58 protein-coding genes, 1 tRNA gene and 1 other RNA gene (1 of these 60 running past the window's edge) are annotated in these 55,895 nt (G+C 73.0%); 33 read left to right on the plus strand and 27 right to left on the minus strand.

The features are described 5' to 3' along the window. Positions 1–176 precede the first annotated feature (176 nt). The gene (locus tag Q9S36_RS42705; RefSeq protein ID WP_311290843.1) at positions 177–1,169 is read left to right on the plus strand and encodes a hypothetical protein; all 993 of its coding nucleotides are present in this window, start codon (positions 177–179) and stop codon (positions 1,167–1,169) included. Between the two features lie 205 nt (positions 1,170–1,374). Next, complete coding sequence (locus Q9S36_RS42710; protein ID WP_311290844.1) at positions 1,375–1,902, plus strand: DUF3145 domain-containing protein; 528 nt, start codon at positions 1,375–1,377, stop codon at positions 1,900–1,902. Positions 1,903–1,926: 24 nt separating this feature from the next. On the opposite strand, the gene Q9S36_RS42715 is transcribed toward Q9S36_RS42710, so the two are convergent. The 7 genes from Q9S36_RS42715 to Q9S36_RS42745 form a co-directional block, all read right to left on the minus strand. Then, on the minus strand, positions 1,927–2,370 hold the full coding sequence (locus Q9S36_RS42715) for a hypothetical protein (RefSeq protein WP_311290845.1): 444 nt from the start codon (positions 2,368–2,370) through the stop codon (positions 1,927–1,929). Positions 2,371–2,427: 57 nt separating this feature from the next. After that, a complete protein-coding gene (locus Q9S36_RS42720; RefSeq protein WP_311290846.1) occupies positions 2,428–3,858 on the minus strand; it encodes a carboxyl transferase domain-containing protein in 1,431 nt (476 codons plus the stop codon). Between the two features lie 39 nt (positions 3,859–3,897). Then, entirely contained in the window at positions 3,898–5,148 is a 1,251-nt protein-coding gene (locus Q9S36_RS42725; protein WP_311290847.1) for a beta-ketoacyl-[acyl-carrier-protein] synthase II, read from the minus strand. A 99-nt stretch (positions 5,149–5,247) separates the two neighbouring features. Then, a complete protein-coding gene (locus Q9S36_RS42730) occupies positions 5,248–5,493 on the minus strand; it encodes an acyl carrier protein (protein WP_129456799.1) in 246 nt (81 codons plus the stop codon). Between the two features lie 80 nt (positions 5,494–5,573). Then, positions 5,574–6,587, minus strand: coding sequence for a beta-ketoacyl-ACP synthase III (locus tag Q9S36_RS42735; RefSeq protein ID WP_311290848.1), 1,014 nt, complete (start codon positions 6,585–6,587; stop codon positions 5,574–5,576). Further along, positions 6,587–7,771, minus strand: coding sequence for an acyltransferase domain-containing protein (locus tag Q9S36_RS42740; protein ID WP_311290849.1), 1,185 nt, complete (start codon positions 7,769–7,771; stop codon positions 6,587–6,589). Before Q9S36_RS42740 ends, Q9S36_RS42735 begins: the two co-directional genes overlap by 1 nt. 79 nt (positions 7,772–7,850) lie before the next feature. Continuing rightward, the gene (locus Q9S36_RS42745; RefSeq protein WP_311290850.1) at positions 7,851–9,023 is read right to left on the minus strand and encodes a helix-turn-helix domain-containing protein; all 1,173 of its coding nucleotides are present in this window, start codon (positions 9,021–9,023) and stop codon (positions 7,851–7,853) included. 177 nt (positions 9,024–9,200) lie between these two features. Between Q9S36_RS42745 and Q9S36_RS42750 the strand changes: the two genes are divergently transcribed. Beyond that, a complete protein-coding gene (locus Q9S36_RS42750) occupies positions 9,201–10,196 on the plus strand; it encodes an alpha/beta fold hydrolase (protein ID WP_311290851.1) in 996 nt (331 codons plus the stop codon). Here Q9S36_RS42750 and Q9S36_RS42755 read toward each other — a convergent pair. Continuing rightward, positions 10,193–10,576 (minus strand): VOC family protein, encoded by a 384-nt coding sequence (locus Q9S36_RS42755; protein ID WP_311290852.1) that lies wholly within the window; start codon positions 10,574–10,576, stop codon positions 10,193–10,195. The two genes, Q9S36_RS42750 and Q9S36_RS42755, sit on opposite strands and share 4 nt — an antisense overlap. 133 nt (positions 10,577–10,709) lie before the next feature. Here Q9S36_RS42755 and Q9S36_RS42760 point away from each other — a divergent pair, with 133 nt between their 5' ends. Next, positions 10,710–11,516, plus strand: coding sequence for a helix-turn-helix domain-containing protein (locus tag Q9S36_RS42760; RefSeq protein WP_311290853.1), 807 nt, complete (start codon positions 10,710–10,712; stop codon positions 11,514–11,516). 24 nt (positions 11,517–11,540) lie between these two features. Here the strand turns inward: Q9S36_RS42760 and aceE are convergent, their stop codons facing one another. Continuing rightward, entirely contained in the window at positions 11,541–14,324 is a 2,784-nt protein-coding gene (aceE, locus tag Q9S36_RS42765; RefSeq protein ID WP_311290854.1) for a pyruvate dehydrogenase (acetyl-transferring), homodimeric type, read from the minus strand. A 199-nt stretch (positions 14,325–14,523) separates the two neighbouring features. Between aceE and Q9S36_RS42770 the strand changes: the two genes are divergently transcribed. The 6 genes from Q9S36_RS42770 to Q9S36_RS42795 all read left to right on the plus strand — a co-directional run bounded on the left by Q9S36_RS42770 (position 14,524) and on the right by Q9S36_RS42795 (position 18,800). Next, a complete protein-coding gene (locus Q9S36_RS42770) occupies positions 14,524–14,967 on the plus strand; it encodes a DUF3052 domain-containing protein (protein ID WP_396653956.1) in 444 nt (147 codons plus the stop codon). Further along, complete coding sequence (locus Q9S36_RS42775; protein ID WP_311290856.1) at positions 14,964–16,628, plus strand: AMP-binding protein; 1,665 nt, start codon at positions 14,964–14,966, stop codon at positions 16,626–16,628. The genes Q9S36_RS42770 and Q9S36_RS42775 overlap by 4 nt, the downstream gene beginning before the upstream one ends. Continuing rightward, the gene (locus tag Q9S36_RS42780) at positions 16,625–17,098 is read left to right on the plus strand and encodes a peroxiredoxin (RefSeq protein WP_311290857.1); all 474 of its coding nucleotides are present in this window, start codon (positions 16,625–16,627) and stop codon (positions 17,096–17,098) included. Before Q9S36_RS42775 ends, Q9S36_RS42780 begins: the two co-directional genes overlap by 4 nt. A gap of 202 nt (positions 17,099–17,300) precedes the next feature. Continuing rightward, positions 17,301–17,372: transfer RNA gene (locus Q9S36_RS42785), tRNA-Val, on the plus strand. Between the two features lie 123 nt (positions 17,373–17,495). Then, positions 17,496–17,885 (plus strand): hypothetical protein, encoded by a 390-nt coding sequence (locus tag Q9S36_RS42790; protein ID WP_311290858.1) that lies wholly within the window; start codon positions 17,496–17,498, stop codon positions 17,883–17,885. Between the two features lie 24 nt (positions 17,886–17,909). Continuing rightward, positions 17,910–18,800: a serine/threonine-protein kinase gene (locus Q9S36_RS42795; RefSeq protein WP_311290859.1), complete on the plus strand. Its 891-nt coding sequence runs from the start codon at positions 17,910–17,912 to the stop codon at positions 18,798–18,800. Here Q9S36_RS42795 and Q9S36_RS42800 read toward each other — a convergent pair whose 3' ends face one another. From Q9S36_RS42800 to Q9S36_RS42810, 3 genes are read right to left on the minus strand one after another with little or no spacing between them, the layout of a single operon-like run. Continuing rightward, on the minus strand, positions 18,801–19,472 hold the full coding sequence (locus Q9S36_RS42800) for a response regulator transcription factor (protein ID WP_311290860.1): 672 nt from the start codon (positions 19,470–19,472) through the stop codon (positions 18,801–18,803). It abuts the gene before it with no gap. 28 nt (positions 19,473–19,500) lie between these two features. Further along, positions 19,501–20,946: a HAMP domain-containing sensor histidine kinase gene (locus Q9S36_RS42805; protein WP_311290861.1), complete on the minus strand. Its 1,446-nt coding sequence runs from the start codon at positions 20,944–20,946 to the stop codon at positions 19,501–19,503. After that, positions 20,912–21,271, minus strand: a complete 360-nt coding sequence (locus Q9S36_RS42810) for a hypothetical protein (protein ID WP_311290862.1) — start codon at positions 21,269–21,271, stop codon at positions 20,912–20,914. The genes Q9S36_RS42805 and Q9S36_RS42810 overlap by 35 nt, the downstream gene beginning before the upstream one ends. Positions 21,272–21,419: 148 nt before the next feature. Here Q9S36_RS42810 and Q9S36_RS42815 point away from each other — a divergent pair, with 148 nt between their 5' ends. From Q9S36_RS42815 to Q9S36_RS42830, 4 genes are read left to right on the plus strand one after another with little or no spacing between them, the layout of a single operon-like run. Continuing rightward, positions 21,420–22,952, plus strand: a complete 1,533-nt coding sequence (locus Q9S36_RS42815) for an AMP-binding protein (protein WP_311290863.1) — start codon at positions 21,420–21,422, stop codon at positions 22,950–22,952. 27 nt (positions 22,953–22,979) lie between these two features. Beyond that, positions 22,980–24,098, plus strand: coding sequence for a Nif3-like dinuclear metal center hexameric protein (locus Q9S36_RS42820; protein WP_311290864.1), 1,119 nt, complete (start codon positions 22,980–22,982; stop codon positions 24,096–24,098). Positions 24,099–24,123: 25 nt separating this feature from the next. Then, positions 24,124–24,870, plus strand: a complete 747-nt coding sequence (locus tag Q9S36_RS42825) for a C4-type zinc ribbon domain-containing protein (RefSeq protein WP_311290865.1) — start codon at positions 24,124–24,126, stop codon at positions 24,868–24,870. An 11-nt stretch (positions 24,871–24,881) separates the two neighbouring features. Beyond that, the gene (locus Q9S36_RS42830) at positions 24,882–25,970 is read left to right on the plus strand and encodes an FUSC family protein (RefSeq protein WP_311290866.1); all 1,089 of its coding nucleotides are present in this window, start codon (positions 24,882–24,884) and stop codon (positions 25,968–25,970) included. 9 nt (positions 25,971–25,979) lie between these two features. On the opposite strand, the gene yaaA is transcribed toward Q9S36_RS42830, so the two are convergent. Beyond that, positions 25,980–26,759, minus strand: a complete 780-nt coding sequence (gene yaaA / locus Q9S36_RS42835; protein WP_311290867.1) for a peroxide stress protein YaaA — start codon at positions 26,757–26,759, stop codon at positions 25,980–25,982. A 50-nt stretch (positions 26,760–26,809) separates the two neighbouring features. On the opposite strand from yaaA, the gene Q9S36_RS42840 reads away from it, so the two are divergent. From Q9S36_RS42840 to Q9S36_RS42855, 4 genes are all read left to right on the plus strand, one after another. Continuing rightward, positions 26,810–28,261, plus strand: a complete 1,452-nt coding sequence (locus tag Q9S36_RS42840) for an RNB domain-containing ribonuclease (protein WP_311290868.1) — start codon at positions 26,810–26,812, stop codon at positions 28,259–28,261. A gap of 195 nt (positions 28,262–28,456) precedes the next feature. Next, positions 28,457–29,305 carry a DUF559 domain-containing protein gene (locus Q9S36_RS42845; RefSeq protein ID WP_311290869.1) on the plus strand — a complete coding sequence of 283 codons (849 nt, stop codon included), beginning with the start codon at positions 28,457–28,459 and terminating at the stop codon, positions 29,303–29,305. A 93-nt stretch (positions 29,306–29,398) separates the two neighbouring features. Beyond that, positions 29,399–30,133 (plus strand): CDP-alcohol phosphatidyltransferase family protein, encoded by a 735-nt coding sequence (locus Q9S36_RS42850; protein ID WP_311290870.1) that lies wholly within the window; start codon positions 29,399–29,401, stop codon positions 30,131–30,133. Between the two features lie 4 nt (positions 30,134–30,137). Next, positions 30,138–30,503 carry a hypothetical protein gene (locus Q9S36_RS42855; RefSeq protein ID WP_311290871.1) on the plus strand — a complete coding sequence of 122 codons (366 nt, stop codon included), beginning with the start codon at positions 30,138–30,140 and terminating at the stop codon, positions 30,501–30,503. On the opposite strand, the gene Q9S36_RS42860 is transcribed toward Q9S36_RS42855, so the two are convergent. From Q9S36_RS42860 to Q9S36_RS42870, 3 genes are read right to left on the minus strand one after another with little or no spacing between them, the layout of a single operon-like run. Continuing rightward, a complete protein-coding gene (locus Q9S36_RS42860; protein ID WP_311290872.1) occupies positions 30,486–31,199 on the minus strand; it encodes a zf-HC2 domain-containing protein in 714 nt (237 codons plus the stop codon). The two genes, Q9S36_RS42855 and Q9S36_RS42860, sit on opposite strands and share 18 nt — an antisense overlap. Continuing rightward, the gene (locus Q9S36_RS42865) at positions 31,196–31,714 is read right to left on the minus strand and encodes a sigma-70 family RNA polymerase sigma factor (RefSeq protein WP_311290873.1); all 519 of its coding nucleotides are present in this window, start codon (positions 31,712–31,714) and stop codon (positions 31,196–31,198) included. Before Q9S36_RS42865 ends, Q9S36_RS42860 begins: the two co-directional genes overlap by 4 nt. A 52-nt stretch (positions 31,715–31,766) precedes the next feature. Continuing rightward, complete coding sequence (locus Q9S36_RS42870) at positions 31,767–33,389, minus strand: sulfatase-like hydrolase/transferase (RefSeq protein ID WP_311290874.1); 1,623 nt, start codon at positions 33,387–33,389, stop codon at positions 31,767–31,769. Positions 33,390–33,526: 137 nt separating this feature from the next. Here Q9S36_RS42870 and Q9S36_RS42875 point away from each other — a divergent pair, with 137 nt between their 5' ends. From Q9S36_RS42875 to Q9S36_RS42905, 7 genes are all read left to right on the plus strand, one after another. Further along, entirely contained in the window at positions 33,527–34,525 is a 999-nt protein-coding gene (locus Q9S36_RS42875) for a zinc-binding alcohol dehydrogenase (protein ID WP_311290875.1), read from the plus strand. Continuing rightward, a complete protein-coding gene (locus Q9S36_RS42880; protein WP_311290876.1) occupies positions 34,513–34,908 on the plus strand; it encodes a 6-carboxytetrahydropterin synthase in 396 nt (131 codons plus the stop codon). The genes Q9S36_RS42875 and Q9S36_RS42880 overlap by 13 nt, the downstream gene beginning before the upstream one ends. After that, positions 34,905–35,963: a glycosyltransferase family 4 protein gene (locus Q9S36_RS42885; RefSeq protein WP_311290877.1), complete on the plus strand. Its 1,059-nt coding sequence runs from the start codon at positions 34,905–34,907 to the stop codon at positions 35,961–35,963. Before Q9S36_RS42880 ends, Q9S36_RS42885 begins: the two co-directional genes overlap by 4 nt. After that, positions 35,960–36,901, plus strand: a complete 942-nt coding sequence (locus Q9S36_RS42890; protein WP_311290878.1) for a lysylphosphatidylglycerol synthase transmembrane domain-containing protein — start codon at positions 35,960–35,962, stop codon at positions 36,899–36,901. The genes Q9S36_RS42885 and Q9S36_RS42890 overlap by 4 nt, the downstream gene beginning before the upstream one ends. Continuing rightward, on the plus strand, positions 36,894–37,589 hold the full coding sequence (locus Q9S36_RS42895) for a RibD family protein (RefSeq protein WP_311290879.1): 696 nt from the start codon (positions 36,894–36,896) through the stop codon (positions 37,587–37,589). Before Q9S36_RS42890 ends, Q9S36_RS42895 begins: the two co-directional genes overlap by 8 nt. Beyond that, on the plus strand, positions 37,586–38,236 hold the full coding sequence (gene ribA / locus Q9S36_RS42900; RefSeq protein WP_311290880.1) for a GTP cyclohydrolase II: 651 nt from the start codon (positions 37,586–37,588) through the stop codon (positions 38,234–38,236). The genes Q9S36_RS42895 and ribA overlap by 4 nt, the downstream gene beginning before the upstream one ends. 107 nt (positions 38,237–38,343) lie before the next feature. Continuing rightward, positions 38,344–39,027, plus strand: a complete 684-nt coding sequence (locus Q9S36_RS42905; protein ID WP_311290881.1) for a response regulator transcription factor — start codon at positions 38,344–38,346, stop codon at positions 39,025–39,027. Here Q9S36_RS42905 and Q9S36_RS42910 read toward each other — a convergent pair. The 3 genes from Q9S36_RS42910 to map form a co-directional block, all read right to left on the minus strand. Beyond that, complete coding sequence (locus tag Q9S36_RS42910) at positions 39,002–39,961, minus strand: DUF559 domain-containing protein (protein WP_311290882.1); 960 nt, start codon at positions 39,959–39,961, stop codon at positions 39,002–39,004. The genes Q9S36_RS42905 and Q9S36_RS42910 overlap by 26 nt on opposite strands. Positions 39,962–40,105: 144 nt before the next feature. Next, an RNA gene (gene rnpB, locus Q9S36_RS42915) (RNase P RNA component class A) lies at positions 40,106–40,469 on the minus strand. 13 nt (positions 40,470–40,482) lie between these two features. Beyond that, positions 40,483–41,331, minus strand: a complete 849-nt coding sequence (gene map / locus Q9S36_RS42920; protein ID WP_311290883.1) for a type I methionyl aminopeptidase — start codon at positions 41,329–41,331, stop codon at positions 40,483–40,485. 24 nt (positions 41,332–41,355) lie between these two features. Here map and Q9S36_RS42925 point away from each other — a divergent pair, with 24 nt between their 5' ends. Beyond that, entirely contained in the window at positions 41,356–41,580 is a 225-nt protein-coding gene (locus Q9S36_RS42925; protein ID WP_311290884.1) for an SPOR domain-containing protein, read from the plus strand. Here the strand turns inward: Q9S36_RS42925 and Q9S36_RS42930 are convergent, their stop codons facing one another. Further along, entirely contained in the window at positions 41,581–42,144 is a 564-nt protein-coding gene (locus Q9S36_RS42930; protein ID WP_311290885.1) for a histone H1-like repetitive region-containing protein, read from the minus strand. It abuts the gene before it with no gap. 74 nt (positions 42,145–42,218) lie between these two features. Between Q9S36_RS42930 and Q9S36_RS42935 the strand changes: the two genes are divergently transcribed. Next, positions 42,219–42,497, plus strand: coding sequence for a hypothetical protein (locus Q9S36_RS42935; RefSeq protein ID WP_311290886.1), 279 nt, complete (start codon positions 42,219–42,221; stop codon positions 42,495–42,497). A gap of 10 nt (positions 42,498–42,507) precedes the next feature. On the opposite strand, the gene panB is transcribed toward Q9S36_RS42935, so the two are convergent. The 3 genes from panB to Q9S36_RS42950 all read right to left on the minus strand — a co-directional run bounded on the left by panB (position 42,508) and on the right by Q9S36_RS42950 (position 45,558). Then, on the minus strand, positions 42,508–43,365 hold the full coding sequence (gene panB, locus Q9S36_RS42940; protein WP_311290887.1) for a 3-methyl-2-oxobutanoate hydroxymethyltransferase: 858 nt from the start codon (positions 43,363–43,365) through the stop codon (positions 42,508–42,510). 106 nt (positions 43,366–43,471) lie between these two features. Then, on the minus strand, positions 43,472–44,614 hold the full coding sequence (locus Q9S36_RS42945; RefSeq protein WP_311290888.1) for a PQQ-dependent sugar dehydrogenase: 1,143 nt from the start codon (positions 44,612–44,614) through the stop codon (positions 43,472–43,474). Positions 44,615–44,658: 44 nt separating this feature from the next. Next, complete coding sequence (locus Q9S36_RS42950) at positions 44,659–45,558, minus strand: GNAT family N-acetyltransferase (RefSeq protein WP_311290889.1); 900 nt, start codon at positions 45,556–45,558, stop codon at positions 44,659–44,661. A gap of 136 nt (positions 45,559–45,694) precedes the next feature. Here Q9S36_RS42950 and Q9S36_RS42955 point away from each other — a divergent pair, with 136 nt between their 5' ends. From Q9S36_RS42955 to Q9S36_RS42965, 3 genes are all read left to right on the plus strand, one after another. Next, complete coding sequence (locus Q9S36_RS42955) at positions 45,695–47,737, plus strand: NAD(+) synthase (RefSeq protein ID WP_311290890.1); 2,043 nt, start codon at positions 45,695–45,697, stop codon at positions 47,735–47,737. Between the two features lie 105 nt (positions 47,738–47,842). Next, positions 47,843–48,226, plus strand: a complete 384-nt coding sequence (locus Q9S36_RS42960) for a hypothetical protein (RefSeq protein WP_311290891.1) — start codon at positions 47,843–47,845, stop codon at positions 48,224–48,226. 40 nt (positions 48,227–48,266) lie between these two features. After that, a complete protein-coding gene (locus Q9S36_RS42965; protein ID WP_311290892.1) occupies positions 48,267–48,641 on the plus strand; it encodes a hypothetical protein in 375 nt (124 codons plus the stop codon). Between the two features lie 22 nt (positions 48,642–48,663). Here the strand turns inward: Q9S36_RS42965 and Q9S36_RS42970 are convergent, their stop codons facing one another. Both Q9S36_RS42970 and Q9S36_RS42975 read right to left on the minus strand, forming a co-directional pair. Then, entirely contained in the window at positions 48,664–49,962 is a 1,299-nt protein-coding gene (locus Q9S36_RS42970) for a HAMP domain-containing sensor histidine kinase (RefSeq protein ID WP_311290893.1), read from the minus strand. A 1-nt stretch (position 49,963) separates the two neighbouring features. Continuing rightward, the gene (locus tag Q9S36_RS42975; RefSeq protein ID WP_311290894.1) at positions 49,964–50,656 is read right to left on the minus strand and encodes a response regulator transcription factor; all 693 of its coding nucleotides are present in this window, start codon (positions 50,654–50,656) and stop codon (positions 49,964–49,966) included. A 101-nt stretch (positions 50,657–50,757) separates the two neighbouring features. Between Q9S36_RS42975 and Q9S36_RS42980 the strand changes: the two genes are divergently transcribed. Together Q9S36_RS42980 and Q9S36_RS42985 are read left to right on the plus strand one after the other, a co-directional pair. Beyond that, positions 50,758–51,201, plus strand: coding sequence for a hypothetical protein (locus Q9S36_RS42980; protein WP_311290895.1), 444 nt, complete (start codon positions 50,758–50,760; stop codon positions 51,199–51,201). Between the two features lie 80 nt (positions 51,202–51,281). Next, positions 51,282–51,902 carry a hypothetical protein gene (locus Q9S36_RS42985; protein WP_311290896.1) on the plus strand — a complete coding sequence of 207 codons (621 nt, stop codon included), beginning with the start codon at positions 51,282–51,284 and terminating at the stop codon, positions 51,900–51,902. Between the two features lie 20 nt (positions 51,903–51,922). Here Q9S36_RS42985 and Q9S36_RS42990 read toward each other — a convergent pair whose 3' ends face one another. Beyond that, positions 51,923–53,539 carry an AbgT family transporter gene (locus Q9S36_RS42990; RefSeq protein WP_311290897.1) on the minus strand — a complete coding sequence of 539 codons (1,617 nt, stop codon included), beginning with the start codon at positions 53,537–53,539 and terminating at the stop codon, positions 51,923–51,925. A gap of 1 nt (position 53,540) precedes the next feature. Continuing rightward, positions 53,541–54,893: a M20 family metallopeptidase gene (locus tag Q9S36_RS42995; RefSeq protein WP_311290898.1), complete on the minus strand. Its 1,353-nt coding sequence runs from the start codon at positions 54,891–54,893 to the stop codon at positions 53,541–53,543. Positions 54,894–55,013: 120 nt separating this feature from the next. Here Q9S36_RS42995 and Q9S36_RS43000 point away from each other — a divergent pair, with 120 nt between their 5' ends. Beyond that, positions 55,014–55,895: the 5' portion of a glutamine synthetase family protein gene (locus Q9S36_RS43000; RefSeq protein ID WP_311290899.1), read on the plus strand. The gene runs 465 nt beyond the window's last position; 882 of the gene's 1,347 nt are visible here — the first part of the coding sequence; the start codon lies at positions 55,014–55,016; the stop codon falls past the right edge of the window.

The following is a 55,895-nucleotide window of genomic DNA, read 5'->3' on the forward strand; positions in this document are numbered from 1 at the left end:
GCCGATGGTACTGCAACCGAGAGGTTGTGGGAGAGTAGGACGCCGCCGGACATATATTTGGCAGAGGCCACCAGGCATCCTGGTGGCCTCTGCGCCATTTGGTGGCATGAGTGAGTACGGTTGCCCCGGTACGGGGGGCCGTCGTGGTGAACGTGCATGAGAAGGGAAGTGCGGCTGTGGCCGAGGACCGTCGAGGACAGCGTCCGTCTCGAGGTGGATCGAACGCCGGGCGAGGCGGCTCCACCGGTGGCCGGGGCGGTTCGTCCCGGGGTGGCTCGGGCTCCCGTAGCAGTGACTCCCGTGGCGGCGCCGGGCGCGGGTCGGCCGGCGATGCGCGTGGTCGCGGTTCGCGCGACGACAAGCCGCGTGGCCAGGGTGGCTCCTCCCGGGGTGGCTACCAGGGCAAGCCCGGCGGCAAGCGTCCCTCCAACTCCGCGCAGAAGGCGTTCCGCGGCCGCTCGGAGGAGAAGCCCCGCACTGCCGACCAGGCGGCGTACGACGGTCCGGACCTGCCGGAGGACGTCACCGGTGCCGAGCTCGACCGCGGCGTGCGCGCCCAGCTGAAGGGACTGCCCGAGAAGCTCGCTGCCCGCGTCGCCCGTCACCTGGCGGCGGCCGGGAGGTTCATCGACGAGGACCCCGAGCTCGCCTACCAGCACGCGCTGGCCGCTCGGGCACGCGCGTCACGCATCGCCGTGGTGCGCGAGGCGGCGGGGGAGACGGCGTACGCCGCCGGCCACTACGCCGAGGCGCTGGCCGAGCTGCGTGCGGCGAAGCGGATGAACGGCGCGACCGACTACCTCCCGATCATGGCCGACTGCCACCGGGCCCTCGGCAACCCCGAGCAGGCGATCAAGCTGGCGAAGAGCCCGTCGGTCGCCAACTTCAGCTCCGAGGCGAAGGCGGAGATGACTCTCGTGGAGGCGGGCGCCCGCCGGGACATGGGCCAGCTCGATGCCGCCCTGCGCACGCTCGAGCTCGCGCCGCTGACCTCCAAGAGCCGCGCGGCGTGGGTCGTGCGGCTGCGCTACGCCTACGCCGACACGCTCGAGGCAGCAGGTCGCGAGTCCGACGCCCTGGCGTGGTTCCACCGGACCCACGCGATCGACTCCGAGGAGCTCACCGACTCCGCGGAGCGCGCCGAGCAGCTGGAGCGGCGCCAGTCCTGACCCGGGGCCTGACCCGCGGCCGGAGTCGCGCCTGACGGGCGTCGGGCGCGGCTCCCAGCGGGTCGGCCAGGTGCGCTGGCATTCGCGCGCCTCATGGGTCACAATGGAGCCACTAATCACATACGTGTCACTCGGACTCCGAGAGCGAAGACGACAGAACGCTGGGGAAGGCGCATCTGGAGCGTCGGAACTCAAGGAGGTCATGGTGACCACACGCATTGCTTCCCGTCCGGACGGTCCGGAGACGAGGGGCATCCTCTACGTGCACTCTGCTCCCTCCGCACTCTGCCCGCACATCGAGTGGGCGGTGGGCGGAGTCCTCGGAGTTGCCGTCTCGCTCGACTGGACGCCGCAGCCTGCCCAGCCGGGGTCCTACCGTGCCGAGCTGTCCTGGACGGGCGTGGCCGGCACCGCCGCGGCGGTCGCCTCGGCGCTGCGGGGCTGGAACCACCTGCGCTTCGAGATCACCGAGGAGCCGACCGGCTCCAGCGAGGGCACCCGCTTCTCGTGCACCCCGGACCTGGGCATCTTCCACGCCATCACCGGCCCCCACGGCGACATCCTCATCCCCGAGGACCGGCTCAAGGCCGCCGTGGTGAAGGCCGCCCTCGGCGACACCACGCTGCTGCTCGAGATCGACCAGCTGCTCGGCAAGCCGTGGGACGACGAGCTCGAGACCTTCCGCCACGCGGGCGAGGGCGCACCGGTCCGGTGGCTGCACCAGGTCGTCTGACGGCGCGTCAGGCCGCCCTGACGGTCACGGGTTGCGCTTGCGCATCCGGAAGGCCTCGGTGACCGTCACCGAGGCCTCCTGCGACCCGTCGTACGAGACGAGCTGGCCCTTGAGCGCGAACATCCCCGGCTTGGTCGCCCAGCGGCACAGGCGGAACTCCAGCACGCCGGAGGTCGGGTCGTTGGGCCCGATGAGCGACTGGGCGTTGACACCCTTGCCGGCACGGTCCTGCATCGTGATGTCGAAGGTCCAGTCGGAGGACGGCGTGGTGACCGCGTAGGCGTAGTGGTAGTCCTTGCAGCCACGCTTCAGCCGCCCGTCGGGGGCGTCCAGCACGCCGGTCAGGACGGGCTGCTCCGGGGACGAGTGGGCCGGTGGGGTCGGCTCACCGGGGGAGAGGGGGCTGGGCAGCGGCACGGGCAGCAGGCCGGCCGTGGTGAGGACGGCGGCCGCGAGCAGGCTCGACATGGAACACCTCCGAGGGGGTCAGGGTGTCCAACGAGCCGGTGTGACGTGCGTTACGCCTCAGAGGGGGATGTTGCCGTGGTGACCGCGGCGCACGCCGACGGTGTCGATCTCCTGGCGCATCGCGGCCGCGATGGCGCTGCGGGTCCGGGCCGGCTCGACGACCTCGTCGACGACGCCGATCTCCACGGCCTTGTCGACGCCGCCCGCGATGCGCTCGTGCTCGGCGGCCAGCTCGGCCTCGACCTGGGGCCGGATCTCGGGGGAGACCTCGGCCAGCTTGCGACGGTGCAGGATGCGGATCGCGGCCACGGCTCCCATGACGGCCACCTCGGCGCCCGGCCACGCCAGGACGCGCGTGGCCCCCAGCGAGCGGGCGTTCATCGCGATGTAGGCGCCGCCGTAGGTCTTGCGGGTCACCAATGTGACACGGGGGACCACGCACTCTCCGAAGGCGTGCAGCAGCTTGGCGCCGCGGCGTACGACGCCGTCCCACTCCTGGCCGACGCCGGGGAGGTAGCCGGGCACGTCGACGACGACCACCAGCGGCACCCCGAAGGCGTCGCACATGCGGACGAAGCGCGACGCCTTCTCCGCCGACAGGGAGTCCAGGCAGCCGCCGAGGCGAAGCGGGTTGTTCGCCACGACGCCGACCGTGCGGCCACCGAAGCGCCCGAGGGCGGTGACGATGTTGGGTGCCCAGCGAGCGTGGATCTCCTGCATCGTGCCCTCGTCGAGCAGCCCCTCGACGAGCGGGTGCACGTCGTAGGCGCGCTTCTTCGACTCCGGCAGCAGCGCGTCGAGGTCACGGTCCTCGACGTCGTCGGCGGCCAGGCTGCCCTGGGCGCCGAGGAGCGAGGCGACCGTGCGGGCCTTGTCGAGGGCCTCGCGCTCGGACTCGGTGAGGATGTGGACGACGCCGGACCGCCGCCCGTGCGGCTCGGGCCCGCCGAGGCGCAGCATGTCGACGTCCTCGCCGGTGACGGAGCGGACGACGTCGGGGCCGGTGACGAAGATGCGGCCCTCGGGCCCGAGGATCACCACGTCGGTGAGGGCCGGGCCGTAGGCAGCGCCTCCGGCGGCCGGCCCGAGCACGACGGAGATCTGCGGGATCACGCCGGAGGCCTGCGTCATCACCTGGAAGATGCGGCCCACGGCGTGGAGCGACAGCACGCCCTCGGCCAGGCGGGCGCCGCCGGAGTGCCACAGCCCGATGATGGGCACGCCGTCGGTGAGGGCGCGGTGGTAGGCGTCGACGACGACGCGGCAGCCCACGTCGCCCATCGCCCCGCCCATGACGGTCGCGTCGCTGCAGAACGCGACCACCTGCGTGCCGTCGACCCGGCCGACCGCGGCGAGCATGCCCGACTCGTCGTCAGGGGTGATCAGCTCGAGGGTGCCCTCGTCGAGCAGCGCGGTGAGGCGGTGCACGGGGTTGCGCGGGTCCTCCTCGCGGGGCAGCTTGGCGGGCTTGGCGGCGGTGGCAGTCACAGAGGGTCCTTCCGAGGACGGGTGCGGATCAGACGTGGATCAGACGCTGCCGAAGGCGACGGCGACGTTGGCGCCGCCGAAGCCGAAGGAGTTGTTGAGGGCCACGATGTCGCCCTCGGGGAGGTCGCGCCTCGACGTCGGGATGTCGAGGTCGACCGCTGCATCCTTGTCGTCGAGGTTGATCGTCGGCGGGCTGACGCGGTCGTGCAGCGCCATGACGGTGGCCACCGCCTCCAGGGCGCCGGCACCACCGAGCAGGTGCCCGGTCATGGACTTGGTGCTGGTCACGACGCAGCGGTCGACGTGGTCGCCCAGGACGGCGTGCAGCATGAGGCCCTCGGCGATGTCACCCTTGGGCGTCGACGTGGCGTGGGCGTTGACGTGGACCACCGTGGCGGGGTCGACGTCGCCCTCGCGGAGGGCCATCTGGATGGCGCGGGTGCCGCCACGACCCTCGGGGTCGGGCTGCGCGATGTCGTGGGCGTCGTTGCTGATGCCGGCGCCGCGCACCTCGGCGTACACCTTGGCGCCGCGGGCGCGGGCGTGCTCCTCCGACTCGAGGATCAGCACGGCACCGCCCTCGCCGAGGACGAAGCCGTCACGGGCGCTGTCCCAGGGGCGCGAGACCGTGGTCGGGTCGCCGCCTTCCTCGCTGCCGGTCTTGGACAGCGCCATCATGTTCGCGAAGGCGGCCATGGGGAGCGGGTGGATCGCGGCCTCGGTGCCGCCGGCGATCACGATGTCGGCGCGGCCGAGTCGGATCAGGTCGAGGGCCATCGCGATCGCCTCGTTGCCCGACGCGCAGGCCGACGTCGGCGCGTGCACGGCCGCGCGGGCGCCGTACTTGAGGCTGACGTTGGCCGCGGGGGCGTTGGGCATGAGCATCGGCACGGCGAGGGGGGAGACCCGGCGGGCGCCCTTCTCGAGCAGCGTGTCGTAGTTGGCGAGCAGCGTCGTGACACCACCGATGCCGGAGGCCAGGGCCACACCCAGGCGCTCGGCCTCGATGTCGGCACCCTCGAGGCCGGCGTCGGCCCACGCCTGGTCGGCCGCGACCATGGCGAACTGGCTGGAGCGGTCGAGGCGGCGCGCCTTGACGCGGTCGAGCACCTCGGACGGCTCGACGGCGACCCGGCCACCGATCTTCACCGGCAGCTCGTCGACCCACTCGTCGGTGAGGCGCCTGATGCCGGAGGTTCCGGACAGCATCGCCTGCCAGGTGGAGGCGACGTCCCCGCCGACGGGGGAGGTGGTGCCGAGGCCGGTGACGACTACGCGGGTCGAGGGCATCTGTGGGTATCCGTTTCTCGGTGGTGGAGGGTGGTCCGGGGCGGTCCGGTGGTCACGGGCGGCCGAGGCTGGTCGGCCGCCCGTGACGTCGGGGAGGGCTCAGCCCTGGGCGCGCTCGATGTAGGCGACGGCGTCACCCACGGTCTTGAGGTTCTTGACCTCGTCGTCCGGGATGGTCACGCCGAACTTCTCCTCGGCGGCCACGACGACCTCGACCATGGAGAGCGAGTCGACGTCGAGGTCGTCCACGAACGACTTGTCCAGCTGGACGTCGTCGGCGTCGACGCCGGCGACCTCGTTGACGATGTCGGCGAGGTCGGCACGGATTTCTTCGGTGGTGGCCATGGGGCCTTCCCTTCTTTCTCGGTGGTGGTGCTCGGTCAGAACTGGTGGGTCAGCGGAGGCTGCTCGCGGGTGCGGGCGGCTCAGGGGACGGTGACGACCTGCGCCGCATAGGCGAGGCCGGCGCCGAAGGCGATGAGGAGGGCGGTGTCACCGCTGCGGGCGTCGCCCTCGAGCATCATCCGGTCGAGCGCGAGCGGGATGGAGGCGGCCGAGGTGTTGCCCTGGTCGGCGACGTCGCGGGCGATGCGCACCGACTCGGGGAGCTTCATCGAGCGGGCCATCGCGTCGACGATGCGCATGTTGGCCTGGTGGGGCACGAAGACGTCCAGCTCGTCGAGGGACACCCCAGCGGCGTCGAGCGCCTGCTGGCCGATCTTGGCCATCGCGAAGGACGCCCAGCGGAAGACCGGGTTTCCCTGCATGGTGAGGTGCGGCATCACGCCCGAGCCGGGCTGGGTGTCGGTGCCGACCACGTCGCGCCAGTCCTCGCGCTGGCGGATGAGGTCGAACTGCTCGCCGTCGGAGCCCCAGACGACAGGGCCGATGCCCGGGGTGTCGCTCGGCCCCACCACGGCCGCCCCGGCCCCGTCGGCGAAGATGAACGCGGTGCCCCGGTCGGTCAGGTCGAGGATGTCGGTGAGACGCTCGACGCCGACCACCAGCACGTGGCGGGCGCTGCCGGCGCGGACCATGTCGGACGCCATCGCGATGCCGTGGCAGAAGCCGGCGCAGGCGGCCGAGATGTCGAAGGCGGCGGCACCACCGGTGCCGAGCTCGTGGGCGATCGCGGTGGCCACGGCGGGCGTCTGGAGCAGGTGGCTGACGGTGGCGACGACGACGCAGTCGATGTCGCCGGGATTCAACCCGGCGCGCTCGATGGCGGCGCGGGACGCCTCCACCGACATCATCTGGACCGACTCCTCGGGACCGGCCCACCGACGTGTCCTGATGCCGGAGCGCTGCTGGATCCACTCGTCGCTGGAGTCGATCGCGTCGACCACCTCGGAGTTGGGGACGAGCCGGGTGGGACGGTAGGAGCCCATCCCCATGATGCGCGCGTGCGGAGCACCGGTCGCGGCTGTCAGGGGGGCCATCAGTGGGTCGCCTCGGGGTGCAGGCGCAGCAGGGGCTGGCCGGGGGAGACGAGGTCGCCGTCCTCGACGAGCCACTCCACCACGGAGCCGCCGTGGGGTGCGCTGACCTGGGTGCGGTCGCGGAGGCTGGCCACGGCGCCGATCTCGGCACCCGGCTGCAGGACGTCGAGCTCGGCGGCCTCCGGGGAGACGTGGAAGGTGCCCTTGGCCGGCGAGACGATCATCCGCCACGTCGGCGTGGTCTCGATCATCGAGGCCTCGCCGTGCTTGTCGCAGAACTCGCGGGCGGCGTCGAGCTGGTCGGGGGTCTTGAGCGCGAACGTCTCGACCCCCTTGAGGGCGCGCTTGGCGATGCCGGTCAGGGTGCCGGCCGGCGGCATCTCGAGGATGCCCGTCACGCCGAGGTCGCTCATCGTCTCCATGCAGAGGTCCCAGCGGACCGGGTTGGCGATCTGGCCGACGATGCGGCGCAGCACGTCGCGGCCGTCGTGGACGACCTGTCCGTCGCGGTTGGAGATCACGGGGGTGCGCGGGTCGTGGGTCGAGACCGAGCGGGCCAGCGCGGCCAGGCGGTCGACGGCAGGAGCCATGTGCGAGGTGTGGAAGGCGCCGGCGACGCTCAGCGGCATGACCCGCGCCTTCGCCGGGGGCTCCTCGGCGAACGCGGCCAGCTGCTCCATCGTGCCGGCGGCCACGACCTGGCCGGGGCCGTTGTCGTTGGCGGCGGTGAGCCCGTGGCGCTCGATCGTGGCGAGCACCTCGTCGCGGTCGCCGCCGAGCACGGCGGTCATGCCGGTGGCGGTGACCGCGGCCGCGTCGGCCATCGCGTTGCCGCGCTCGCGCACCAGCACCATCGCCTGCTCGGCGGTGATCGCGCGTGCGCCGGCCGCGGCGGTGAGCTCGCCGACGCTGTGACCGGCCACGGCGCCGATGCGCGAGAAGGCGTCGGCGGGGTGGGGGAACAGGTCGAGGGCGGCGATCAGCCCGGTCGCGACGAGCAGCGGCTGGGCGACCTTCGTGTCGCGGATCGTGTCCGCGTCGGCCTCCGTGCCGTAGTGCGCGAGGTCGATGCCGGCCACGGTGGCCAGCCAGTCGAAGCGCGCGGCGAAGGTGGGGTCCTCCAGCCAGGGCGTGAGGAAACCGGGGGTCTGGGCCCCTTGACCGGGGGCGACGATGACGAGCACGAGTCCACTGTGCCCAAGGCGCGGCCCCGGCCGCGGGTCCGACGCCGACGAAAGTGCCCCCCAGATCCTTGTAGGGTTCCTACAATTCCGTTCGGCCGGACTGACGCCCTAGGATCAGCGCCAGCTGCAGGGTGAAGGCCTCCCGGGGGCGGGTCGGTGACCAGCCGGTGACGTCGGTGATCTGGCGAAGCCGGTAGCGCACCGTGTTCGGGTGGACGAAGAGCGCGCGAGCCGTGGCCTCGATCGAGGAGCCGTGCTCGAACCAGGCGCCGAGCGTCTCCAGGAGCGTGCCCCGTGCCGCCACCAGCGGCAGGTACACGTCGTCGACCAGGTGGCGCCGGGCGTGGCCGTCGCCGGCGAGCGCGCGCTCGGGCAGCAGGTCGCGGCTGGCGACCGGCCGGGGCGCGTCGGGCCAGCCGGCCGCCGCCCGGTGCGCGGAGAGGGCCGCCCGGGCCGAGGCGTTGGCATGGGCGAGGTCGGCGGTGACCGGGCCCACGACCACCGGCCCGTCGCCGAAGTGGTCGAGCAGCCGGGTCGCCGCCTTCAGGGGATCGTCCGCACCGCCGAGGACCACGACCAGCCGGTCGCCCTGGGTGGCGCACAGCGCGTCCATGCCGCCCGCGCGGGCGGAGCGGCGCACGGACTCGAAGACGTCGATCTCCGCACGGTGCGGGGGCACGGAGCCCAGCACCACGGCGACGTCGCCGTGTGCGCCCCAGCCCAGTGCGCTCGCGCGCGAGAGCACCGACTCGTCGGTCTCGGCGCGGACGACCGCGTCGACGACGAGCGCCTCGAGGCGGGCGTCCCAGGCACCGCGGGACTCGGCGGCGCGGGCGTAGACCGCGGCGGTCGCGAAGGCGACCTCGCGGGCGTAGCGCAGCACCGCCTGGTGGACCTCCTCGACGTCCTCGGGGTGCAACAGGGCGTCGATGTTGGTCTCGACCACGCGGATGCTCAGCCGCACCAGCTCGACCGTCTGCTGCAGGGAGATGACCCCGGTGAGCTCGCGCGGCGCGGCGCCGAAGACGACCACGTCGAGGGGGTCGTGGGCCGAGGCCTCGACCTCGACGTCGTACCAGTCGACGAAGCCGCGGATGCCGGCTTGGACGATGAGGCCGACCCAGGATCGGTCCTCGGCGCTCAGGTCGTCGAACCAGGGCAGGTCGGCGGACATCCGGCCCGTGGCTGCGGTGCTCAGCGCCCCCGTGGAGCTGCGCAGGGCCTCGGCTGCGCGACGGCGGGAAGGGGGCATGGCGCGACTCTAGTGCGGTCCGCGACGTAGTGGGATTCCCACGAAGCCGGTGGTTCGGCCACCGGACCCGCCGGAACGGCCCACCAGGTCACGACTTGGCATCGCCGCCCGGTGTGCCCGCGGAACTGGACGTGCGTCTGGTTGAATCCGGGACGGTCCCCACAGGTTGGAGCTCGAGTGCCGCGTCGCAGCAACCCGCACCTGCAGCACGTCACCGTGCACGGGCACCGGCGCGCGTACGTCCGCAAGGGCTCGGGACCCGTCGTCCTGCTGCTGCACGGGCTCGGGTGCGACCACACCACGTGGACCCCGGTCATCGACTCGCTGGCGCGCACGCACACCGTGATCGCACCCGACCTGCTCGGCCACGGTGCCTCGGACAAGCCGCGGGCCGACTACAGCGTGGGCGGCTACGCCAACGGCATGCGCGACCTGCTCACCGTGCTGGGCATCGACACCGCCACCGTGGTCGGCCACAGCTTCGGCGGGGGCGTGGCGATGCAGTTCGCCTACCAGTACCCCGAGCGCACCGAACGGCTGGTCCTGGTGGGGTCCGGCGGTCTGGGGCCCGAGGTCAGCCCCGCGATCCGGGCGATCACCACGCCCGGGTTCCAGCAGCTGATGGGCGTGCTGTCGCTGCCCGGGCTGCGCCACGCCGCCACGGCGTCGATGCGGGTCCTCGCCGCCACCGGCCTGAGCCAGCTGCGCGACCTCGACGAGGTCGCCGACATCTACGACTCCTTCAAGGATCCCGACACCCGCGCCGCCATCCGGCACGTCGTGCGCGCCGTCGTGGACTGGCGTGGGCAGATCGTGACCATGGCCGATCGCGCCTACCTGACCGAGGCGATGCCGATGTGCGTGGTGTGGGGTGCCGACGACCTCGTCATCCCGGTCGACCACGCCAGCAACGCCCGTGCGCTCGCGCCGACCGCGCGCGTCGAGATCGTCCCCAACGCCGGGCACTTCCCGCACAAGGACCACCCCGAGCGGTTCGCGAAGATCGTGCGCGACTTCATCCGGGCCACCGAGCCGAGCCACTACGACCGGGAGCGGTGGCGCCAGCTGCTCGACGAGGGCGCATCCGTCGCGCCGGCGCACGGCGGTGCCGGCGACGCACCGGTCGCCCCGCTCCGTGCGGTACGACGCCCGGCGGGCGCGCAGCCGGCCTAGCCCCAGCTCGCGGCGTCGGTCAGGCAGAACGGGTGGCCGGCGGGGTCGATGAGCACGCGCCACGTCTCGCCCGGCTGCGGGTCGGCGAGCCGCGCCCCGAGGTCCACCGCCCGGTCGGCCATCGCGTCGAGGTCGTCGACGGCGAGGTCGAGGTGGAACTGCTTGCGGCCACCCTCGTCGGGCCACGAGGGCGGCTGGTGGTCCGGGACGCGTCCCAGGCCCAGCGCGGGTGAGCCGTCCGGTCCGCTGAGCATCGCGTAGTCCTCGGTGCTCGCGGCGACGCTCCAGCCCAGGAGCGCCGACCAGAACTCCGCCGACGGCGCGACCTCCGCGCAGTCGAGCGTCACCATCGCGATCCGGGCTGTCTGCTGCTGGGCCACTGCTGTCTCCTCGTGCGGTCGTCGTGCGGGTCGTGCGGCTCGTGGGCCGTCGTCACGAGTGTTGCGCCCCGGGTGGGCCCGATGCTTGGAGAAAGGCGACAGGGCTGTCGGACCCCGGTCCTAGGCTGACGGGGTGCCTTCCAGATCGGGCCGCGTCCGGGCGGCGGTCCTCCGACCCAGCCGGGCGGGGCGACGGATCGAGGTCGGCCGCGGTGAGCCCGACGACGACCTCGCCGGGCTGGTCGACTACTTCTGGTGGGTCCGCTGGGACGCTCCCGAGCCGCACGTCCAGGAGGTCGTGCCGCGGCCGGTGGTGCACGTCAGTGCCGAGGTCGTCGCGGGCGAGCCCCGCCTGCTGGTCCACGGCGTCCACCCGCGGATGTTCCGCCGGCGGCTCGAGGGCGCCGGGCACACCGTCGCGGCAGGGTTCCGCCCGGCCGGGTTCCGGCCGTTCCTGCGCGCCGACGTCGGGGCGCTGCAGGGCCGGGAGCTGCCGGGCGCCGAGGTGCTCGGCGGTGACGACCGGCCGGTGGCCCGGGAGGTGCTGTCCTGCGAGCGTCCCGAGGACGGCGCCACCGTGCTCGCTGCCTGGCTGCGCGGCCTCGGTCCGGCGGACGACCCGCTGGTGCCCGAGCTCGCGGCGCTGGTCGAGCGCGCGGAGACCGACACCTCGCTGGTGCGCGCCGAGCAGCTCGCGAGCCTCGCCGGCGTCAGCCTGCGCACCCTGCAGCGGCGGTTCCACTCGCACGTCGGGATTGGCCCGAAGTGGGTGGTGCAGCGGTTCCGGCTGCTCGACGTCACCACCGCCGCGCACGGCGGCGGCGACGTCGACTGGGCCGACCTCGCCGCGCGCCTGGGCTATGCCGACCAGTCCCACCTGATCCGCGCCTTCACGCAGCTGGTGGGCCACCCTCCCGCCGCTTACGCGCGGGAGGCGTGAGCCACCAGATCAGGCCGGGGATGCTTACGCATCCCCTCCTTCCTGCTTGATGTCCTTCGTCGCCGTCGGGTCGTCGATGCGGTAGCGCTCGGCCGCCTCGACGACCTTCTCCACCGGGACCTGACCGGCGTCGGCGAGTGCCTGGAGGGCCTGGACGACGACGTTGACCGCGTCGATGTGGAAGTAGCGCCGGGCAGCCGGGCGGGTGTCGGCGAAGCCGAACCCGTCGGCACCGAGCACGCGGTAGTCGGCCGGCACCCAGCGGGCGATCTGCAGCGGGACGGCCCGCATGTAGTCGGACACCGCGATGACCGGGCCTTCGGCGCCGGCCAGCTTGTCGCTGACGTAGGCCGTGCGGCGCTCCTCGCCGGGGTGCAGGAGGTTCCACTCCTCGGCGGCGACACCGTCGCGCGCGAGCTCGTTCCAGGAGGTGACCGACCACAGGTCGGACTGCACGCCCCAGTCCTCGGCGAGGAGGCGGGCCGCCTCGTCGATCCACGGGTAGCCGACGCCGGAGGCCATCAGCTGCACCCGGGGTCCCTCGCCCTCGGCGGTCGAGACCTTGTGGATGCCGCGCAGGATGCCGTCGACGTCGACGTCGTCGGGCTCGGCCGGCTGCGAGACCGGCTCGTTGTAGACGGTGAGGTAGAAGATGACGTCCTCGCCGTGGCCCTCGGGCCCGCCGGTGCCGTACATCCGCTCGAGGCCGCTCTTCATGATGTGGCTGATCTCGTAGGCGAACGCCGGGTCGTAGTGCACGATCGCCGGGTTGGTCGCCGCGAGGAGCGGGGAGTGCCCGTCGGCGTGCTGCAGGCCCTCACCGGTGAGCGTGGTGCGGCCGGCGGTGGCGCCGATGAGGAAGCCGCGCGCGAGCTGGTCGGCCATCGCCCAGATGGAGTCGCCGGTGCGCTGGAACCCGAACATCGAGTAGAAGATGTAGAACGGGATCATGTGCTCGCCGTGCGTGGAGTACGACGATCCGGCCGCGGTCGCGGACGCCATCGCGCCGGCCTCCGAGATGCCCTCGTGGAGCATCTGGCCCTGCGCGGACTCCTTGTAGGAGAGCAGCAGCTTGCGGTCCACCGACTCGTACTGCTGGCCGCCGGGGTTGTAGACCTTGGCGCTCGGGAACATCGAGTCCATGCCGAAGGTGCGGTACTCGTCGGGCGCGATCGGCACGATGCGCTCGCCGATCTCGGGGTCCTTCATCCAGTCGCGCAGCAGCCGGACGACGGCCATGGTCGAGGCGATCTTGTTCTTGCCCGACCCCTGCTTGAGGTCCTTGTAGATGTCGTCACCGGGCAGCTTGAGCGAGGCGGCCCGCAGGACGCGGCGGGGGATCGAGCCGCCCAGCGCCTTGCGGCGCTCGAGCATGTACTCGATCTCCGGCGCCTCGGCACCGGGGTGGAAGAACGGCGCGCCGCCGGTCTTCTCGTAGGACTCCTCGAGGTCGCGGTCGCTGATCGGGAGGTAGAGCCGGTCGCGGAACTTCTTGAGGTCCGGGAGGGTCAGCTTCTTCATCTGGTGCGTGGCGTTCTTGCCCTCGAGGGCGTCGATCGTCCAGCCCTTGATGGTGTGGGCGAGGATCACCGTCGGCTGGCCGGTGTGCTTGGTGGCGGCGTCGAAGGCGGCGTACACCTTGCGGTAGTCGTGGCCACCGCGCGGCAGCTTCTCGATCTGCGTGTCCGACATGTGCTCGACCATCTTGCGCAGGCGCGGGTCGCCGCCGAAGAAGTGCTCGCGCACGTAGGCGCCGTCCTCGGTGGAGTAGGTCTGGAACTGGCCGTCGGGCGTGGAGTTCATCCGGTTGACCAGGACGCCGTCGACGTCGCGGGCGAGCAGGGCGTCCCACTCACGGCCCCAGACGACCTTGATGACGTTCCAGCCGGCACCGCGGAAGTTGGCCTCGAGCTCCTGGATGATCTTGCCGTTGCCGGTGACCGGTCCGTCGAGCTGCTGGAGGTTGCAGTTGATGACCCAGGTGAGGTTGTCGAGCTCCTCGCGGGCAGCGACGCGGATCGCGCCGAGCGACTCCGGCTCGGCCATCTCGCCGTCGCCCATGAAGGCCCACACCCGCTGCTGCTGGGTGTCCTTGATGCCGCGGTTGTCGAGGTAGCGGTTGAACCTGGCCTGGTAGATCGAGCCGATCGCGGTGAGGCCCATCGAGACGGTGGGGAACTCCCAGAAGTCCGGCATCAGTCGCGGGTGCGGGTACGACGGCAGGCCGGCGCCCTTGCCGTGCTGGACCTCTTGGCGGAAGCGGTAGAGCTGCTCCTCGCCCAGGCGGCCCTCGAGGAACGCGCGGGCGTAGACGCCCGGGGAGCCGTGGCCCTGGATGTAGATCTGGTCGCCGCCGCCGTCGTGGTCCTTGCCGCGGAAGAAGTGGTTGAAGCCGACCTCGTAGAGGGACGCAGAGGACTGGTAGGTCGCGATGTGGCCGCCGACCTCGAGGCCCTTGCGGTTGGCGCTCGAGACCATGACCGCGGCGTTCCAGCGGATGAAGGCCCGGATGCGGCGCTCGACGTCCTCGTCACCGGGGAACCAGGGCTCGCGCTCCGGGGGGATGGTGTTGATGTAGTCGGTCGAGCGCAGCGCCGGCACGCCGACCTGCTTCTCGCGCGCCCGCTCCAGCAGCCGCAGCATGACGTAGCGCGCCCGGTCGCGACCGCGGTCGTCGAGCATCGCGTCGAAGGACGCGAGCCACTCCTGGGTCTCGTCGGGGTCGATGTCGGGCAGCTGGGTGGGGAGGCCCTCGTGGATCACCGACGCGATGGCCGGGCTCTTGCTGGACTTCTCGGCGTCACTCACCCGCTCATCGTGTCACGCGACTCGCCGCCACGAAATCTACCCACGGGTAGTCCCACGGAGCGTGGGGCGCCGTGTCGGCAGAGGCCCCGCCGTGGGCCCGCCGTGGGCCCGGCGTGGGCCCGGCGTACGGGACGGGGTTGCGGCTCCTGCTGTGTTCCTGTGGACTGTGCGTCACCGTGCGCGACCGGCGCACCGGGACATGGGAGGCAACTGCGTGAGCTCGACGGTGGGCGATTCTGCCCCGGCGACAGGTGTGGGGGACCGGCTCGGCCTCAAGCCCGGCATGGTCGTCCAGGAGCTCGGCTGGGACAACGACACCGATGACGAGCTGCGCATCGCCGTCGAGGACCGCATCGACGCCGACATGGTCGACGGTGACTACGGCAACGTGGTCGACGCGGTCCTGCTCTGGTGGCGCGACGACGACGGAGATCTCGTCGACGGGCTGGTCGACGCCCTGACCGACCTCGTCGGGGGCGGCTCGATCTGGCTGCTGACCCCGAAGGTGGGGCGGCCCGGCACCGTCGACGCGGCGGACGTCGCCGAGGCGGCGCCGATCGCCGGCCTGTCCCAGACCACGACGGCGGCCGTCAGCAAGGACTGGCAGGCCACCCGGCTGGTCGCTCCGAAGACACCCGCGTGACCGGGTCCACGACGGCGGCCCGCGGGGTCGCCCGTGACCTCGCGGGCACCGTGGCGGGCCTCGGCACGACCGTCCGCGTGCTCGGGCGGGCGGGCGTCATCCGCCCCTACGGTCCCCGCACCCTCGTCGACATCGGCCGCGTCGTGCTCCGTTGGGGCACCGGCCCCGCGGGCGGCTTCGCCACGCTGGCCGCCCGCGCCCCGCACGCCGTGGGGGTCGTCGACGAGCTCGGCGAGCTGACGTGGGGCGAGCTGCACCGCCGCTCGAACTCGCTCGCCCGGGCGCTCGCGGAGCGCGGCGTGGGGGAGGGCGACTCCGTCGCGGTGATGTGTCGCAACCACCGCGGCTTCATCGACGCCTCGATCGCCGTCGCCAAGCTGGGCGCCGACATCCTCTACCTCAACACCGCCTTCGCGGGCCCCCAGCTCGCCGACGTGCTCGAGCGCGAGGCGCCGGTCATGGTCGTGCACGACGAGGAGTTCACCGGGCTGCTGTCCGGGGCTCGCGTGGAGCGCCGGCTGCTGGCGTGGACCGACGGCGAGCCGGCCGGCGAGACCCTCGAGCAGCTCGTCGGCGCGTACGACGAGGGCGACCTGCAGCCGCCGGACCGCCACGCGCGGGTCGTCATCCTCACCTCGGGCACGACCGGGGCTCCCAAGGGGGCGCCGCGCAAGGAGGCCGGGATCGACGCCGCGGTCTCGCTGCTGTCGCGGATGCCGCTGCGCGCCGGCTGGCGCACGCACATCGCGGCGCCGCTCTTCCACACGTGGGGCTTCGCGCACCTCGCGCTCGCCATGCTGCTGGGGTCGACCGTGGTGCTCAGGCGATCCTTCGACCCGCTCGAGGCACTGCGCACCGCCCAGGACGAGCGCTGCGAGTCGATGGTCGTCATCCCGGTGATGCTGCAGCGGATGCTGGCGCTCGAGCCCGAGCAGCTCGAGGGCATCGACCTGTCCCGGGTGCAGGTGGTCGCCTCCTCCGGGTCCGCGCTGCCGGCCACGCTCGCGCAGGCGTGGATGGACCGCTTCGGCGACAACCTCTACAACATCTACGGCTCGACCGAGGTCGCCTACGCCTCGATCGCCACGCCCGAGGACCTCCGCGCCGACCCGACCTCGGCCGGCAGGCCGCCGTACGGCACGGTCGTGAGGATCCTCGACGACGCCGGCCGCGAGCTGCCGCCGGGCGAGACGGGCCGCATCTTCGTCGGCAACGGCCTGCTCTTCGAGGGCTACACCAACGGCGGCTCCAAGGAGGTCGTCGACGGGCTGATGTGCTCCGGCGACGTCGGCTACTTCGACGAGGCCGGCAGGCTCCACGTCGCAGGCCGCGACGACGACATGATCGTCTCCGGCGGCGAGAACGTGTTCCCGCAGGAGGTTGAGGACTGCCTGGTCGCCCACGAGGCGGTCCAGGAGGTCGCCGCGATCGGCGTGGCCGACGACGACTACGGCCAGCGCCTGCGCGCGTTCGTCGTGCGCCGGGGCGACGTGTCCGCCGAGGAGCTGCGCGACCACGTGAAGGCCCACCTGGCCCGCTTCAAGGTGCCGCGCGAGATCGTCTTCCTCGACGAGCTCCCGCGCAACGCCACGGGCAAGATCCTCAAGCGGGAGCTCGCCCACCGCGCGCCTGACGGGGACGACGACGGGGCCGGCGCGTGAACGGGCCGGGCCTGTGCATCGGCGACGAGGCGCCGGACTTCACGCTGCGCGACCAGTTCGGCCAGGACGTCCGACTCAGCGACTTCCGCGGCCGCAAGGCGGTGGCGCTGCTCTTCTTTCCGTTCGCCTTCACCGGCGTCTGCACCGGTGAGCTGTCCGGGGTGCGGGACCGGCTCGCCGACTTCATGACCTTCGACACCGAGGTGCTCGCGCTCTCGTGCGACTCGGTCTACGCCCTGCGCAGCTTCGCCGAGACCGAGGGGCTGAACTTCCCCCTGCTGTCCGACTACTGGCCGCACGGAGCCGTCGCCTCGGCCTACGAGGTGTTCGACAGCGTGAAGGGCGCGCCGCGGCGCTCGTCGTACGTCGTCGACATGGACGGCCGGCTGCGCTGGTCGGTGCACAACGCGAACCCCGACGGACGCGACCTCGACGAGCACCTGCGCGAGCTCCACGCCGCCGTGTCCTGACCCGGGCCGGGGCAGTGGTCTAGACCGGCTGGGAGAAATTCCGGATTCCTCGGACAGCCTTGGGTGACGGTGTAATCTTCTACTTGTTGAGCCGCTGGTGACCCGAGACGCCAGCGGCTCAACTCATTTCTCCGCACGCCCTTGCCGTGGTGCACGGGAGATTCCGGGCCCACCCTGCCGTTCCCGTAGTGTGTGCCCTCGCGCGTCGGTAGCTCAGCGGTAGAGCACTCGGTTTACACCCGAGCGGTCGGCGGTTCGAAACCGTCCCGACGCACCGGCGACGCCGTGCTGACCGAGGTCCATGAGAGGCCTCTCATCGCGGCCTCACCGTCGACTCACCTCGCGTCGGCAAGGTCCCTCTCACCGGGCCTCGAAGGCCCCCGACGAGAGGAACACCATGAGGAAGCTCCTTCCCACCGCCCTGCTCGGCATCACCGGTCTCACCGCCTTCGGGCTGATCGCCACGTCGTCGCCGGTCGTCTCCTCGACGCCGGACGAGGCCGCCAAGCGCGAGGACGACGCCCCGTCGCTGGTGCTGGTCTCCGACGACGATGACGACGACACCTCCGACGGTGACGACGACACCCGCACCAACAGCCCGTCCTACACCGGGCAGAGCCGCGACACCCGGGACAACACCAACAGCCGGGTCAGCTCCGTCAGCCGCGACCGCGACCACAGCCGCGGCGACCGGACCCGCGACTGGACCCGCGACGGCGGCGACCGGACGCGGGACAAGTCGGCGAACCAGACCAACGACCGCAGCCGCAACGACACGCGTCGCTGAGCCGGGACGGGACGGGAGGACGTGATGCGCACGCGGGACGACGGCTGGAAGCTCGCCGAGGGGGACCTCCTGGCGCCGGGCCTCAGCGCGTTGCGCAGGCTCGGCGGCGGGGCTGCCTACGAGGCGTGGTTGTGCTTCGACGAGGTGACGTGGTCGCCCGTCGTGGTCAAGGCGCTGCGTCCCTCCCAGGTCGAGGACGAGTCCTCCCGGCGCGGCCTGCGCCGGGAGGTCCGAGCCCTCGCCACGGTGAACCACCCCGTGGTGGTCCGAGGTCTCCGCGACGGACAGGACGGTGACCGGCCGCACGTGGTGCTCGAGCACGTCGACGGTCCGCGGCTGTCCACCCTGATCCGCCGCTACGGTCCCCTGCAGGAGCAGCAGTACCTGCCGCTCGCGATCGACGTCGCGGCCGCCCTCCACTACCTGCGCCACCTCGGGTGGACCCACCTCGACATCAAGCCGAGCAACGTCATCATGGGGGCGCCGGCGCGACTGATCGACCTCTCCGTGGCGCGGCCCGAGGAGGACGCCCGACGGCTGCGCCACCCCATCGGCACCGACGCCTACATGTCGCCGGAGCAGTGCGACCCCACCGGACCGGGCGACGCGGTGCCGTCCTACGCCTCCGACGTCTGGGGCCTCGGGGCGACGCTCTTCCACGCGGTCGCCGGCCGCCGGCCCTTCGCGTCCGGTGACCCCGACGCGGACGACGTACGCCTGCGCTTCCCGCAGCTCGTCGCTCCGCCTGCTCCGCTGCCCGACCGCGTCCCTCCCGTGGTCGCCGAGGTCGTCCTCGCGTGCCTGCGCCTCGACCCGGCGCAGCGGCCCCTGCCGCACGAGATCGCCGACGCGCTCGAGCCGGTCCTGGCCGGGCTGCCCCGGGGGGCGCTGGCCGGGTTCCGGATCCGCGGGTAGTCAGGCGTCGAGCCGGTAGCCGACGCCGCGGACCGTGGAGATCGCGTCGCCGCCGAGCTTCCTGCGCAGGTAGCCGACGTAGACGTCGACGACGTTGGACCCGGGGTCGAAGTCGTAGCCCCACACGAGGTCGAGCAGCTGCTCGCGGCTGAGCACCTGGCCGGGGTTGAGCAGGAAGATCTCGGCAAGGGCGAACTCGCGGGCCGACAGCTCCGACTCCCCGTGGGGGCCGGACACGCGGCGCGTACGCCGGTCGAGACGGAACGCGCCGACGACCAGCTCGTCCCCGCTGGGCGAGGCGTCGGGAGGCGCCAGGGACCGCAGCCGCAGCCGGATCCGGGCCATCAGCTCGGCGAACCGGAACGGCTTGGCCATGTAGTCGTCGGCTCCGCCGTCGAGCGCCGTGACCGTGTCGGTGACGGAGTCGCGGGCCGTGAGCACGATCACCGGCATCCGGCTGCCCTGCGAACGGAGCTGGTCGAGGACCGCGAAGCCGTCCATGCCCGGCAGGCCGATGTCGAGGACCATGAGGTCGAAGCGCCCCGACAGCGCCTCGTCGAGCCCGCTCGGGCCGTCGGCCGCGACCGTCGGTTGATGGCCCTCGGCTCGCAGGCCCTTGGCCACGAAGGAGGCGATCCTCTCCTCGTCCTCCACGATCAGGATCTGGGCCACGTCGTCTCCTCCCGTTCGTCGTGCCTCGTCATCGGTCCACCGTCCGGACGGGCAGGCGGACCTCGACGTGGGCGCCGCCCGCCTCGCCCTCGCCGATGCGCACCGTGCCGCCGTGCGCCTGGGCGATCGCGCTCACGATGCTGAGCCCCAGGCCGAAGCCGTCGTCGCCCGAGCGCACCTGGCTGCGTCCGAAGCGCTCCAGCACGGCCTCCCGGTCCTCGGGCGGGATGCCGTCGCCGGTGTCGCGCACCCAGAGGACGACCTGTCCGTCGTCGACAGCGGACCCGATCGCGACGACCGCGCCCGGATCGGTGTGCTTGACGGCGTTGTCCGCGAGCTGGAGCAGCGCCTGGGTGATGCGCTGCTCGTCCAGCACGGAGCGGCCGCGCGCCACCGCGTCGAGGCGCCAGTCGCGCTCGCCCAGGGCGGTGGCCTTGGCCAGCACCGCCTCCGTCAGCGCAGCCAGCTCGACCTCACCCGGGACGAGGAAGTCCGGGCGCCGGCTCTTGGCCAGCAGGATGAGGTCGCCGACGAGGCGCGACATCCGGTCGGTCTCGTCGAGCAGCAGCTCTCGGGTGTGGGCGAGCTCCTCGGGGTCGCCGGGGTCGAGCAGCTCGAGGTGCCCGCGCAGCACCGTGAGCGGCGTCTTCAGCTCGTGCCCGGCGTCGTCGAGGAACTGCCGCTGGGCCGCGAAGCCGGCGTCGAGCCGCTCCAGCATCCCGTTGATGGTGCGGGTCAGGGCCGTGATGTCGTCGTTGCCGCGCTCGGGGATGCGCCGCGACAGGTCGGTGGCGGTGATCTCGCGCGCTGCCTCCTCGAGGGTCCGCAGCGGAGCGAGCAGCCGCCCGGACTGGAAGGCCGCGATCGTGCTGATGAGGCCGAGGGACAGCAGCGCGATGAGCGTGTAGGTCCGCAGCGTGCCGTCGAGCTCCTCGTGCTCGTCGCGGAGGAAGTTCACGATCACCAGCGCGCCGTCGCCCTGCGCGTCGGTGACGGGGACCAGGGTCACCCAGGTCTCCCCGAAGGTGGGGGACTCGATCACCCGCGTCCCGCCGTCGCCCGCCAGGTCGTCCAGCGCGGCCTGGTAGGCGGGCTCGTCGAGCACCTCCTGCCCGTAGCGGTTCACGGTGCGCGTCGGGGTCTGGCCACTCACGTAGCCCACCAGCATCTCGTCGTCGTCGGGGACGTTGCGGGTGAGGAAGACCTCGAGGACCCGCCCCACGTCGTCGAACCGCTCACCCGTCTCGGGGTCGACGGTGAGCCGGCGGAACTCGTCGATCTCCTGGCTGATCTGCTCGGTGACCTGCCGCTCGATGCGCGCCGACTCCAGGGCGTACACCAGCAGTCCCGCCCCGGTCATCGCACCGGCTGTGAGGACGGCGATGACGACGGTGATGCGGGTCCGGACCGAGACCCGCGCGAAGCGGCGGCGGGCACCCTCAGTCGTCCCCGTCGTCGGTCTCGGTGTCGTCATCCCCTGGCCCGTCGTCCCACTCGTCGTCGTCGCGCTCGTCGTCATCCCGATCGTCGTCGTCATCCTCCCCGACAGGCGTGGGCTGCGGGGTCACCACGCGCGCCGGGTCCGCGTCCTCGCGGCGGTCGTCCTGCTGTCTAGCCGGTGCCTCGCCGCGCTCCTCGCGGTCGGTGAGGCCGGCGGGGTCGGCGGGGTCGGCGTCGCGGAGGATCACCGGACTGTGGTCCGCGGGCACCGGCGGGTCGCTGCCGGCGACCGAGGCGACGTACGCCGTCACCGGCAGCGCGACGGCGAGCGCCAGGAGGACGGCGGTGACCCGACTCATGCCCGCCAGCATCGTGGGGTGAGGTGGTGACGCGATGAGAGGAGCATGAGAACCCTCTCATCGGCCGTTCGTCGCCGTCGGGTGACCGTCCGTCGCACGGGGCCGGAAGCCCCTCGTCGGCGTCGGTGACGCGTGCCACAGTGGGCGCATGATCGTGCCCTTCAGCGTCACCGACTTCATCGAGCGCGCCGCAGCCGTCTACGGCGAGCGGCCCGGCTTCGTCGACGAGCCCGACCAGCCCGCGCCCTCGCTCGGCACCCTGACCTACGCCGAGGCCCACGCCCTGTCCCGGCGCCAGGCGGCCCGGCTCGACGAGCTGGGCATCGAGGTCGGTGACCGGGTGGCGATCATCAGCCACAACAGCTCGCGCCTGCTCACCTCGTTCTTCGGCGTGTGCGGCTCCGGGCGGGTCCTGGTGCCGATCAACTTCCGGCTGCGGCCCGACGAGATCTCCTACATCGTGGCCCACTCCGGTGCGCGGGTGCTCTACGTCGACCCGGAGCTCGTCGACCAGCTCCAGGGCATCGACGTCGAGCACAAGTTCGTGCTCGGCGACGACGACGCGATGTTCGCCGCCCCCGGCACCGAGCCGCGCGCGTGGGAGCCGGACGAGAACGCGACGGCGACGATCAACTACACCTCGGGCACGACCGCGCGGCCCAAGGGCGTGCAGCTGACCCACCGCAACCTGTGGACCAACGCGGTGACCTTCGGCCTGCACGCCGGCGTCACCGACCGCGACGTCTACCTCCACACGCTGCCGATGTTCCACGCCAACGGCTGGGGGATGCCGTTCGCGATGACGGGCCTGGGTGTGCCGCAGGTCGTGCTGCGCAAGGTCGACGGCGCCGAGATCCTGCGTCGCGTCGAGCAGCACGGCGTGACCGTGATGTGCGCGGCGCCCGCGGTCGCCGCGGCGGTGCTCGACGCGGCCGCCGACTGGGAGGGGGAGATCCCGGGCCGCGACCGGGTCCGGATCATCATGGCGGGGGCGCCGCCGCCGACGAGGACCGTGGTCCGGGTCCAGGAGGAGCTCGGCTGGGAGTTCATGCAGATCTACGGCCTCACCGAGACCTCGCCGCTGCTGACGGTCAACCGCACGCGCGCCGAGTGGGACGACCTGGCGCCGGAGGAGCGCGCGGCCAGGCTGGTGCGCGCCGGTGCGCCTGCCATCGGCGTACGCCTGCGCACGGACGACCAGGGTGAGGTGCTGGCGCGCTCCAACGTCATCCTGGACGGCTACTGGGAGCGCCCCGACGAGACCGAGCGCGCCCTCGTCGACGGGTGGTTCCACACCGGCGATGGCGGCGTCATCGGCGACGACGGCTACCTCACGATCAGCGACCGCAAGAAGGACGTCATCATCACCGGCGGCGAGAACGTCTCCTCGATCGAGGTCGAGGACGTGCTGTTCTCCCATCCCGCGGTGGCGGAGGTGGCGGTGATCGGGGTCCCCAGTGAGAAGTGGGGCGAGACGATCAAGGCGCTGGTCGTGCTGGCCGAGGGCGAGAGTGCCGACGAGGACGAGCTGATCAGGTGGTGCAAGGACAAGGCCGCCGGCTACAAGGCGCCGACCTCGATCGAGTTCCGCGACGAGCTGGCCCGCACCGCGACCGGGAAGCTGCAGAAGTTCAAGCTGCGCCAGCCCTACTGGGAGGGCCAGGAGCGCCAGGTCAACTGACGCGCACCCGACCACTAGCCTTCGGGCATGCCCACGCTCGCCGAGGTCGTCGACCTGCTGCACGCCTGGTACCCGCCCGCCACCGCCGACTCGTGGGACGCCGTGGGGCTGGTCGCGGGCGAGCCGTCGGCCGAGGTCGGCAAGGTGATGCTGGCCGTCGACCCGACGCTCGACGTCGCGCGGGAGGCGGTCGAGTGGGGCGCCGACCTGCTCGTCGTGCACCACCCGCTGCTGCTCACGCCGGTGAGCTCGGTCGCCGCGACGACGCCGAAGGGCCGCACGCTGCACGCGCTCACCTCGAACGGGTGCGCGCTGCTCACCGCCCACACCAATGCCGACCAGGCCGCCTCCGGGGTCTCGGAGTCGCTCGCCCACGCGCTCGGCCTGAGCGTCCTCGAGCCCATCAGGCCGGCGCCGGCCGCGCCGCTCGACAAGGTCGTCGTCTTCGTCCCGGCCGACGCGGCCGAGGGCGTCCGCGCCGCCCTCCACGACGCCGGGGCGGGGCGGGTCGGCGACTACGACTCCGCCTCGTTCTCCGCCCCCGGGGAGGGACGCTTCCGCCCCCTCGACGGGGCCGAGCCCGCGATCGGCCGGGTCGGGGAGCTCGAGGTCGTCGAGGAGGTGCGCGTCGAGGTGGTCGCGCCCCGCGGACGACGTACGGCGGTCGTGCGCGCGCTGCTGGCCGCCCACCCCTACGAGGAGCCGGCCTTCGACGTCGTCCCGCTCGCCGACCCCGGCCTGGCGTCGACCGGCACCGGCCGGATCGGCACGGTCGAGCGGACCACCCTCGACCAGTTCGCCGCGCGGGTGGCGCGCGCGTTGCCGAGCACCGCCCACGGCGTCCGCGTGGCGGGCCACCCCGACCGCCCGGTCAGGCGGGTGGCCGTCTGCGGCGGGTCCGGCGACTTCCTGCTCGACGAGCTCGCGGACAGCGACGTCGACGTCTACGTCACCAGCGACCTGCGCCACCACCGGGCGGGCGAGTTCCTCGAGCACGACGGGCCCTCCCTGGTCGACGTGGCGCACTGGGCGGCCGAGTGGACCTGGCTGCCGGTGGTGGAGGGTCGGCTGCGCGCTGCGTGGGGCGATAGGGTCGAGACCCGGGTCAGCACCCTGTGCACCGACCCCTGGACGTTCCGCCACTGAAGTCGCATCCGTAGTCGAAGCAGGAGTGCTGTTGAAGGCCGATCCCACCCACCAGGTCAAGCTCCTCGACGTCGCCGAGCTCGACTCGAGGGCCGCCCAGCTCCGGCACCAGCGGGCGCACCTGCCCGAGCTCGCCGAGATCGCCTCGCTGGAGTCCGAGCGCACCGAGATCACCGACCAGGTGCGCGACGCGCGGATCGTCGTCGACGACCTGACCGTCGAGCAGGCCAAGGCCGACCGGGAGGTCGAGCAGGTCAGGGCCCGCCGCGAGCGCGACCGCACCCGGATGGACGCCGGCCAGGTCACCAACCCCAAGGACCTCGAGCGGATGCAGCACGAGCTGGTCTCCCTCGAGCGCCGGATCACCACGCTCGAGGACGCCGAGCTTGAGGTGATGGAGGCCTTGGAGCAGGCCCAGCAGGTCCTCGACGCGCTGGGCATCCGCGCCGACGACGTCGACGCCAAGCTCGCCGAGCTGGTCGCGGCGCGCGACGAGAAGCGTGCGGCGATCGACGCCTCGCTCGAGGAGGTGTCCGCCGCCCGCGGTCCGGCCACCGAGGGCATGCCGGAGGACCTGATGGCCCTCTACGAGCGGTTGCGCGAGCAGAAGGGCATCGGCGCGGCGCTGCTGCGCGCGCGTCAGTGCGGCGGCTGCAACATGACCCTCGACGCGTCCGAGCTCTCCCGCATCAAGGCCGCGCCCGCCGACGAGGTCATCCGCTGCGAGGAGTGCCAGCGCATCCTGGTGCGCACCGACGAGTCGGGTCTCTAGGAGCCGGAGCCGTGCTCCGCGCCGAGGACTTCGCCGCGCGCGGTCGTACGTCGCTGCGCGCCCGCGCGGCTCGGTTGCGGTCGAAGGGATGGGTGATCGGCCAGTGCGCGGTCGCCGCGGGCGTCGCGTGGTGGCTGGCCAAGGACGTCCTCGACCACCAGCTGCCGTTCTTCGCGCCGATCGCGGCGGTCGTCTCGCTCGGGATGTCCTACGGCCAGCGCCAGCGCCGCGTGGTCGAGGTGACCATCGGCGTCGCGCTGGGCGTGGCCCTCGGTGACCTGCTGACCCACCTCATCGGGTCCGGCGGGGTGCAGATCGCGATCATCGTCGCCTGCGGGATGTCGATCGCGCTGCTGCTCGACGCGGCGCAGCTGATCGTCATCCAGGCTGCCGTCCAGGGGATCGTGGTCGCCGCGCTGGCGCCCGCTCCGGGCGACGCCTTCCTGCGGTGGACCGACGCGCTGATCGGTGGCGCGGTCGCCCTCGTGGCTGCGACCGTCGTGCCCCAGGCGCCGCTGCGCAAGCCGCGGGACCAGGCGGCCGTGGTGGTGCGCAAGATCGTCGAGCTGCTCCGCTCGGCGGCCGACCGGCTCGGTGACGGCGACGTGGAGCAGGCGCTGGCGGTGCTGCGCGACGCCCGGTCGACCGACGTGCTGATCGGCGAGCTGCGGGCGGCGTCCGAGGAGGGCATCTCGGTCGTGCAGTCATCGCCCTTCCGCCGGCACCACGGCGAGCACCAGCGTCGGCTCGCCGAGCTGGTGGAGCCGCTCGACGTGGCCCTGCGCAACACCCGCGTCGTGGTGAGACGGGTGGCGGTGGCGGTCTACCGCCGTGAGCCCGTGCCGTCGTCGTACGCCGCCCTGATGCGCGACCTGGCCGACCTGGCCGACCGGGTCGCCGACGAGCTGGTGGCCGACCGGATGGCCACGGCCGTCATCGACGACTTGGTCAAGCTCGGCCGCGCGACCGCCACGGTCGAGCACAGCGACGACCTGTCGGCCGAGGTGATCCTGGCGCAGGTCCGCTCGATCATCGCCGACCTGCTGGCGCTCTGCGGCGTCGACCCGCTCGAGGCGACCGACATGATCCCGCTGCGCTGAGGTCGCTGGTCAGACCTCGCTGACGACCACGTCGAGCTGCGTGCCCCTGGCTGTCGGCTCGCCGACCTCGACGGTCCAGCCGAGCCGCGTCAGTGCCTCGGCGAGGGCCTTCGGCGTGCGCGGGTCCGCGCCGTCCTCGAGCAGGGCCCGGACGATGCGGCCCTTGGTCGCCTTGTTGAAGTGGCTCACCACCGTGCGCTTGCCGCCGGCCTCGTGGAGGACGCGCACGGTCGCGACGCGGCCGGCCAGCTCCTTCGTCGGGCGCCAGAAGGCGGCGTACGTGCTGGAGCGGAGGTCGACGAGCAGCCCGCCGCGCAGGGAGTCGGCGATCGCGTCGCCGAGCACCTCGCGCCACGCGCCCGCGACCGATCCGACGCCCGGCAGCGCCGCGTCGCCGGAGAGCCGGTAGGCGGGGATCCGGTCGCCCGGGCGGACGATGCCGAACAGCGCGCTGGTCACCGCCACCCGGGAGGTGGCCCGGCGCCGCGCGGCGGGGGAGAGCGTGTCGAGGCCGAGGGCGTCGTACAGCACACCGGTGTAGATCGCGTCCGCGCGCGCGGTCGGGGCGGTCGCGAGGTGCACGTTGCGCTCGACGAGGTCGCGCTGGGACGGGCCGAGCCCGAGCACGCCGGCCGCCTTCTCCGGGTCCTCCCGGCACAGCGTGGTCAGTGCCTCGAGCAGGGCCGTCCGGGTCGGGGTGAGGACGGGCGACGACAGCGAGGCCAGGTCGAGGGCCTTGCCCCGGCGGGGGGTGGACTTGCCCTCGCTGGGCGGCAGCAGGATCAGCACGCGGCAAGCGTAGGGAGCGCGACTGCGTCGCGCCCGGCTAGGGTCGTGACATGCCCAGCAACCGCGTGGTGAAGGTCCGTTCGACCGGCGACAGCGTGACGGCGCAGGAGATGCGGGACGGGATCGCTGCCATCCAGCGGGAGATGAAGGTCTCGGCCTCGTTCCCGGAGGCGGTGGAGGAGGCGGCAGCGGAGGCCGCGGCGAACCCGCGGCTCCCCGAGCTCGACCGCACCGACATCGAGCTGGTCACGATCGATCCCGAGGGCGCCCAGGACCTCGACCAGGCGATGCACATCGAGCGCAGCGGCAGCGGCTACGTCGTCCACTACGCCATCGCCGACGTGGCGGCCTTCGTCACCCCGGGCGACCCGGTGGACGTCGAGGCCAACCGCCGTGGCGAGACGCTCTACGGCGCGGACTCGAAGATCCCGCTCCACCCGCCGGTGCTGAGCGAGGACGCCGCGTCGCTGCTGCCCGACCAGGTGCGACCGGCCCTGCTCTGGACGATCCAGGTCGACGACACCGGTGAGGGCACCGACGTCCAGGTCGAGCGGGCGCTGGTGCGCTCGCGCGCGCAGCTGTCGTACGACGCCGTGCAGGCCGACCTCGACGCGGGGAGGGCCGACGAGCTGATCGGGCTGCTCCGGGAGGTCGGCGAGCTGCGCCTGGCGCGCGAGGCGGCCCGCGGCGGGGTCTCGCTGCCGCTGCCCGAGCAGGAGCTCGTGGAGACCGGCGACGGCCACTGGGAGCTGGAGTTCCGGCGACTCACGCCCGTCGAGACCTGGAACGCGCAGATCTCGCTGCTGACCGGGATGGGCGCGGCCTCGCTCATGGTCTACGCCCGCGTCGGGATCCTCCGCACGCTGCCGCCGGCCGACCCCCGCGACGTGCAGCGGCTGCACCGCACGGCTCGGGCGCTCGGGATCGACTGGCCGGCCGAGCAGCTCTACCCCGACTTCGTCCGCACTCTCGACCCGTCGCGGCCGACGCACGCCGCGATGATCGTGGCGTGCACCCGGTTGCTCCGCGGCGCCGGCTACGTCACGTTCAACGGCGAGCTGCCCGAGCAGGCCCAGCACTCCGCGCTGGCCTCGGAGTACGCCCACGTGACCGCGCCCCTGCGCCGCCTCGCCGACCGCTACGCCGGCGAGGTGTGCGTCGCCCTGTGCGCCGGGACCGAGGTCCCCGACTGGGTGCTCGCCGCGATGCACGAGCTCCCCGACACGATGACCGCATCCGGTCGCCGCGCCAACCAGTACGAGAACGCCGTGGTCAACCTCTGCGAGGCCGAGCTGCTCCACGACCGGGTGGGGGAGTCCTTCGCCGCCGTGGTGGTCGACCTCGACGAGAAGGACCGGTCGAAGGGCGACGTCACCATCCAGGACCCCGCCATCGAGGCCACGGTGACCAGCGACCACGAGCTGCCGCTCGGCGAGGAGGTGGCGGTCGAGCTGGTGCAGGCGGACCCGTCGACCCGCACGGTCGAGTTCCGGCTGACCTGACTCGTCGTCGTACGACCCCGGCCCGTCGAACAGGACGAAGCCGATGCCGCGTGCACTCCCTCGCCGTGAGCCCGCGCACGCCCGCCGGTTCGTCCTGTCCGACAGGCCGGCTGTGGACGACGTCAGCGGGAGGAGGCCTCTGCGGGACAGGCTGTCCGCATGGAACCGGCCGAAGCGCTGCAGAGGTTCGGGGGCATGGCCACCCAGAGCCAGCTGCTCCGGCTCACCTCCCGTCGACGGCTGCGCGCCGCCCTCCGCGGGTCGTACGTCGTCAAGGTGTCGCGCCGCCGGTACGTCCTGCCGACGGCGCACGAGGCCCAGCGCGCGGCAGCCGAGCTGAGCGGGGTGGTGTGCCTGCGCAGCGCCGCAGCGCACCACGGCTGGCCGATGAAGGTGCAGCCTCCGGTGCCAGAAGTCGCCGTCGGCCCGCGGCGCCACCTCGCGCCCGACCGGCGCACGGGCGTCCGGGTCGTGTGGATGCCGGTGGCCGCTGACGACCTGGTCGCCGGCGTCACCGGACCGCTCAAGACCGTCATCGACTGTGCCCGTCACCTGCCCTTCGACGAGGCGCTCGCCATCGCCGACTCGGCACTTCGCGCCGGCAGTGTGACGCGCGCGGAGCTCGACGCGCTGCAGGTCCGAGGAGCTGGAGCCGCGGCGGTGCGGCGCGTGCTGGCGCACGCGGACGGCCGGGCGGCGAACCCGTTCGAGTCGGTGCTCCGGGCGCTGTGCATCGAGGCGGGGCTGTCGGTCGAGCCCCAGGCGTCGATCGACCTCGGCACGGGCAGGGTGCGCCCGGACCTGGTCGCGCGGGCGAGGAGGATGGTCCTGGAGGCCGATTCGTGGACCTTCCACGCCACACGTGCGGCCCACACCCGTGACTGCGCCCGCTACAACTTCCTCGTCCTGCACGGGTGGCGCGTGCTGCGGTTCACGTGGGAGCAGGTGATGCTCGAGCAGTCCTACGTGCGCTGGGTGTTGGCGCAGCTCGTACGGCCTGTCGGACAGGATGAAGTCGACCTCCAGCGCCGTCGCACCGCCTGAACCCGTGCCCGTCGTCGGGTTCGTCCTGTTCGACAGGCCGAGACGGTGAACCGGGTCGGCGCGGACGCCGTAGGAACGGGTGAGGAGGTGCCCGTGATCGACGTCCGGCGTGGCCTCGCGGCCTGCGTCCTGGCCCTGGTCGTGTTGCTCGGTGCGCTGCGACCCGGGCCGGAGGGGTGGGTCGCCGGGCTCGGGTGCGCGCTCGTGCTCGCCGTGGCGGCGGGGCGTCGCGCGGGCGCCGACGGCGTCGACAGGCTCGGGCCGGCCGACCTGGTCACCCTCGCGCGGGCCACGCTGGCGTGCGCCGTCGCGGCGCTGGTCGCCGGGTCCTTCACCGGCGACGACGAGGTCGCCACGCTCGTCGCCCTCGCGGCGGTGGCGCTGGCGCTGGACTTCGTCGACGGCCGGGTGGCCCGCCGCACCGGCACGGCCTCGTCCTTCGGCGGCCGGATCGACGGCGAGGCGGATGCCTTCCTGATCCTCGTGCTCAGCGTGCACGTCGCCCGCACGGAAGGCGCGTGGGTCCTCGCCCTGGGGCTGGTCCGGTACGTCTACGCCGTGGCGTCCTGGGTGGTGCCGTGGATGCAGCGGCGGCTGCCGCCGCGCTACTGGCGCAAGGTCGTGGCCGCCTACGTCGGCGTCGCGCTGGTGGTGGCTGCGTCCGGGGTGCTGCCGGCAGCGGCGTCGTACGTCGTGCTGGGTGTGGCGCTCGTGCTGCTGGCCGAGTCGTTCGGCTGGGACGTGGTGTGGCTGTGGCGCCGTCGGGGAGTGAACCGGGCGGACGCGGGCGACGTACGGAAGGGAAAGTCCCTCCAGCAGAACAGGTGAGCAGATGCGCGTCCTCGCAGCAGTCTCGGTCCTCGTCTCGGCGGCAGTGCACCTCTACCTGTGGCTGGACTGGGCCAGGGACGACGACGTCCTCGGCCCGTCCTTCATGCTCAACGCCGTCGCCGGTGCCGTGATCGCGGTGCTGCTGCTCGCCTGGCGGCACTGGCTCCCGGCCTTCCTGGCGCTGGGCTTCGGCCTGTCCACGCTGCTGGCCTTCGTGCTCGCCACGACGGTCGGGCTCTTCGGGGTGACCGCGAGCTGGACCGGTTGGGCCGTGTGGGTCGCCGCGGCGTCGGAGGTGGTCGCGATCGTCGCCGCTGCGCGCCTGCTGGCGGTGGACAACCCGCTCGCCTCACGCGTCGAGCCGTAGCACGACCCGTCCGTCGGGGGTGCGCACCTCGACCGACCGGAGGTCGTCGCGGGTGACCGACGTGGCGGCCGGGACGGTCATCGTGGCGCCGCTGACCGACGTCCAGCTGCCGACCTGCTCGGTGTGGCCCTCGGCGTCGGTGACGTAGAGCAGGTAGTCGACGTGCTCGGGCAGCTCGACCCCGATCGCGTCCTTGTCGTAGGTGCACGTGAGCACCATGCGGGTGCCCCAGGTGACGGGCTCGAGCCCCAACGTCGCCTCGATGGGTACGTCGCCCTGCGGCGCCATCGCGTGCGTCTCGACCTGGTCCTGCCCGGCCGTCGAGGGGCTGCTGGTGCCCGGCCCGGCGGCCGGGGATGCGTCGTCGCGGTCGAGCACCAGGGGGGCCGACAGCGCGGCGACGGCGGCCGCGGCGGCGGCCAGGCCGGCGATCACCACGGTCCGGCGACGTCGGCGGGCCTCCACCGCACGGGTCAGCGACGGCAGCAGTGTCGCGGGGAGCGGGGTGTCGGCCGGCGGGTCCTCCAGCACGCTCGCGTCGACGAGGTCGAGCAGACCGGGCAGGCCGGCGAGCGAGCGGATCGAGCGCGAGCACTCGTCGCAGGTGGCGAGGTGGCGCTCGAAGTCCAGCCGTTCGGCCGGGCTGAGCGCGCCGAGGACGTAGGCGGCGTCGTCGTGGGAGTGGGTGCACGTCATGCAGAGACCCCCATCTCCTCGAGGGCGAGCTTGAGCGCGCGGAGGGCGTAGTGGGTGCGCGACTTCACCGTGCCCGCCGGCACGCCGAGGCGACGGGCGACCTCCGCGACGGGGCGCCCGCGGTAGTAGCACTCCAGCAGGACCGTGCGGTGGTCCTCGGAGAGGTGGGTCAGCGCTTCGGCCACGACCCACGAGAGGAGCAGCTGGTCGCTCTCGTGGTCCTCGAACGAGCGGCGCTGCTCGGGCACCTCGTCGACGACGGTCTCCGGCCGGGCCCGCCGGCTGCGCCAGTCGTCGATGACGATGTTGCGGGCGACGGTGAACAGCCAGGAGCGGACGGCGGCCGGCGGGCTCGCGAGGATGGTGCCGTGGCGCCACGCCCGCAGCAGGGTCTCCTGGGTGACGTCCTCGGCGTGGCCGCGGTCGTTGCCGACGAGGCGCAGGCAGAAGCGCCAGAGCACCTCGGCGTGCTCGTCGTGCACCTGCTGCATCAGCGCGACCTCGTCCTTCGGCATGTCACCTCCCTCGGCCCCCTGGGACTGGGTACGCCGGGGCGGACCGTTCGGTTCACCCCGCACCCGCCTGCGCCGTCCCAGTCTGGCGCGCGCCGCCGTAGGCCGCGAGGAACCGGTCGCGGAAGTCGTCCATGCGCCACACCGGTGCGTCGGGCGACGGCTGCAGCCCCTCGGTCCAGCCCCAGCCCGCGACCCGGTCGGTGACGGCCGGGTCGCCGGCGATGATCGTCACCGGGACGTCGTGACCGGGGTCGCGGCCCGACACGATGGTCGCGGGCTGGTGGTCCCCGAGCATGACGACGACGGTGTCCTCGTCGGCGTACGTCTCGAGGTAGGCGAGCACCGCGCGGAGGGAGTACTCCACCGCCCCGGCGTACGCCGCGCGCACCCGGTCGGCGTCCGGCCAGATCTCGGACTCCGAGGGCAGCGTCTCCGGCATCCCGGCGAAGACGGAGCCGTCGCCCACGCTCTCCTGCGGGACCAGGCGGGGCGTGCGCGACCACGGTGCGTGGCTGCTGATCAGGTCGACCTCCGCCATGACCGGCGCGCCGCCGGCGAGCTCGAGGCGGTGCACCGCGTCGAGGGTGAACTGGTCGGGCATGGTCGGGTAGCCGAAGCGCGGGCCGCGATAGCCGAGGGTGCGCGAGTCGTAGACCCGGTCGAAGCCGTAGAACTCTCCCTGCGGCCAGTCGCGGGTGTTGGCCGGCACCGCGGCGACGGTGCGCCACCCCGCCCGGCCGAACAGGCTCGTCAGGGTCTCGCGGTCGGTGGTGACCAGGTGGTCGTAGCGCTGCTGGCTGTCGACCCACAGCCCGGCCTGCAGCGTGCAGTGGGCCAGCCAGCTGAGCGCGCCGAAGGTGGGGGAGGTCAGCCAGCCACTGCGGGCGGTGAGGCCGTCGCGGTCCAGGGACGCGGTGCCGTCGTCGAGCGCGGCCCTGACGCCGGCGGACAGCCCGGGGTCGTCGAGCGCCACGCGGCCATAGCTCTCGACGAACACGAGCAGCACGTCCTTCCCGCGCAGGCCCGACAGGAGGCTGTCTGCAGGGAGGTCACGCGCCGGGTCGGTCGCGGCGGCGCGGACGAACTCCCGCTGGTCACGCAGCTGGGAGGGGACGCGGGCGACCTGCCCGTAGGCGTATGCCGCAGCCGCGTCCGAGGCGACCGGCTCGGTGCCGACCCGCACCCCTAGCAGGCTGAGGACCAGCCACAGCGGGGCGAGCACGGCGACCAGGCGCACGGTTGCGGGACGGTGCCCGCGCGCCGCACGCGCCACCCGGGCGACGGCCAGCGGGACGAGGAGCACGGTGGCCAGCAGCGCGGCGAGTGCCGCGACGATCAGCACGACGCCGAGCGGACCGGGCGCGGAACCTCGCACCGTCTCGACGAGGTCCGCGGCGTAGCGCCAGTCGATCATCGGGTCGAAGGGGCGGTTCAGCGCCTGGTGGAAGCCCAGGTCGAGCAGCGTGAAGACGGCGACGAGCGCGAGCAGCCCTCCGGCGACCGCCACCGCCGCCCGGCGCAGCCACGCCAGTCGGTCGGGCAGCAGCACCACCAGCGCCAGGAGAACCAGCAGCTCCACCGGCAGCCGGACGAACGTGGAGGGCGCGACGTCGTCGACCTGGCCGGGCGTCAGCAGGGCGAGCACCACGAGCCCGAGCGCGAGGAGCGTGAGCACGGCCGACCGGACGCCGCGGGGTTGAACCGTGTGCACATCTGCTCCGTTCACCCGGGTACCAGCAGCTCGTGGGAGGGAACGGGGCGCCGCCCAGTTCGGTTCACGATCGGGCCGAGATGCGCGGGAGAGGTGGACGGATGGGACGACAGGCCCGGGCCTTCTGGCTGCGCGAGCCGGGGATCGGTGAGATCCGCGACGTCCCGCTCCGGGAGCCGCGGGCCGACGAGGTCGTCGTCCGCACGCTGCGGTCGGCCGTCAGCCGCGGCACCGAGAGCCTGGTGTTCGGCGGTCGCGTGCCGCCGAGCCAGTACGACGTGATGCGGGCGCCCTTCCAGGACGGCGAGTTCCCCGGCCCGGTGAAGTACGGCTACCTCAACGTCGGCCTCGTCGAGACCGGCCCCGACCACCTCCGGGGCAGGACCGTCTTCTGCCTGCACCCGCACCAGACGACCTACGTCGTCCCGGCCGACGCGGTCACCGTCGTGCCCGAGGCCGTGCCGGTCGGTCGTGCGGTCCTGGCCGGGATCGTGGAGACGGCCGTCAACGCGCTGTGGGACCAGCCGCCGCTGGTGGGCGACCGGATCGCGGTGGTCGGCGCCGGGGTGCTGGGGTGCGGCGTCGCCCGCTTGGCCTCGCGGGTGCCCGGCACGACGGTGACGCTGGTCGACGTCGACCCCTCGCGCGCAGCCGTGGCCGACGCCCTCGGCGTGGCCTTCGCGCTGCCGGGCGAGGCACCGGACGGGTGCGACCTGGTCGTGCACACCAGCGCCACCTCGGCCGGGCTGCAGCGCTCGCTCGACCTGCTCGCGCCGGAGGGCACGGCGCTGGAGCTCAGCTGGTACGGCGACGAGGCGACCACGGTCAGCCTCGGCGGCAGCTTCCACTCCGGGCGACTGAGCCTCCGGGCCAGCCAGGTGGGCCGGGTGGCCCCCGCGCGGCGCGACCGGCGTACGACCCGGCAACGGCTCGCGCTCGCCCTCGACCTGTTGCGCGACGCCGCCTTCGACTGCCTGCTGACGGGGGAGTCGGACTTCGAGGCACTGCCCGAGGTGATGCCCCGGCTGGTGTCGCGCGAGCTGCCGGCGCTGTGCCACGCGGTGACCTACGACAGGGAGGAGGCCTCGTGTTCGGCCTGACCGTCCGCGACCACATGATGGTGGCGCACAGCTTCCGCGGCGAGGTGTTCGGGCCGGCACAGGCGCTGCACGGCGCGACGTTCCTGGTCGATGCCACCTTCCGCGGCGAGACGCTCGACGGGGACGGCATCCTCGTCGACATCGGCCGCGCGACCGAGGTGCTGAAGGAGGTCGTCGGCGAGCTGTCCTACCGCAACCTCGACGAGGTGCCGGCCTTCGCCGGGACCAACACGACGACGGAGGTGCTGGCCCGGCACGTCGCCGACCGGCTCGCCGAGCAGGTGGCTGGCGGCGCGCTGGGACCGGCCGGCCACCTCACCGGGCTGGTGGTGACCCTCCACGAGTCGCACGTGGCCTGGGCGAGCTACGAGCGGGCGCTGTGACCAGCGGGGTGCTCCACGTCGTGGTCCCGGGCGGGATCGACGACCCGGCGCGCCCCAGCGGCGGCAACACCTACGACCGGCGCCTCTGCGCGGCGTTGCCCGCCCGTGGCCGCGCGGTGCACGTCGTGGAGGTGGAGGCGGGCTGGCCCTGGTCCGCGGACCTCGGCGCTCCCGCCCTGGCGCGGGAGCTGGCGGCGCTGCCGGACGGCGCGACCGTGCTCGTCGACGGGCTGCTGGCGTCGCGCCTGCCCGCGGTGATGCTCCCGGCCAGCAGGCGGCTCCGGGTCGTGCTGCTGGTCCACCTGCCCGTGGGCGTCGACGACGTGCTGGCGCGCCTGCCCGAGCAGCAGGTGGTGGGCGCCGCTGCCGGCGTGGTCACGCCGAGCGCCTGGTGCCGCGACTGGCTGGTGTGGACCTACGGCCTCGACCCGGACCGCGTGGTGGTCGCACGGCCGGGGGTCGACCCCGCCGAGGTCGCGACCGGGACGGGCAGCGGCGCGGCGCTCCTCACCGTGGGAGCCGTGAGCTCGGTCAAGGGCCAGGACCACCTCCTCGCCGCGCTCGCGGACCTGCAGGACCTGCCCTGGACCTGGACGTGCGTCGGGTCGCTCGCCGTCGAGCCGGAGGCCACGGTGCGCCTGCGCCGGGCCGCCACCGCGCTCGGCGTCGCCGACCGCGTGCTGGTCGCCGGACCGCTCGGCGGGGCCGACCTCGAGGCGGCGTACGCCGGTGCCGACCTGCTGGTGCTGCCGAGCCGGACCGAGGCCTACGGCATGGTGCTGACCGAGGCGATCGCGCACGGCCTGCCGGTGGTCGCGACCGACGTCGGTGGGGTGCGCGAGGCGCTGGGGGAGTCGCCGGGCGCCGGCGTGCCCGGCCTGGTGGTGCGCCCGGGCGACCCGACCGACCTCGCGTCCGCGCTCCGACGGTGGCTGTCCGACCCCGCGCTGCGCGAGCGGCTGCGCGGCGCGGCGCTCGCGCGACGCTCGTCCCTCGAGGACTGGTCGGTCACCGCGGGCCGGGTGGCGGAGGTCGTGCGGGAGGTGGCCGCATGAGGGTGCTCCGCGGGCCCGCCTGGCGCTGGCTCGGCGGCGTCCTGGTCCTCGCGCTGGTCGTCCGCGAGGTCGGGAGCGGCCCTGTTCTCGACGGCCTCCGGGCGCTCGACCTGCGCGTGGTCCTGCTCGGTGCTGCACTGGCCGTTCTCACCACGGTCGCCTCGGCCTGGCGCTGGACGCTGGTGGCACGCGAGCTCGGCGTCGGCCTGCGCCTGCCGCAGGCGGTCGCGGCCTGCTACCGCGCGCAGCTGCTCAACACCGTGCTTCCCGGCGGCGTGCTCGGGGACGTCCACCGCGGCGTGGTGCACGGTCGCGCCACGGGCGAGCCCGGCCGGTCGCTGCGCGCGGTGGGCTGGGAGCGGTTCGCCGGCCAGGTCGTGCAAGCCGTGGTCGCCGTCATCGTGCTGGCCGTCCTCCCGTCGCCGGTGCGTCCGGTCCTCCCGTGGCTGGTCGTCGGCGTCGGGCTGCTGTCGGCGGTGGTAGTGGCGTTGCTGCGGCGCACGCCCGACCGCGACGCGTGGTGGAGCCGCGCCGCGCGCACGGTGCGCGACGACGTACGCCTCGCGCTCCTCGTGCGCCGCTCGTGGCCCGGGGTCGTGCTGGCCTCGGTCCTCGCGAAGGCGGGCTATCTCGCGACCCTCCTCCTGGCGGCCCGCGCGGTCGGCGTCGACGCGCCGCCTGCGACGTTGCTGCCCCTCACCGTGGTGGTCCTGGTCGCGGCCGGGCTGCCGCTCAACGTCGCCGGCTGGGGGCCGCGCGAGGGGATGGCGGCCTGGGTCTTCGGGGCCGCCGGCCTCGGTGCGGCTGCCGGCATGGCGACCGCCGTCGCCTACGGCGCGATCGTCCTGGTCGCCAACCTCCCCGGGCTCGTCCCGCTCGTCGCGACCCGTCCCACACCCCGCCCGGACCCCGCACGAGGAGAACCCGCCCATGCCTGAGCGCCCGTACACGATCCTCAGCTGCAGCATCTCCCTCGACGGATACCTCGGCGGCGCCACCGAGGAGCGGCTGGTGCTCTCCAACGACGCGGACCTGTGCCGGGTCGACCGGGTCCGGGCCGAGTGCGACGCGATCCTCGTCGGCGCCGGCACCGTTCGCGACGACAACCCGCGGCTGCTGGTGCGCGACGCTGGCCTGAGAGAGCGACGGCGGCAGCGTGGGCTCACCGAGTCACCGGCCAAGGTGACCGTCACGCGGCACGCGCAGCTCGACGCAGACAGCAACTTCTTCGCCACCGGGGACAGCGAGAAGCTCGTCTACTGCCCGAGCGGGTCCGTGGGTGCCGCCCGGTCACGCCTGTCCCGCGTGGCGACGGTCGTCGACGGAGGTGCGGACGTGCAGGTCGGCCGGCTCACCGAGGACCTCTGGGACCGCGGCGTACGACGCCTCATGGTGGAGGGAGGTGGGCGCGTCCACACCCAGTTCCTCACCGGTGCCGTCGCCGACGAGCTCCACCTGGTCGTGGCGCCCTTCTTCGTCGGCACCTCCACGGCCCGCCGCTTCGTGGGCGACGGGGCGTTCCCGTGGCACGCCGGGCACCGTGCGACCCTCGCCGAGACCCGCCAGATCGGCGACGTGGTGCTGCTGCGCTACGCCCTCTCCTCGCGCTACCAGGAGTCGGCATGAGCGTCGAACGCCTCCCCGACAGACCCGCGCCGGCCGTCGTACGCCGTGACGTGCAGCTGCCGCTGCGCCTGGCCGACGGCTCGTCGGTGCCCGCCCGGATGGTCACCTTCCACGGCCTGGTCGACGGGCGCGAGCACGTGGCGATCGGCCTCGGGGACCGGGCGCAACCCGGCGGCGGGGACGGCGTACCGCTGGTACGGCTGCACAGCGAGTGCCTGACCGGCGACGTGCTGGGCAGCGCGCGGTGCGACTGCGGGCCGCAGCTGCAGGAGGCAGTCGCGCGGATCTCCGCGAGCGGGGGCTACCTCCTCTACCTCCGCCAGGAGGGCCGCGACATCGGCCTCTACAACAAGATCGACGCCTACGCCCTCCAGGACGAGGGCCTCGACACGTACGAGGCGAACCTCGCGCTGGGCTTCGCCGAGGACGAGCGCGACTACACCGCCGCGGTGCAGATGCTCGAGGCCCTCGGCGTCGACCGGCTCGACCTGCTGTCGAACAACCCCGACAAGGCCGCCCAGCTCGAGGACGCCGGCCTCCGCATCGAGCGCCGGGTGCACACCGGGCTGCACCTCAGCGAGGTCAACCACGGCTACCTCACCACCAAGGCCCGCGGCGGCCACGTCCTCCACCTGCCCGGCCTCTGAGGCGAGGACCACGACCAGGCACACCCAGCGCGCGATCCCGCGCAGCGACTACTTACCATTGTCGCTGCGGCGCACGGACGCACCGCACCACGTCAGGAGTTCTCGGGATGAGTGCCGCCATCGTCGTCGTCGAAGACGACCTCGACATCGCAGAGATGATCATGGGGTCCCTCACCCGTGCCGGACACGACCTCACGTACGTCGACACGGGCGCCGCTGCCATCGACACCATCTCCCGGGACACCCCGGACCTGGTGCTGCTGGACCTCGGGCTGCCCGACATCGACGGACTGACGGTGTGCCAGCGCGTGCGCGACGCCGGCTACACCGGCGGCATCATCGTCGTCACCGCCCGCACCAGCCCCGAGGACGTCACGGCCGCTCGCGCCGCGGGCGCGGACGACTTCGTCGCCAAGCCGTTCGGGCTCGCCGAGCTGCGGGCCCGCGTCACCGAGGTCCTCCGTCGCCACGACCCCCGTCCCGCGGCGCGGCTCACCACCCCGTCCGGGCTCACCCTCGACACCGCCACCCGCGACGCGTACGTCGGCTCGATCCTGCTGCCCCTCACCGACACCGAGTTCGACGCCCTCGCCCTCCTCGCGACCGAGCCGGGGCAGCCCGTCCCGACCGGGCAGATCGTGACCCGTCTGTGGGGCGAGGACACGCGTGCGCGCACCCGGGCCCTGGACCTCACCCTCAAGCAGCTGCAACGCAAGCTCGACGCCGCCGGCGTCCCCGACCGCGTCAGCCGTGGGACGGGCACCATCACCCTGGAGACCCCCGCCGACTGATCGGGTGGGCCGGCGTGTCGGACGACCAGAGCTCGTCGCCGAGCGCGACTTCAGCGTGGCGCACGTCGTCGTCAGCGACTTCGGGTCGTCCGACGGGCCGGGTCAGCTCGGCGAGCACCCAGATGACGTACGCCGGCTCGTGCATGACCTGCTCCCACGTGAAGCGGAGCACCCGCCAGCCCCGCAGCACGAGGAGGTTGTAGCGGGCGCAGTCGCGGCGATGGGCCTTGCGTGAGGCGTGGAAGGTCCAGGAGTCCGCCTCGATCACCACCCGTAGGCGGCGGCAGACCAGATCGGGCTTGATGCGTCCGGTGCCGAGGTCGATCGGGGCTTGCGCCTCCACGTCGAGGCCGGCGTCGAGGCACATCGCGCGCAGCACCGACTCGAACGGGTTGGCCGCCTGAACGTCCGCGTTCCGCAGCACCCGACGTACGGCGTCAGCGCCCGCGCCGCGAACGTCGACCGCCCCGAGCTCGTCGAGCGTCACGTCGCCATGTCGGAGGGCCGAGTCCGCGATCGCCAATGCCTCGGGAAAGGGCAGCATCCGCGCACAGTCGACGATCGTCCGCACGGGAGTCGTCACGCCGCCCTCGACCTGGTCGGGCGCCAGGTTGGCCCAGTGGACGGAGACGCCCGCGCGCTGGTCCGGGCTCAGTCGTCGCCCGCGCCGCACCATGAGCTCGGGGACCTCAGGCTGGACGGCGATCTCCCAGCCGTGGTGGGCCGCCGCGCTGCGCAGACCGACAACAGCGGTCAGGCGAGCTGCCGCTGCCGAGGCCGCGCCAGCGGTCGGCAGGCAGTACTGACCCCGCGACGGTGTGAGCACCAGACCGCGAGCGACCGCCCCGCGAAGACGTCGCCTCGTCGTGAGCCTCAGGAGGTCGGCTGCCCGCGCCGTACCGCCCAGTCGCTCGAGCGCCGCCACAGCATCCACGGATCCACACTGGCGTGATCCGTCGTCGTGCCGCGCGCGTCGTCCACAGGCACGTCGGACGACCAGAACTCCACCCGGCACGCAAGACGCGCGCTCGGTACGTCGTACATCCAGGACTTGTGGTCGTCCGACGCGCCGTGCGGGGGAGTGGGTCGGCCTGTAGGCCGGGTTCTGTCCCGCAACAGCGGGGGCGACCATCCATCTGCGACGACCGTTGCCGGCCGCCTGGTGCGATCTACCCGGATGCTCGGGCGGGCCGCCCTCGGACGCATCCTGTCTGATCTTGCTCCGGGTGGGGTTTGCCTAGCTACGCCGGTCGCCCGGCGTACTGGTGGTCTCTTGCACCACCGTTTCACCCTTGCCGCTCCCCGGAGGGAGTGGCGGTCTGTTCTCTGTGGCACTGATCCCGCGGGTTGCCCCGGGTGGCTGTTGGCCACCACCCTGCCCTGTGGAGCCCGGACCTTCCTCGACCCCACTCACGTGGAGCCGCGGCCGCCCGGCCGACCCACTCGACGAGGATCCTACGGGTGCGTCAGCACCTCGGCGCCATCCTCGGTCACGACGAGGGTGTGCTCGAACTGCGCGGAGCGGCGGCGATCCCGGGTCACGACGGTCCAGCCGTCGTCCCACATGTCGTAGTCGGGCGTGCCGAGGTTGAGCATCGGCTCGATGGTGAAGGTCATCCCGACCCGGATCTCGTCGTCGAAGCGCTCGTCGTCGTAGTGGGGGATGATCAGCCCTGAGTGGAACGAGGTGCCGATGCCGTGGCCGGTGAAGTCGCGGACGACGCCGTAGCCGAACCGCTTGGCGTAGGACTCGATGACGCGACCGATGATGCTCACCCGGCGGCCGGGCTTGACCGCGCGGATCGCCCGGTCGAGCGCCTCGTGGGTCCGCTCGACGAGCAGCCGCGACTCCTCGTCGACGTCACCGGCCAGGAAGGTGGCGTTGGTGTCGCCGTGCACGCCGCCGATGTAGGCGGTGATGTCGATGTTGACGATGTCGCCGTCCTCGATCACCCGAGAGTCCGGGATGCCGTGGCAGATCACCTCGTTGACGCTCGAGCACAGCGACTTGGGGAAGCCGCGGTAGCCGAGGGTCGAGGGGTAGGCACCGTGGTCGCAGAGGAACTCGTGGCCGATCCGGTCCAGCTCGTCGGTGGTGACCCCGGGCGCGACGTGCTGCCCGACGAGCTCGCGTGCCTGGGCGGCCAGGCGGCCGGCGACCCGCATCCGCTCGATCGTCTCGGCGTCCTTGACCTCCTCGCCGGTGAACCGCTGCGGGGCGGGCTTGTCGACGTACTCGGGGCGGACGATGTGGGAGGGGACCGGGCGTCGGGCCGACACCTCTGCGGGGGATACGACTGGCACGACCGCGAGTGTACGTTTCGCGGTATGAGCGAGAACGAGTACTGGTTCTGCCTGAAGCACCACACGGTCGAAGGTCGTGACGGCTGCAAGAACGCCGACCGCCTCGGCCCCTACGCCACCTCCGAGGAGGCGTCCCGGGCGCTGGAGAAGGTGCAGGAGCGCAACGAGGACTGGGACAACGACCCGAAGTGGAACGACGACGGAACCGGGTCCGGCGACGGCCTCACCGACGGCACGCCGGACAACTGATCACTTCTTCTTGCCCTTCTTGCCCTTGACCGGGTTCGCCGCCTGAGCGACGTCAGCGGCGGCCCGCACGCTCTTCAGGGCGCGCTTGGTGTTCTTGTCGAGCGTCCGGGTGAGCTCGGCGATGGCCGCCTCGTACTGCTTGCTGACGCGGGCCGCGGTCTCGGCCGCGACGCGTTCCGCCGTCTCCTGAGCCACTTTCTGGACGAGGGCGGCGGTGCTGAGCGCCTGGGCGCCGACGTCGACGGCACGCTCGGCCGGTGACCTCCGGGCGGCAGTCGCCACCGGCTTCGAGGCGGGCGTCGTCTTCGTGGCGGGCGTCGTCTTCGTGGCGGTCTTCTTGGCTGCGGTCTTCTCGGCGGGGGCCTTCTTGGCTGCCGTCTTCTTGGCTGCCGTCTTCTTGGCGGGGGCCTTCTTGGCGGGGGCCTTCTTGGCGGTGCTCTTCTTCGCCGGCGCCTTCCTCGCGGTCGTCTTCCTCGCGGTCGACTTCTTGGCTGCCGTCTTCTTGGCGGGGGTCTTCCTGGCTGCCGCCTTCGTCGTCGGGTTCTCGGCCGGGGTCTCGCTCACGGAGGGCTCCTCGCGTCGTCGGGAGATCGATCCTGCCCGTCAGGGCTCGGGTTGTCACCGGCTAGCGTGTGGCCGTGCCCGACCCAGCGACGCGCGAGCCCCTCTCGCCCTGGCCGTTCGCCGGTCTCGTCGGGCTGGCGTGCGTCGCCTTCCTCATCGGCGCGACCCCGGTCGTCGTGGGCGCCCCGTGGTGGGCGGTCGTGCTGCTCGCCGTGGTGTGGGTCGTCGCCCTTCTCCTGGCGATCGGGTGGTTCACCACCCGGCCGAGAGCCGTGGCGCTGCTCCCGGCCGCGGTGGCCGTCCTGTGGGTCGCCACCGTCGTCGGTGGCGCGAGGTTCCTCGGCTGGGAGTGACCCGCCGAGGTCAGAACGTGTGCTCGGGGCCGGGGAAGGTGCCGCCGCGGACGTCGTCGGCGTACGCCCGCGCGGCGTCGAGCAGCACGGCGTGCACGTCGGCGTACTGCCTGACGAAGCGGGCCATCCGGCCGGTGCGCAGCCCGAAGGCGTCCTGCCAGACCAGCACCTGGCCGTCGCAGCCGGCACCGGCGCCGATGCCGATGGTCGGGATGGTCAGCTCCTTGCTGATCTGCTCGGCTACGTCGCCGGGCACCATCTCCATGACCACCGCGAAGGCGCCCGCCTCCTGCACCGCGCGGGCGTCCGCGACGACCCGGTCGCTCGCGTCGCCTCGGCCCTGGACGCGGTAGCCGCCGAGGGTGTGCTCGCTCTGCGGGGTGAAGCCGATGTGCGCCATGACGGGGATGCCGCCCCGGGTGCACTTCTCGATGACCGGAGCCATCTCCGCGCCGCCCTCGAGCTTGACGCAGTGGGCGCCGGCCTCCTTCATGAAGCGGACGGCGGTGAGGTAGCCCTGCTCGGGCGAGGCCTGGTAGCTGCCGAACGGCAGGTCGCCGACCACCATCGCGCGCTTCACCGACCGGGCCACGGCGCGGGTGAGGGGGAGCAGCTCGTCGACGGTGACCGGCAGTGAGGTCTCGTTGCCGAAGACGTTGTTGGAGGCGGAGTCGCCGACCAGCAGCAGGTCGATCCCGGCCTCGTCGAAGGTCGCCGCGGTGTACATGTCGTACGCCGTCAGCATGGTGATCTTCTCGCCCCGCTCCTTCATCTCCCGGAGGTGGTGGGTGCGTACGCGCTTGGCCGGGGCCGCAGCGGGGGCAGCCGGGCCGGAGCCGTAGGGGGCGGTCTCTTCGGGTGCAGGCATGGGTCGCTCCTCGTCATCTCGCAGCTCCCTGGTGGAGTCCACGGACCACTCGTCAGGCTAGTGCTGACCCGTCGGTAGGACCCCTGTGGCGATGGTCACGCCGCCCTCACCGGGGCGAGACGCGGAGCACCCGGTCGTTGCCGTTGTCGGTGGTGATCAGCAGGTCGCCGTTGCGGGCCGCGGTGATCGAGCGGAGCCGGCCGTAGCGCTGCAGCTCCGCCGGTCGGGTCACCGACTGCAGGGCCCCGGCGGCGTCGAAGCGCATGAACAGCACCTCGCCGGCCTTGAGGGCCGCCACGGCGAGGGTGCCGTCGAGGTCGCCCCACTGCTCGCCGCTGACCCACGCCGCGCCGGACGTCGCCAGCGTCGGGTTGCCGGACGACCACGCCGCGTCCTGCTGGGTCCCCGGCAGCGACTGGTCGGTCATCGGGACCTCCTCGTTGTAGCCCGGGACCGGGTTCCAGCCGTAGTCGCCGCCCTTGACCAGCAGGTTGACCTCGTCGTCGCGGTAGCTGCCGTGCTCGACCGACCAGAGCGAGCCGTCCGGGCGCTGCGCGAGGCCCTGCACGTTGCGGTGGCCGTAGGTCCACACGAGCCGGCGCGCCGAGGACGCACCGGCGTACGGGTTGTCCGGCATCGCCGCGCCGGTGTTGCGGTGCACCCGCAGCACCTTGCCGCCGAGGGAGTCGAGGTTGCGCGGGTTGGTGCCCACGGCCGCGTCCCCGGTGCCGACCAGCAGGGCGGCACTGCCTCGTTCGAGGAGGAGCCGGCAGCCACCGTGGCGGCCGCTGGTCGCCGGCAGGCCGGAGACGATCGTGCGGCGGTGCGCGAGCTTGCGCCACGTCGGGCTCACCCGCCAGCGCGACACCATGACCTCGGGTCCGCTGCCCGTCATGTGGCCGTGGCAGGCCCACAGGAACCGCTTGTCGGGGTCGACGGCCATCGACATGAGGCCGGTCTCGCCGGAGACCCAGACCAGCTTGGTGAGGCGGGCGAGGGTGTGGCGCTTGCCCTTGCGCACCACGCTGATGCGCGCGCGGTTGCGCTCGGTGACCAGCAGGCGTCCGCCGGGCGCCTGTTGGACGTCCCACGCGGTCTGCAGGCCACGTGCGACCGTGCGGACGCCCAGGTCGGGAGCCTGCGTGCGCGGCGTCGCTCCGGGCGGCGCGGCCGCCTCGGCCGGCACCAGCGCGAGCGCGGTGAGGAGGGAGGCGGACAGGGCGAGGGTGGTGCGGAGGTGGTGGCGCACGCGGGTGACGCTACGCGGACGCCCGGTCGGCGGTAAAGGGTCGGTCAGTCCTGGTGGAGGGGGCGGGCGAGCTGGATCCCCACGCGGGTCGTGGCGTAGCCGAGTCGCGTGTTGAGCGCCCGCATCGCCGCGTTGCCGTCCTGCGTCCAGGTGTAGACCTCGGTGAGCCCGTGGTCGGCGGCCCAGGCCAGGGTGCGCAGCTTGAGGTGGACCGCCAGCCCGCGGCCGCGCCAGTCGCGGCGTACGGCGGTGAGCAGGTGCTCGGCGCGCGACGGGTCGTCCGGGTCGAGCCCGAGCCCGGCGCAGCCGACGACCTCGCCGCCCGCGAGGGCCAGGAACATGGGGTCGCCGAGCCATTCGCGCACCCAGTTCTCCGGGGTCACCTCGAGCGGGGTGTCGACGGAGAAGTCGGCGAGCGCCTCGAGCCCGAAGCGCTCGTACGCCGCCTCCCACAGGCCGGGACGCTCCTGGGCCGTGACGACCTCGATGCCCTCGGGGGCCGGCGTGACGTCGACCGGGCCGTCGAGGTGGAAGGTCTGCTCGACCTCCCGGTTCACCTCGGTGAACCCGAAGCGGTGGGCGAAGGCCAGCGAGCCCTCGTCGTCCGCGCCGGCGCGGAGCGTCGGCACGCCGAGGGTCTCGACGTGCGCGACGAGGTGCTGGAGCAGGGCGGTGCCGATGCCGCGGCGGCGGTGCTCGGGCAGCACGCGCGGGATCACGGAGCCGCCGCCCGCGCTGTCCGAGCGGTCAGAGAGCCCGTGTCCGACCACGACGCCGTCCACGCGGGCCAGCACCATCAGGCGGTCGGGGGAGTCGTTCTCGCGGAGCTCGGCGACCGAGACCGTCCGCTCGTAGGGGAGGACGGCGATCCGCACCCGCCGCCACGCCTCGTAGTCGTCGTCGGTGACGCAGCGGGTGATCTCGAGGGTCGGCTCGGCGGGCATGGATGCACCTTCACGCCGCGCCGCCGGGGTAGTCCAGTGAGTTTCCGTCGTCGTGGGGCCGCTGGAGCGACCGTTCGTCACTGGACTACCCCCACGGCTGGGCCGCGACCCGAACGCGCATCCCTAGAGTGAGGCCGTGGACTTCTACTCCGCCTACGCCCAGGGGTTCGCCCGCATCGCGGCCGTGACCCTCCCCGTGCACCTCGCCGATCCCGCCGCCAACGCGGCGACCGTCATCGAGCAGGCGCGGGCCTGCCACGACGACCACGTGGCGGTCGCGGTGTTCCCCGAGCTGTGCCTCACCGGCTACTCGGTCGACGACCTGTTCCTGCAGGACACCCTGCTGCAGGCGGTGGAGGAGGCGGTCGCGGAGATCGTCGCGGCGAGCGAGGACCTGATGACCGCGCTGGTCGTCGGAGCGCCGCTCGTCCACGAGAACCGCGTCTTCAACTGCGCCGTGGTCGTCCACCGTGGCGCGATCCTCGGCGTCGCGCCCAAGTCCTACCTCCCCAACTACCGCGAGTTCTACGAGCGCCGGTGGTTCGCCCCCGGCGACGACCGCGAGCTCGAGTGGATCACCGTCGCCGGGCAGGACGTCCGCTTCGGCCCCGACCTCATCTTCCGCTGCCTCGACGTGCCCGGGCTCGACCTGCACGTCGAGGTCTGCGAGGACATGTGGGTGCCGGTGCCGCCGAGCGCGGAGGCCGCGCTGGCCGGGGCGACGGTCCTCGCCAACCTCAGCGGTTCGCCGATCACCGTGGCCCGCGCGGAGGACCGACGGCTGCTGGTCCGCAGCGCGAGCGCGCGGTGCGCGGCGGCGTACGTCTATGCCGCGGCCGGCCAGGGGGAGTCGACCACCGACCTGAGCTGGGACGGCCAGACGATGGTCTACGAGTGCGGCTCGCTGCTCGGCGAGAGCGAGCGCTTCCCCGACGGCCCGCGGCGCACGGTGGTCGACGTCGACCTCGACCTGGTGCGGCAGGAGCGGATGCGGCAGGTCACCTTCGACGACAACCGCCGCACCCACCGCGAGCGGGTCAACCGGTTCCGCACGGTGGAGTGGGAGCTCGACCCGCCGGCCGGCGACATCGGGCTGCTCCGCAAGGTCGACCGCTACCCGTTCGTGCCCGACGACCCCGAGCGCCTCGAGCTCGACTGCTACGAGGCCTACAACATCCAGGTCTCCGGCCTCGAGCAGCGGCTCAACGCCATCGGCTCGCCGAAGGCCGTGATCGGCGTGAGCGGAGGCCTCGACTCGACGCACGCGCTGATCGTCGCCTGCAAGGCCATGGACCGGCTCGGGCGTCCGCGCAGCGACGTGCTCGCGTTCACGATGCCCGGTTTCGCGACCGGCTCGACCAGCAAGTCGTACGCCACCCGGCTCTCGCAGGCGCTGGGCGTCACCTTCGAGGAGCTCGACATCCGCCCGGCCGCCGAGCAGATGCTCGAGGACCTCGGGCACCCGTACGCCGCGGGGGAGAAGGTCTACGACGTCACCTTCGAGAACGTCCAGGCCGGCCTGCGCTACGACTACCTGTTCCGGCTGGCCAACCAGCGCGGCGGCATCGTCGTGGGCACGGGCGACCTGTCCGAGCTGGCGCTGGGCTGGTGCACCTACGGCGTGGGCGACCAGATGTCGCACTACACGGTCAACGCGGGCGTCCCCAAGACCCTCGTGCAGCACCTCATCCGGTGGGTGATCAGCCACGGCGAGTTCTCCGCGGAGGTCGGCGAGCTGCTCGGCGAGATCCTGGCGCAGGAGATCACCCCGGAGCTAATCCCGGTCGAGGAGGGCAAGAAGCCGCAGGCGACGCAGGACACGGTCGGGCCCTACAACCTGCAGGACTTCACCCTCGCGCTGGTCGTGCGGCACGGCTTCCGGCCGCGCAAGATCGCCTTCCTGGCCTGGCACGCGTGGAAGGACCTCGAGGCGGGGGAGTGGCCTCCCGGCTTCCCCCACGACGCGCGCGTGGCGTACTCCCTCGAGGAGGTCCGCACCTGGTTGCAGGTCTTCGTGAAGCGGTTCTTCGCCAACCAGTTCAAGCGCTCCGCCCTCCCCAACGGGCCGAAGGTGAGCCCGAGCGGGACGATGAGCCCCCGCGGCGACTGGCGGATGCCCAGCGACGCCAAGGGCACCGCCTGGCTGGCCGAGATCGAGCGGGACGTGCCGGCCTCCTGACAACGCCTTTGCCGGGCCTTAACGGCCGGCTGGAGCGCGGTTAGCCGCGCGCGGGTGAACCTCCTTCCATGACGCCGCAGCGGCGTCGAGCGAGGAGGAGGAACAGTGCAGAAGAAGCTAGTCATCGGCGGCGTCGCCGCGGCCGTGGTCGTGGCCGGTGCCGGGACCTGGTGGGCCGTCGACCGATCGGCCGAGGCCCAGACCACCGAGCGCGGCACGTGCGGCGGCGCCACGTGGGAGCTCAGCATGGAGGCGGAGGACGGCGGCGTCGAGGTGAGCGCCGAGATCCAGTCGTCCGGACCCGGAGAGACGTGGGACGTCGCGCTGCTGCGCGGCGACGCCTCCCTGCTGGAGGGCACCCGCACCACCGACGACGACGGCGAGATCGACGTCGACGCCTTCACCGCGGACGACTCCGCGGACGCGATCTACACCGCCACCTTCACCCCCGCCGAGGGCGAGCCCTGCACGGCCGAGCTCGGCTCCTGACCGACCCACCCCGCACGTCCCACCCCACGAGGAGAAACCCATGAAGAAGATCATCGCCAGCACCGCCCTCGCCGCCACCGCCGCAGCCGGCACCACCGTCCTGGTGGCGGCCCCGGCCAGCGCCGACGTCGAGCGGCGCGGCACCTGCGCCGGTGCGACGTACGAGCTCTCGGTGGACCGCGAGCGCGCCGGCTACGACGTCGACGCAGACCTGGACGGCGCGAAGGCGTTCAGCACGTGGCAGGTCACCCTCCGCCACAACGGCAAGGTCGCGGCCCAGCGCACGCTCCGCGCCGACGACGAGGGCGAGCTGGACCTCGACACCTGGACCCGCAACACGCGGGGGAAGGACACCTACAAGCTCTCCGTGAAGCCGTCCGGCGGCAGCGCCTGCTCCACCACGGTGACCGTCTGAGGAACGCCTCCCGGAGCCCGGGTCATGCCGTCAGCAGCTTGACGGCGACCCGGGCTCCTCCCATGTCCGAGGTGCCCGTCGCCAGCCAGCCGCCCGACTCCCGGGCGGTGCGCGCGGCGATCGACAGGCCCAGGCCGGTCGAGCCGGCGCCGCTCGTGCCGCGGGCGGTCGCGTCGAAGCCGTCGGGCAGCCCCGCGCCAGCGTCCTCGACCACCAGCAGCACGCCGTCGTCCTCGGCGGTCAGCGTGACGCGTACGGCGTCGTCGTCGGCCGTGTGGGTGAAGACGTTGTCCAGCAGCACGTCGACCACGGCCTCCAGGTCCGCCCGGCTGGTGCGCAGCAGCGGCCCCGACCCGGCGAGGTCGAGCTCGAGCGGGCGGCCGAGGTCCTCGGCGAGCGGGACCCAGTGCCGTACCCGCTCCGCGATGACGGGTACGCCGTCGGTGCGGGGGTCGAGCCCCTCGCGCTCGGACCGCCGGGCCTCGCGCACGACCTCGTCGACGGTCGCCTGGAGGGCGTCCAGGTCCCCGCTGAGACGGTCGCGCAGCTCGGTGTCGGGGACGGTCTCGACCCGCAGCCGCAGCGCAGTGACGGGTGTGCGCAGCCGGTGGGACAGGTCGGCCACCGACTCGCGCTCGCGGGAGAGGAGCAGCTGGATCCGGCCGACGAGCCGGTCGATGGCGGCGCCGAGCTCCTGCACCTCCGCCGGGCCGTCCACGCGCGACAGCGGAGCCGGTTCGCCCGGCCGCCCGAGGGACTGGGTGTGCTCGGCGAGCCGGCGGATCGGCTGCACGAACGACCGGCCGAGCCGATCGACCACGACCAGCGAGCCGACGAGCAGGACCAGCGCGAGCAGGCCGAGCAGCCCCCAGGCGACGCCGACGACCGAGTCCAGCCCGGGCTCGTCCACGACCACGCGGATGACCGGTGTCTGGGAGGGCAGCGCGGAGTTCCCGCCACGGGAGACCGGCACCAGGATCTGCGAGCCCTCCGCGACGTCGTCGACCCGCGCCCGCCCGGTGTTGCGCGCGTCGAGCACCCGTGAGTCCTCGCCCGGGTCCGGCCCGACCCCGTCGCCGTCGGGGTAGAGCACGGTCGTACGGGTGTGGCCGTCACGGCCGTTGAGCCGGTCGAGGTAGACCGACACGGCGCCCTTGTCCTGCCCGGAGACCACGGTCTCGACCGCCTGGACCTCGAGCGCCGCACGCGCCAGGCGGTCCTCGAGCGCATAGCTGCGGACCAGGATCGCCATCGGCACCAGCATCGCCAGCAGCACCATCGAGATGGCTGCCGCGGCCGTCACCAGCAGGCTGCGACGCACCTCAGTCGTCCTCGGCCGGGACGGCGAGGCGGACCCCGACCCCGCGCACGGTGGTGAGGTAGCGGGGCGCGGCCGCGGTCTCGCCGAGCTTGCGGCGCAGCCACGACAGGTGGACGTCGACGGTCTTGTCGGAGCCGCCCCACGGCTGCTGCCACACCTCCACCAGCAGGTCGCGCTTGGTCACCACCTCGCCCGGGCGCTCGGCGAGGTGGGCGAGCAGGTCGAACTCGCGCGGGGTCAGCTCGACCTCGCGCCCGTCGAGGTGGACCCGGCGGCCGGCGAGGTCGACGGTGAGCCCGCCCACGGTGAGGGTCACCGGTCGCTCGCGCCCGGACTCGGTACGTCGGAGCACCGCACGCACGCGCGCGTCGAGCTGGGCGCTGGTGAACGGCTTCACGACGTAGTCGTCCGCACCGGCGTCGAGCGCGCCGACGAGGGAGGGGTCGTCGTCGCGGGCGCTGGCGATGATCACCGGCACCTGGCTCACGGCACGCAGCATGGACAGGACCTGGGTGCCGTCGACGTCGGGCAGCCCGAGGTCGAGCACCACCAGGTCCGGGGACGAGTCGACGGCGAGCTGCAGGCCGGCCATGCCGGACGGCGCAGAGGTGACGGTGTGCCCGAGCTCGCGCAGGGCCTTGACCAGCAACGGCCGGATCCGGTCGTCGTCCTCGATGATCAGCACCTCGGCCACGCAGGGACCGTACCGCCCGCCGCCTCGCGCGAGGCCTCCCTTAGCCGTCCCTTAACCACCGCCTCACCTCCTGCTGAGGCGCCACGAGGCACGATGGGGCCGTGACCGGGCCGATGGGACGACGACTGCTGCTGGTCGGCCTGTGGGCGGCCGTCACGGCTGTCGCGGTGCTGGCCGGGGTCTTCGCGATCTCGACGGTGGGCGCGACGATCCGCGACCGCGGGCCGGTCGGCGACGAGGTGGCGCGGGACACCTCGGTGCAGTCGACCGACGTGCCGTCGCCGCAGGGGCCCGCCGTCCGCGACGAGGTGGCTGGCGAGTGGGGCGCCTTCGTCGTCGAGTGCCGCGACACCTGGGCCCACGGCGTCGCTGCCCGCCCCGACCGCGCCGCCGGGTGGCGGGTGGTGAGCTGGGAGAAGGGACCGGACGACGACGTGGACGCGGTCTTCAGCGACGGTCGCAACTCCGTCGACCTGGAGGTCTTCTGCAACCGCGGCCGCCCGACGCTGGCCGAGCTCGAGCGCAACACGCTGGGCGACGACTGATCCTCCCGCGAGGTGGATGCAACCTTTCCGCGACGAGGCGCGTCCTGTCTGGGTCCGCACCTTCACGGGGAGAGAGATCCATGACCGTCCGCACCACCACCCGCACCACCACGCGCGCTGCCGCCGGCGCCGCCCTGCTCGCCGCCCTGCTCGCCCCGTCCGGCGCCGGCGCCGCCGCGCCGACGGGCGGTGAGCGCACCGCCGCAGCGCGCACCACGCTGACCTTCACCGTCGCGGACTGCGAGGGCTGCGAGGTCCAGCTCGTCAACGCCCGCAGCACCCTCGACGCCGACGTCGTCCACGTCTGGGAGTCGCGGACCAAGGAGGTCGCGGACGGTCGCGTCACCTTCACCATCCCCACCCGACGCACCTGGGGCATGTCCGCCACGGTGGTCGCGCCGTGGGAGGGCCACACCGGCTACCTCACGACCGTCGCCTGGCGCTACAACGGCATGCACGTCGGCGACGCCATCACCTTCGAGGAGGCCGTCACCAGGAAGAGGGCGTCCGCCTGCTGGGAGGGCGTGCGCAGCCGCCGCGTGACCGTCCCCCTCGTCGTGGAGAAGGTCCGGGTGGCCGGCGTCCACGAGGAGGTCGACGGCAGCATCGCCTTCGTGCCGACCACCTCGAGCTGGCTGCCCCCCATGCGCGAGGTCTGGGACGGCGTCCTCGGCTCCCAGGACGTCAACATCTGTCGCTGACCTGGCGGTCGGCGTCCGCGTCAGTCGATGCGGATGCCGACGCCGGGGCCGACGTCGGCCCCGGTGAGGTAGAAGACCGTCAGCACGGTCACCCACGACAGCCAGAAAGGCACCACGAACGGCAGCATCCGCGAGATCACCGTGCCCAGCCCGGCCTCGGGCTCGTACTTCTTCAGCATCACCAGGAAGATCCAGATGTAGGGGTTCATCGGGGTGATGACCTGCGTGGCGGAGTCGCCGACGCGGAACGCGGCCTGCACGAAGCCGGGCTCGTAGCCCAGCAGCGCGAACAACGGCACGAACACCGCGCCCATGAGCGTCCACATCGACGACCCGCTGACGATGAAGAGGTTGAGGACCGACGCCAGCAGGATGAACCCGATGATCGCGGGGTAGCCGGTCAGCCCGATCGACTCCAGGCCGTCCGCACCTGCCACGGCGAGCGCCGAGCCGACGTTGCTCCAGTTGAAGAGCGCGATGAACTGGCCGAGCATGAAGGCGAGCACGATGAAGGCCGCCATGTCCTTGATGCCGAGGCCCATCACCTTGGGCACGTCGGCGGCGTGGCGCAGCGAGCCGCTCACGAAGCCGTACGCCAGCGCTGGCGCGAGGAACAGCACGAAGACGATGAACACCGTCGAGTCGAGCAGGGGCGACTCCGGGAGGAAGTTCCCCTCGTCGTTGCGCCACGGCGAGCCACCGGGCACGACTGCCGCGACGATGACGGCCGCGAGCGCGAGGAAGACGAGCCCGGCGACCCGCAGCCCCCGCCGCTCGGCGGGCGTGAGGTCGGGCGAGAGGTCCTCCGGCGTCGGCCGGAGCGCGGGCGCGACGTCGTCGTCGGCGCCCGTGCCGCCCTCGAGCGTCGCGTCGGCGTCCTCCTGCTCGACCGTGTCTACGGGCGCGCCCTCGCGGACGAGCCGCGGCTCGACCAGCCGGTCGACGACGAGGCCGGCGACCAGCGCCAGGACCACCGACGAGGCGAGGTTGAACCACAGGTTGGAGACCGGCGTGACCGCGGCCCCGGGGTCGGGGAGGCCGCCGGTCACCGAGCTCGTGATCCCGGCGAACAGCGCGTCCAGGCTGGTCACCAGCATCGAGGTGGAGTAGCCCGCGCCGACGGCGGCGAAACCGCCGACCAGGCCCGCCAGCGGGTGCCGGCCCGCGGCCTTGAAGACCATCGCCGCGAGGGGCGGCACCACGATGAAGGCCGCGTCGGCCATGACCGAGGCGTTCACGCCCACGAAGCCGACGGCGTACGGCAGGAGCCAGCGCGGCGCCGAGCCGAGGCTGGCCCGGATGGCGGCGGCGAGGAGGCCGGTGCGCTCGGCGACGGTGACCGCCAGCAGGATCGTCACCACGGTGACCAGGGGCGGGAACCCGATGAAGTTGGCGCCGAGGTTGACCGTCAGCCAGGTGAGGCCCTCGCCGGTGAAGAGCCCACGGACGGCTGTCTCCTCGTCGGCGCCGGGGATCGTCACGGCGGTGCCGAGCAGCTGCAGCACGGTGGACACGACCCCGACGAGCAGGAACAGGCCGAGGAACAGCAGGAACGGGTCGGGCAGCCGGTTTCCCACCCGCTCGACCGCTGCCAGGGCGCGGTCGGTGCGGGTCGTCGCGGCGACGTCGGAGGACACCTCAGGCCTCCCCGAAGTACGACGGAACGTCGACGGCGCCGCCCGCGGCCTCGAAGTCCGCGGTCGCGGCGTCGCGCAGGTCGGGGTCGCTGAGCCAGTCGGCGGCGACCGCGGCCAGGGACCAGGCCGAGTCGAGGACGACGCGGTCGGCCTCCTCGCTCACTGCGGCGTCCGCGAACTCGCGGGTGTGCAGGGAGAGGTCGGCCTCGGTGATGCGCACCATCGCGTGCACGCCGGGGATCCGGTAGGACACGTTGCCGAAGTCGGTCGAGCCGGCGAACATCCGCGGCACGACGTCGGTCGGGAGCACCGTGCGTCCGCGCTCGCCGTAGCGCGTCGTCCAGGACGCCGCGAGGGGACCGTTGCCGCGCACGGGGAGGTAGGCGGGCGCCTCGTCCCAGGCGAGCTCGACGCCGCACCCCGTCATCAGCGCGGCGCCGCGGGCGATGTCGCCGAGCCGGTCGCTGAGGACCGCGAGACCCTCGGGGTGCTCGCTGCGGAGGTAGAACAGCATCTCGGCGTGCTCGGGGATGACGTTCGGACGCTCGCCACCCGCGGTCACGACGCCGTGGACCCGGTCGGTGGGTGGCATCTGCTGCCGGTGCAGGCCGACGCCGGTGTACATCAGGTTGACCGCGTCGAGGGCGTTGCGGCCCATGAAGGGCTGCGCGGACGCGTGGGACGTGACGCCCCGGAAGGTGGCGCGCAGCTGGCGCCGGCCCAGGAACAGGGGTTCGGCGATGTCGTAGGTGAAGGGGTGCACCATCAGCGCCGCGCCGACGCCGTCGAAGGCGCCCTCGGCCGCCATCAGCTCCTTGCCGCCCCCGCCCTCCTCGGCCGGGGTGCCGAGCCACACGACCCGGCCGGGCAGCCGGTCGCCGAGGGCGGCCAGGGCGAGGAACGCGCCCAGCCCGGCGGTGGCGATCACGTTGTGGCCGCAGCCGTGGCCGATGCCGGGCAGGGCGTCGTACTCCGACAGCACCGCGATGGTCGGTGCGCCGGCGGGGCCGGCCTCGGCGCGCAGCGCGGTGGCGAGGCCGTGCGCGCCGCGGACGACGTCGATCCCGCGGGACTCGACGAGGTCGGCCAGCGCGGCCGCCGAGCGGTGCTCCTCGAAGGAGACCTCCGGGTGGGCGGCGAGGTCGTGGCTGGCCCCGAGCAGCGTGGGGCCGAGCTCGTCGACCGCCTCGCGGAGTGCGTCGAGGACCTCCTGCGCCGCCCCGGTGGTGGTCGCGCCGGGCGCCCGCGCCGTGCGCGCCCGGCGCCTGGTCTCCTCGGCGAGGTGGCCGAGGAGGAAGCCGTCGGGCGGCAGCGGGGCTGAGGTGTCGGAGGGCAGGTCGTGGGGGTGGATCATCGCGCAGCATCCCTTTCCCGTGGTGAGCGGGCCCGAGTGGGGGCTGGGTCCGCGACGCTAGCACCGCCCACGCCTCAGCCACCGCGCCGTCGGGCACGCACGCACCCCTAGGCTGGGGCCATGGGCAAGCAAGAGGACTTCGTACTCCGCGCGCTCGAGGAGCGCGACGTCCGGTTCGTCCGGCTGTGGTTCACCGACGTGCTCGGCTTCCTCAAGAGCGTGAGCGTGGCGCCGGCGGAGCTGGAGAACGCCTTCGACGAGGGCATCGGGTTCGACGGGTCGGCGATCGAGGGCTTCGCCCGCGTCTACGAGTCCGACATGCTCGCTCACCCCGATGCCTCGACGTTCCAGATCCTGCCGTGGCGAACCGGCGAGGACGGCGGGCCCACGACGGCCCGGATGTTCTGCGACATCGTGATGCCCGACGGCAGCCCGTCGTACGCCGACCCACGGCACGTGCTCAAGCGCACGCTCAGCAAGGCGGCCGACCAGGGCTTCACGTTCTACACCCACCCCGAGATCGAGTTCTACCTGTTCAAGGACGTGCCCGGGAAGGGCGACGAGCCGCAGCCGGTCGACCGCAGCGGGTTCTTCGACCACACCGCTCAGTCGCGCGGCGCGGACTTCCGGCGTGACGCGATCACGATGCTCGAGGCGATGGGCATCTCCGTGGAGTTCAGCCACCACGAGGGCGGCCCCGGCCAGCAGGAGATCGACCTCCGGTACGCCGACGCGCTGACGACCGCGGACAACATCATGACCTTCCGCACCGTCGTCCGCGAGGTCGCGCTCAGCCACGACATCTGGGCCTCCTTCATGCCCAAGCCGTTCACCACCCACCCGGGCTCGGGCATGCACACCCACGTCTCGCTGTTCGAGGGCGACCGCAACGCCTTCTTCGAGGCCGGCGCCCAGTACCAGCTCTCGAAGACCGGCCGGCAGTTCATCGCCGGGATCCTGCGCCACGCGAGCGAGATCAGCGTGGTCACCAACCAGTGGGTC

The organism is Microbacterium sp. ARD31, from assembly GCF_031844425.1.

Coding starts and splice junctions, on each gene's coding strand:
- Q9S36_RS42895 (WP_311290879.1), top strand. CDS start 36,894: ATGCCTGAGCGCCCGTACACGATCCTCAGCTGCAGCATCTCCCTCGAC.
- Q9S36_RS42715 (WP_311290845.1), bottom strand. CDS start 2,370: ATGTCGAGCCTGCTCGCGGCCGCCGTCCTCACCACGGCCGGCCTGCTG.
- Q9S36_RS42725 (WP_311290847.1), bottom strand. CDS start 5,148: ATGCCCTCGACCCGCGTAGTCGTCACCGGCCTCGGCACCACCTCCCCC.
- Q9S36_RS42840 (WP_311290868.1), top strand. CDS start 26,810: ATGCCCAGCAACCGCGTGGTGAAGGTCCGTTCGACCGGCGACAGCGTG.
- Q9S36_RS42950 (WP_311290889.1), bottom strand. CDS start 45,558: ATGCCCGCCGAGCCGACCCTCGAGATCACCCGCTGCGTCACCGACGAC.
- Q9S36_RS42730 (WP_129456799.1), bottom strand. CDS start 5,493: ATGGCCACCACCGAAGAAATCCGTGCCGACCTCGCCGACATCGTCAAC.
- Q9S36_RS42865 (WP_311290873.1), bottom strand. CDS start 31,714: ATGCCGAAGGACGAGGTCGCGCTGATGCAGCAGGTGCACGACGAGCAC.
- Q9S36_RS42820 (WP_311290864.1), top strand. CDS start 22,980: ATGCCCACGCTCGCCGAGGTCGTCGACCTGCTGCACGCCTGGTACCCG.
- Q9S36_RS42815 (WP_311290863.1), top strand. CDS start 21,420: ATGATCGTGCCCTTCAGCGTCACCGACTTCATCGAGCGCGCCGCAGCC.
- Q9S36_RS42855 (WP_311290871.1), top strand. CDS start 30,138: ATGCGCGTCCTCGCAGCAGTCTCGGTCCTCGTCTCGGCGGCAGTGCAC.
- Q9S36_RS42875 (WP_311290875.1), top strand. CDS start 33,527: ATGGGACGACAGGCCCGGGCCTTCTGGCTGCGCGAGCCGGGGATCGGT.
- Q9S36_RS42735 (WP_311290848.1), bottom strand. CDS start 6,587: ATGGCCCCCCTGACAGCCGCGACCGGTGCTCCGCACGCGCGCATCATG.
- Q9S36_RS42845 (WP_311290869.1), top strand. CDS start 28,457: ATGGCCACCCAGAGCCAGCTGCTCCGGCTCACCTCCCGTCGACGGCTG.
- Q9S36_RS42995 (WP_311290898.1), bottom strand. CDS start 54,893: ATGATCCACCCCCACGACCTGCCCTCCGACACCTCAGCCCCGCTGCCG.
- Q9S36_RS42925 (WP_311290884.1), top strand. CDS start 41,356: ATGAGCGAGAACGAGTACTGGTTCTGCCTGAAGCACCACACGGTCGAA.
- Q9S36_RS42810 (WP_311290862.1), bottom strand. CDS start 21,271: ATGAGTCGGGTCACCGCCGTCCTCCTGGCGCTCGCCGTCGCGCTGCCG.
- Q9S36_RS42805 (WP_311290861.1), bottom strand. CDS start 20,946: ATGACGACACCGAGACCGACGACGGGGACGACTGAGGGTGCCCGCCGC.
- Q9S36_RS42745 (WP_311290850.1), bottom strand. CDS start 9,023: ATGCCCCCTTCCCGCCGTCGCGCAGCCGAGGCCCTGCGCAGCTCCACG.
- Q9S36_RS42770 (WP_396653956.1), top strand. CDS start 14,524: ATGGGAGGCAACTGCGTGAGCTCGACGGTGGGCGATTCTGCCCCGGCG.
- Q9S36_RS42890 (WP_311290878.1), top strand. CDS start 35,960: ATGAGGGTGCTCCGCGGGCCCGCCTGGCGCTGGCTCGGCGGCGTCCTG.
- Q9S36_RS42905 (WP_311290881.1), top strand. CDS start 38,344: ATGAGTGCCGCCATCGTCGTCGTCGAAGACGACCTCGACATCGCAGAG.
- Q9S36_RS42790 (WP_311290858.1), top strand. CDS start 17,496: ATGAGGAAGCTCCTTCCCACCGCCCTGCTCGGCATCACCGGTCTCACC.
- panB (WP_311290887.1), bottom strand. CDS start 43,365: ATGCCTGCACCCGAAGAGACCGCCCCCTACGGCTCCGGCCCGGCTGCC.
- ribA (WP_311290880.1), top strand. CDS start 37,586: ATGAGCGTCGAACGCCTCCCCGACAGACCCGCGCCGGCCGTCGTACGC.
- Q9S36_RS42965 (WP_311290892.1), top strand. CDS start 48,267: ATGAAGAAGATCATCGCCAGCACCGCCCTCGCCGCCACCGCCGCAGCC.
- Q9S36_RS42795 (WP_311290859.1), top strand. CDS start 17,910: ATGCGCACGCGGGACGACGGCTGGAAGCTCGCCGAGGGGGACCTCCTG.
- Q9S36_RS42860 (WP_311290872.1), bottom strand. CDS start 31,199: ATGACGTGCACCCACTCCCACGACGACGCCGCCTACGTCCTCGGCGCG.
- Q9S36_RS42985 (WP_311290896.1), top strand. CDS start 51,282: ATGACCGTCCGCACCACCACCCGCACCACCACGCGCGCTGCCGCCGGC.